Below are 44,218 nucleotides of genomic sequence, written 5' to 3'. Positions count from 1 at the left end.
GCATTGCCGAGTAGCTACGTTCGGATGGGATAACCGCTGAAAGCATCTAAGCGGGAAGCCCACCTCAAGATAAGATTTCCCTAAAGGGCCGTTGTAGACTACGACGTTGATAGGTTGGGTGTGGAAGCACAGCGATGTGTGTAGCTAACCAATACTAATTGCCCGTTTGGCTTGACCATACAACACCCAAGTGGTTTAGATACTGTGAATCAGTCATCAAACACTCAGTGTTGAATGGTAAGTGTAAGATTTTACCTAACAAGCTTGAATCAATCTTGAATGAATTTACTTTTTAACTTAAAAAGTGAAACAAACTTAAAAAAACAGACTCATAGCAGCGTTGTTAATCCTTTTACGCTGACGACAATAGCAAGATGGAACCACCTGATCCCTTCCCGAACTCAGAAGTGAAACGTCTTAGCGCCGATGGTAGTGTGGTTCGCCCATGTGAGAGTAGGTCATCGTCAGCACCTTATTTAGCCCCCTTCAACGGTTGTTGGAGGGGGTTTTTGGGGGTTGACAGTGGGGTGTGATGTAACTAAAAGGAGGGGTTGAGAAGTGGCCTTGATACGGTTTTGGCAAAGCGGTTTTACTTTAGTTGAAATGATGGCAGTTCTTACAATTGTGGCTGTACTTATCTTTTTTGCACAGCCTACTTATATTGCCATGATGCAACGAATTGAAGCGCATGAGGTGCGTAGGCACATTCATGAGGCCATTCGCTTGGCAAAAATTGAAAGCCGTATTCGTGGTCAAGATGTCTTGATTTGTCCAATGAATAATGATGTGTGTAGTAAAGTTGCTCAAGACAATCTTTTGGTTTTTATCGATACTAATAGAAATAATAAATTTGATAAGAAAAAGGATATTGTTATCATTAAAGAGGCGTTGTCTCTTAGATATGGTATAATCAGTATGAGCGTTTCTGCTGGTCGGGATTATATAAAGTTCATGGGCGATACAGGCAAACCTCGGGGTAATTTTGGGCATATCAAGTACTGTAATATATTTAAAGAAAAAACTCATAGTTTTCAGATAGTTGTTAATATGAATGGTATGGTTTCAGAAAAATATGGAAGTAGATTGAATATTGATTGTTGAGGATAAAGATGCCGGTAGATTTTTCAAACACATTGATAGTGGCAATTTCAGCAACAGCATTGTTTGATCTGACAGATGTTGAAAAAACAATGGCTAAGTTTGTGCAAGAAGATGAAAAAACAGCGGCAAAACATTTTCATGAATATATGCAAGCACATGAGAAAGAGCCACTTGCAGCGGGAACTGGTTATCCACTCATTAAGGCTCTTTTAAATTTAAATAAATATGATCAAGATAAAGAGTATCACAATGAATCACCATTTGTTGAAGTAGTGATTGTTTCAAAATCGACGCCAGATATGGGTATTCAGGTTTTAAATGCTATCCGTACACACGGTCTGGAGATTACTCGTTCGGCTTTTATTTCTGGGGCTTCGGTAACAGACTATATTAAAGATTTTGATGTTGATTTATTTTTAACCACCAATCAAGAAGATGCTCAAAAAGTTGCCGATGCGCGAGTTTGTGCTTGTGCTATTTTAGATGCTGGCCCTATTGATATTTCAAAGCTGGATACAGAACAATTGCGTATTGCTTTTGATGGCGATGCTGTACTTTTTGATGAGGCGAGTGAGTTGGTTTTTCAGCAACATGGATTACAAGCCTTTCATCGCTATGAAAATGAAAAAATGGATTTGCCGATGGACAAGGGTCCTTATGCAGATTTTTTAATTAAACTATCTAGATTGCAAAGCAGGCTACCAAATGATACCAATGCCGACAATAGCCCAATTCGTATTGCATTGGTAACTGCAAGAAATGCTCCTGCTGATATGAGAGCCATCAAAACTTTGCGTGAATGGGGTGTCAGTGTTGATGTGGCGTTTTTTTTAGGAGGGTTGAGCAAAACCCGTGTGCTAAAAACTTTTGCACCGCATATTTTCTTTGATGACCATGTCAAACATATTGAGGCTGCACGCAAAATTGTGCCATCAGCACATGTTCCATACCACTCAGCATCATTGCTTAATGAACTGACCAAAAGACCGCTAAAAAGTAAGCTTTTCAAACCCATTAAAAAACGCAAGAACTGTTGTGATGAAGAAAATCACCTTAATTAAAATTGTGATTGCTGTAACTTTATTGTTATTACCAAGACGCAGCACTCAAAAACCTAATGACAAACCTAAGCCATCATGATTCGTTTGATTGATACGCATACACACTTTGATGTGTCAGAGTTTGATGCCAATCGTGCCAGTTTGACAAAAAAAGCACATGAAAATGGTGTGCGTCATCTGCTGCTGATTGGGTTTTTGGCAAAATACTTTGGACAAATGATAGATGTTCAAAGCGAAATGTTGAAATTTAATTTGGCTGTACAGGCACACTTGGCATTTGGCTTGCACCCCTTATATATCCTTGAACAAAGTGAAAATGACCTGATTTTACTTGATGATTTTATTAGGTCGTATGAGAGTGTTGCCATTGCTGAGATTGGTCTAGATACTTATCCGAAATATTTTAATGAGTCTGAAATTTTTAAAAAACAGCAAAAATTTTTTATTGAGCAAATCAACCTTGCTAAGATGTATGGATTGCCTGTTATCTTGCATATTCGCAAAGCACATGGGCAGGTATTGCAAATTTTAAAGTCTCAAAAATATCGTGCTGATGAACAAGGTGGCATCGCACACAGTTTTAGCGGTGGCGAACAAGAGGCGCTTGCTTTTGTTAAAATGGGGTTTAAGCTTGGTATTACAGGGCAAATCACCAATCCAAATGCAAAAAAACTTCGTCGTGCGGTGATGGCAGTGTTTGAAAAATATGGTGCTGATGCATTTGTTATTGAAACAGACTGCCCTGATATGATGCCTTTGCCTCACCAGCATTTGGGTGGTCCAAATGAGCCTGCCAATTTGATTTATGTGATTAATGAGTTGGCGAATTTATTTGGTATGGATAAAGAAATTTTGGCAAGACGGTTATGGGAAAATAGCAATGAAGCGTTACGCCAGCAGTGGATTTATGAATGATGAGTGATTTGATGACACGCCGTTTTATGGGCACGCGTACGCTATATGGAGCAGACTTTGAAAAATTCATGAATGCTCATGTTTATGTCATCGGCGTGGGCGGCGTGGGCTCTTGGGCGATTGAGGGGCTTGCTAGAACTGGTGTGGGTAAGCTGACCTTGGTGGACTTGGATGTGTTGGTTGAGAGCAATATTAACCGTCAGTTGCCTGCACTTGATGGGACGCTGGGCGAATCTAAAATTCATGCCATGGCAGACAGATTGCATCAGATTAATCCAAATTTAACACTAAATTTGATTGATGATTTTTTGACGGCGGATAATATCAAAGAAATTTTACCATCTAAAAATGAAATTTGGGCATTGGCCAAACAAGGCATTAAAGTGGTTGTGCTTGATTGTGTTGATGATATGAGTGCAAAACTTGCCATCAGTTTGCATTGCCGATTTAATAAGATTAAGCTCATCATCTCAGGTGGTGTGGGTGGCAAGATAGATCCGACACAAATTAAAGTGGCAGACCTAAAAGATGTAACCCAAGATCCATTGCTTGCTAAATTACGCACCCGCTTAAAAGAAAAAAATATCAGCCAAAATAAAAAAGGTAAATTTGCCATGAAATGCGTCTATTCGACCGAGCAACTAAAAATGGCGACAGCGTGTGAAAGTGGATTAAACTGTGGTGGTTATGGTTCTGCAGTGGCGGTAACAAGTGTTGTTGGCATGGTGATGGTGTCAGAGTGTCTGGCAATGATTGCCAAATAGGCTATCAGATGGTCTATGGCCAAGTTTATAGATTTAAATTTATAGATTGAAAAATTGACAAAATATATGAGAAATATATGAGGCGGTTGGCCTTGTGATTGTATGTGTTAAAAAAGCCACCTTGCTGGGTGGCTTTTTTGTGAGATGAATTTGATGATTATTTATTGATTTTTTCCATTGCTTTTTCATAAAACTCATTGAATTTTTCTTTGGCAGTATGAACAAATTCACTGTCAGCCTGTTCGTCAATCATTTCACTGATTTTGACAAAAAGCTCTTTGGTTTTTGATTTTTGGTATACAGGCAGGCGTTTGCATACCTCGCCAACCTTCTTGCGAACCTCACTAAGCACTGCTTCGTCACCACGAGCGTCTAACACATCGCAAATCCAGTTTGCCAAATCTACACATTCTTCTTCTTTAAAGCCACGAGTGGTTACGGCAGGTGTACCGATGCGAATGCCTGAGGTGACAAATGGTGATTTTGGATCATTTGGTACAGAGTTTTTGTTGACGGTGATATGAGCATCGCCCAGCCATTTGTCTGCTTCTTTACCTGTGATGCCTTGTTTGATTAGGCTGATGAGCATTAGATGGTTTTCTGTGCCGCCAGAAACAACATCATACCCACGAGCGATGATGGTTTTTGCCATGGCTTGTGCATTTTTTACAACTTGTTGTTGATATGCTTTGTATTTATCGGTCATGGCCTCTTTAAAGCATACGGCTTTAGCAGCGATGGCGTGCATGAGCGGACCACCTTGCGAGCCAGGGAATACGGCAGAATTTAGTTTTTTCTCAATCTCTTCATTGGCCTTTGCAAGGATAAGACCTGAGCGTGGGCCACGCAAAGTTTTGTGAGTGGTAGTGGTGGTTACATCAGCGATTTGTACTGGATTTGGATAGATGCCAGCAGCTACCAAGCCCGCCACATGTGCCATGTCCACCATGAGATAAGCACCTACGCTATCGGCAATCTCACGAAAGCGTTGCCAGTCCATGATTTGTGAGTAGGCAGAAAAGCCTGCGATGATCATCTTGGGCTTATGCTCGTTGGCAAGACGCTGGATTTCATCATAATCAAGCAGGCCGTTTTCATCAATGCCGTAATGCACCGCATTATAAGTTTTGCCAGAAAATGATACGCTTGCACCATGTGTTAGATGTCCACCATGTGCCAAACTCATGCCCATGACGGTATCACCAGCTTCTAATAAAGCTAAATAGACGGCCGCATTGGCACTTGAGCCTGAGTGTGGCTGAACATTGGCGTAATCTGCACCGAAAAGTTCTTTGGCACGATCAATGGCAATTTGCTCGATGATGTCCACATTCTCACAGCCACCATAATAGCGTTTGGTTGGATAACCTTCGGCGTATTTGTTGGTCAGGTTTGAACCTTGGGCTTCCATGACCGAAGGAGAGCAGTAGTTTTCTGATGCAATGAGTTCAATATGGTTTTCTTGACGCCAACCTTCTTTATCAATGATGGCTGCCAATTCTGGGTCGTAGGCGTGTAAAGAGATGTCTTTAAACATGATTTTGCACCTTTTGTTGGGATTGAGTGATGAGTTGAAAGTTTTGTTAGTGTATCATAATTTATTAAAAATAAACACAATGCTTTATGTGTTTTCGTGCGATTTGGCTTGATAAAAATGAGGCATTAAAGCCAGTTTACATGGCTTTAAAATTTTTCAAAACTTGTGATAAAGCCATGTAAAAAAATTTCCTCCACTAAAATGTATCGCCCCTGCCAATCATAGATACTGGCTCTTTTAAATTGCCCATCATGCTTAAAAATATGTCGCTGACAAGGCAAGGTTCTTGATTTTTTAAACATCACATAGCCAATTGGCGTGTCTTTTAGATGGCGTAATCGTTTGGCATTGCCAATTAAGCTGGGCTGAGGAAAGATACTTTTGGCGTGAATCCATGCCTGTTCATCATTGCCAAAAAGTAGTACTTCACGCACCCAGGCCAAAGCAGGGCGGTGAACTGGTAAGTTTAAGATTTTTTTGTTTTTAAAATCAATGGGTTGCCATTCTTCTTTGATGACTTTGACTCTCAGGATTTGACCTGCCTTAGCTTCTAGCATTGCAGTTAGTGAGCCTTGCGTGGTTAGGTATGGTAGTAGGGTGGCTGGTGGTGTCATTTTGGTGAAGGTTTTTTAATGAAAATTATGATTTTAATCCGTAAGATTGTAGCATAAAAAGCAATATATCTTAAAAATTAGCGATGATTTTTAAGAAAATTTTGGTAATTTTTTATGACTTTTTTAAATATTTTAAGGGGAATCTTAATAATTTTTTTGGTGATTTTTGGATATCAAAAATGGTGGATTTTAATAAAATCAATGTATTTTCATAAGGTTGGATGATAAAGATACAAAATTTTTAATGGTAATTTTTATATCATTTATTTTAAAAATATTGAACATTATGGCTTGATATTGGATAAAAGCTGTATTTTTGAGTATTCTGTATGACAAGAATCGCACGCAGTTAATTTTTACTAGTATTCACTGGTATCGGCAGTGATTTGACTGGTGTGGCAGGCTGCTACACTGATGACAATGTACCAACATGGAATTTAGGAGATTACGATGACTTATCAATCAGCATTAGAACACGTTCGTGGTGTTAAAGAAAAATTAGGTGGCACTTGGCACGCCATTCGTCCAGAAGATGCGGCTCGTATGATGGTGCAAAACCGCTTTAAAACAGGGCTAGACATTGCCAAATATACCGCTGGCATTATGCGTCAAGATATGGCTCAGTATGATGCTGACAACAGCAAATACACACAGTCTTTGGGCTGTTGGCACGGATTTATCGCCCAGCAAAAAATGATTGCCAATAAAAAATATTTTGGCACAACCGCCAAACGCTACATCTATCTGTCAGGTTGGATGGTGGCGGCACTGCGTTCTGAATTTGGACCACTGCCTGACCAATCTATGCACGAAAAAACCGCTGTGCCAAAGCTGATTGAAGAAATTTACACTTTTTTACGCCAAGCTGATGCCAAAGAATTAAACGACCTATTTCGTGCCTTACAAAAAGCCGAAGACGCTGGCGATAGTGCCAAAGTCAAAGAGCTAGAAAGCCAAATTGACAACTTTGAGACACACATCGTACCAATTATTGCCGATATTGATGCAGGTTTTGGTAATGAAGAAGCTACTTATTTACTAACCAAGCAAATGATTGAAGCTGGGGCGTGTGCCATTCAAATTGAAAACCAAGTATCAGACGCCAAGCAATGTGGGCATCAAGCAGGCAAAGTTACCGTACCACACGAAGACTTTTTAGCAAAAATCAACGCTGTGCGTTATGCGTTTTTGGAGCTTGGCGTAGATGATGGTGTAATTGTCGCTCGCACCGACTCAGAAGGAGCGGACTTAACTCAAAAAATCCCAGTCAGCAAACAAAAAGGCGATTTGGCAAGCAAATACATCAGCTATCTTGAAACCACCGAAATTGACATCAGCGATGCGCTTGACGATGAAATTTTAATCAAACGAGACGGCAAATTACACAGACCCACTCGCCTAGCGTCTGGTTTGTATCAGTTCCGTGAAGGCACTCAGCACGACAGAGTGGTGCTAGACTGCGTAACTTCGCTACAAAATGGGGCGGATATGATTTGGATTGAAACACCAACCCCAGATGTAGCAGGGATTGCACGCTTTGTTGATGATATCAAAAAACAAGTACCAAACGCCAAATTGGTCTACAACAACTCGCCGTCTTTTAACTGGACGCTCAATTTTCGTCAGCAAGCCTATGACCGCTGGGTCGCACAAGGCAAAGATGTATCAGGCTATGAGCGAGACAAGCTAATGGACGCTAAATATGACGACAGCGAACTGGCACTTGATGCGGACGACAAAATTCGTACCTTCCAAAAAGATGCTGCTCGTGAAGCAGGTGTATTCCACCATTTAATCACCTTGCCCACTTATCACACCGCTGCACTTTCTACCCACGAGCTTGCCAAAGGCTACTTTGGCGATGAAGGTATGCTCGCTTATGTAGCAGGTGTTCAGCGTAAAGAAATCCGTGGCGGTATCGCTTGTGTCAAACATCAAGCAATGGCAGGTTCGGATATTGGCGATGACCACAAAGAGATTTTTTCTGGCGAAAACGCCCTAAAAGCAGGCGACGCCAGTAAAAACACAATGAACCAATTTGGTGGTTAATTTTTAAACAAAGATAAAAACGGTGTTTTGCTTGGTAAAAACACCGTTTTTTCATAAAATTGTTAATTTTTAAAAATTTTTTGGTTAAAATTTTAAAGTCAGCTTTTTTAAATGAAAATTTTATCATTTATTTTACGCTTTTTAATTTCACTTTAAAATTTTAAATCCAACACCCAAATCAAAAGGAAAAAATTATGCCCACAACTCGTATCAACAAAGGCTTGCTCGCCATTGATAAAATTTTATTTGATTTTATTGAAAATGAAGCCTTGCCGATTGCTAACATCGCAAGCGATGAATTTTGGCAAAACTTTGAACAAGCGGTGCTTGATTTAACCCCAAAAAATAAAGCACTTTTACAAAAGCGTGAACAATTACAAACCCAAATTGATGATTGGCACAAAAACAACGCCTATGAACTAAACGCCTATAAGCAGTTTTTGAGCGATATTGGTTATCTTGAAAAACCTGTGGACGATTTTGAAATTACCACCACACAAGTTGACGATGAGATTGCTACAATGGCAGGTGCTCAGCTGGTTGTGCCTGTGCGTAACGCCCGCTATGCTCTAAATGCCGCCAATGCACGCTGGGGCAGTTTGTATGACGCTTTGTATGGTTTTGATGTTATTGATGAGACGGGCGGTGCGGAAAAAGGCAAAGGCTATAATCCGATTCGTGGGGCAAAAGTCATTGAATTTGCCAAAAATTTTCTTGATGAAACTTTCCCATTAACCGATAAACGCTCCCATTCTGATGTAGTATCATATTCTATTTCAAAAACGGAATTGGTTGCAGTGTTTAAGAAAGAGTATCTTACAACCGTTCCAAATCAGTTAATTGCCATATTTTCTGATGGTAGTTCTGAGATTTTGAAATTTCCCGAACAACTCATTGGGTATAACGGAACAAGAGAAAATCCCACCGAAATTATCCTAAAAAACAACGGCTTACACACCATTATCCAAATTGACCGCAATCATTTAATCGGTAAAGACGATAAAGCAGGCGTCAAAGATGTGATTTTAGAATCGGCCGTTACCACCATTCAAGATTTAGAAGACTCAGTAGCGGCAGTAGATGCCGAAGAAAAAGTGGAAGGCTATCGCAACTGGCTGGGTCTAATGACAGGCGATTTGTCTGAAAAGCTAGAAAAAAACGGCAAACAAATCACTCGCAAGCTAAACCCAGACCGTACTTTTACCGATATTAATGGACAAACCCAAACCTTGCACGGTCGCTCGGTTATGCTTATTCGTAATGTTGGACATTTGATGACAAATCCTGCGATTTTGGTAAACGGCGAAGAAATTTTTGAAGGCATTATGGATACGCTTATCACGCCACTACTTAGCGTGATTGATATTCGTGGCAAAAATACTTTGCGTAATTCTCGCACAGGCTCTATGTATATCGTCAAGCCAAAAATGCACGGCTCACAAGAAGTGGCGTTTGCCATAGAATTATTTGAGCGTGCCGAAAAACTGGCAAATCTACCCAAAAACAGCCTAAAAATAGGCATTATGGACGAAGAAAAACGCACCAGTATCAATCTAAAAAATTGTATTGAAAAAGCAAAAGACCGTACTATTTTTATCAATACAGGCTTTATGGACAGAACAGGCGATGAGATTCACACGGCAATGCACGCAGGGGCGTTTGTCAAAAAAGCCGACATCAAAGCCCAAGCGTGGTTTGATGCTTATGAAAAACGCAATGTCAGTATTGGATTAAATGCAGGACTAACTGGCAAAGCCCAAATCGGTAAGGGTATGTGGCCAAAGCCTGATGAGCTTGCCGATATGTATCGCACCAAGATTGAACACCCCACAGCAGGGGCAAGCTGTGCGTGGGTGCCATCGCCAAGTGGTGCGGTTATCCACGCTATGCACTACCACAAATGCAATGTATTTGACCGCCAGCTTGACCTAAAATCACAAACAATGCCAAGCCTTGACACGCTTTTGACCCTACCCCTAGCAAGCGATACAAATTGGAGCGATGATGAAAAACGCCGTGAACTTGATAACAACTGTCAAGGCATATTAGGCTATGTTGTGCGTTGGGTGGATTTGGGCGTGGGCTGTTCTAAGGTGCCTGATATTCATAATGTTGGACTTATGGAAGACCGTGCCACTTTGCGAATTTCAAGTCAGCATATCGCCAACTGGCTTATGCACAACATCGTCAGCAAAGATGAAGTCATGGACAGCCTAAAACGAATGGCAAAAGTGGTAGATGCCCAAAATGCCAACGACAAAGATTATCGCCCAATGGCGACCGACTTTGACAGCAATATTGCTTTTAATACCGCTGTCAGCTTGATATTTGAAGGCAAAGACCAACCGTCAGGCTATACCGAGCCACTTTTGCACAAAGCCAGATTGAAGTTAAAAGGCTATACAGGCGACTGATTTTTATCAAGCTCTCAATGTAAACAACATAAACCTTGAACACAACAAACCCCAAAGTGTCGGCTTTGGGGTTTTTTAAATATTTAGATGGTGGTATGGCAAGCTAAAATCTAAATCAATCGGCTTGAGAAGGTTTTGGTCAGTTTATACCTTTGTCAACCATAAATTCACCCCAAAACTAATAAATAAACAGCCAACCAATAGCATTGCCAACGCCATCACCATAGGGCGGGTACCGAACAGATCAGCCAGTTTTTTGCCACTAAAAGTCAGTAAGGTCAAATAAGAAAAGCTCACGATTTGCAAAATCAACGCCAAGATAAAAAAGCTTAAAAATGGCTTATCGTAGCTAGGATCAACAAACTGCACAAAAAATGATAAGAAAAACAAAATTGCCTTAGGATTGGTAAGACTCAGTGATAAAGAGCGATAAAAAAAGTTTTGCTTGGGGATATTGGGCGGAGTGAAAGTCTTGCCTGCAATCATATGGCGATTTTTAAAGGTATGATACGCTCCGATGATGAGCCGTATGCCAAGATATGCCAAATAACCTCCACCGATGAGTTTGATGCCATCAAACACAGCAGGATAGATTTTTAACAGTGTGCCCGCCCCCAAGACGGTAGCGAGCATGAGCAAGCTATCGCCGATGAGAACGCCTGCCATCACCCATGCTCCTGCTTTTCTACCCTGTGAGGCCGATACTGATAGGCAATATAGAGTGTTTGGTCCAGGTAGTGTGATGACCACAATGACGCCAATAAGATAAGTGATTAAGTCGGTGATGCCAAACATTTTTCAAACCTTTTTAACCTTGTTATTGTTCAGATGTGAGATACTTTTTTGATGAGTGATGGTAATGATTTTCAAGCAAAGGAACAATTTGTTTTTTGCGACTGACGATACCATCTAAAATAAACAAACCATTTTTTGGTACGGCATTAAAGACCTTACTGATGATGGCGTCTTGCTTGGCATCATGGGTGAGGGCATAGCCGATTTTATCCTTAATGTTGGCAATGGCAACCATAAAGTGGTCAAGATTCTTTTGTTTTTGGAGTGTGTGGGCCATTTGTGCCAATTCATCACAGCGTGCCAAAATCTGAGAAATGTCCATTGTCTCAATGCCTGCAATGCCCCATTTTTTATCACCAAAGTTGTATTCTTTATAATCCATTAATAAAATTTCACGAGCAGATAGATGATGAATATTGCTTTTTGCCAAAAACATTTGCTCAGCCAGTTTGTCTTGATCATTTTTTGATAAGCCAATGATTTTTAATAATTTTTTTAACACATATTTGTCATCGTCAGTCGTGGTAGGGCCAGTTAAATTAAGAGTGTCTGAGATGATGGCAAATAGCATGAGTGTGGCAATGAATGGTGTGATGGTGATGGATTTTTGAACAAGCATTTCGTATAAAATTGTACAAGTGCAACCAAAAGGTGCTATGCGAACATAAGCGGTTGTGGGTGTGGATAAATTTAATTTGTGATGATCAATAATAAAGCAAATGTCAAAATCAAATAAATTGGCAATCGATTGAGTCTGTTCGTTGTGGTCAGTTAAGCCGATTTTATCCCCTTTTGTTAAGGTGGTCAATGGATTATTGGGATCCAAATAAGGCAATAAATCGTTGTCCAATCTGTACATTTCATCAGCAAACCAATTGGATAAATGCTCAATCATAAAAGCTGTTTCAGGGTTTGGCTTGCCAAGTCGATAGGCGGTGGCATGAATGTCTTGTGCGTTTAGATAGTATGCCATCACAAACGCTGAGGCAAAAGCGTCTGTGTCAGGGCTGGTGTGTCCGAATATATGATACATGATCACCTCTTTGTTTTATGCCTTATTAATATAATCGGTTGGGTCTTTTGGTTTGATGGTGTCTGCATGATTCATAAAAAAAGTGCGTTGTATATTGTCTTTGGCAACATGATAGTGTGGGAAAACTTGACAAGATGAGTCTAAGTCGCCTTGCCAAGTAGGAATGATGCTTTTCATGCGGTGAAAACGGTTTGGCAGATTGGGCATTTTTTTGGCAGTATGTACAGCTTGTAGGGCATCTTCACGATTGTTGCATACTAATGCCATATCACAGCCTGCATTGATGGCGTACTCAACACGCTCTTTGACGCCACCAACGACACAGGCTGCTTTCATAGATAAATCATCACTAAAAATGACGCCATCAAACCCCAATTGTTTTCTTAAAATCTCTTGCAGCCAGATGGTAGAAAAGCCAGCGGGCTTATCATCAACTTGGCTAAAAATGACATGAGCAGGCATGATGGCATCTAGTTTATCCAAATTTTGTCTAAAACTGATCAAGTCTTGTTCCCAAATCTCATCAAGCTTGCGATTATCTACCGCCTCAGCAATGTGTGAGTCGGGAGCAATGGAGCCATGACCAGGAAAATGCTTGCCCGTGGCTTTCATGCCAGCATCGTGCATACCATCAATGAATTGTGCAGACAGCTTGGTAACAATTTGTGGTTTGGTGTGAAAAGCACGGTCGCCAATCACCGTGCTGCACCCATTGATGTCTAGCACAGGTGCAAAGCTGATGTCTACACCCACTGCCAGCACTTCGCACGCCATCAAATAGCCTGCATCATAGGCAAGCGATGAGGCCAACTTGTGATTTTTGTCATAAATTTTGCCAAGTTCACCCATGGCAGGCAGGGGTGAAAAACCATTTCGAAAGCGTGCGACGCGTCCGCCTTCTTGGTCGGCAGCAATGATGATGTTTGGGTTGATGGCTCGTATGGCATCGGTAAGTGCACGCACTTGTGTGGCAGATTGGACATTGCGTGCAAAGATGATGATACCGCCAATCTCATCATTTGCCAAAAATTTTTTATCTGCGTCTGTTAAAACTGTGCCATCTACATCGGCCATAATGATGCCATTTGCCATGTTTTACCTATATTTTGCTAAAATTTTAATAATGTTGCTTATTATGCCATGATTTTGGAGGAATGTATCTATTTAAAGAAATTTACTCACAAAAACCATCACACAAACAAGATTGAGTATGATAAGATAATGCCAATTTTTCTTAATAATTTTTAATATTGATTGCAATTATAGGTGAATATAATGAAACGACAATTTTTGTGGTCGGGCATGGCGACAGCCATTGTGAGTGTACTATTGGCACAAAGTGTTGGCATGGTGGCACAGGCGTCAGACAAGCAGGGCTTTGAGCCAAATATTGAGCAAAAAATGGTTGCACGCCAAGTGTCTTTATTGCTTGATCGCACACATTATCTAAAACAACCGCTTGACCGTCAAATGGGCAAAAAAATCCTAGAAACTTATTTTGATAGTTTGGACGCATCACGCACGCTGCTGTTGCAATCTGATGTTGATGAATTCATGAATAAGTATGGTGATACTTATGCTGAACGATTAAAACGAGGCGATTTGTCCGCAGGGATAGAGATTTTTGAACGCTATCGCACTCGTGCTAATGAATATTATGACACGGCCAAACAAATGCTTGCAGGTGATGTGAATCTGCACACCGATCAGGCCATCATTCTTGACCGTGAAGATGCACCACGCTTTAAAGATGAGGCGGAACAACGACAATATTGGCAAAACCAGACCGCTTATGCACTCATTAATATCACGCTAAACCAAGAAGATGATAAAGCAAAAGACAAGGCGTTTTTGGAAAACCCAGAGCTTGCCAAGGGTCAGGATTTGGTTAAGGGTGAGAACCGTACGCCAAATGAAATTTTGCTTAATCGCATTAATCGCCAAAAGCAACAACTTGGCCGCCTAAAAAATGATGAAATTATGGAGGGTATCTTAAATGCGGCGATGATGGCATATGACCCACACAGTAATTATTATGCACCTGTGCAGGCTAATGAAATGCAGATTCAATCAAATTTGCAATTAGAAGGTATCGGTGTGTCAATTCGTCCTGATCGCAAAAACCCTGACTATACACGCATCATCAGTTTGGTTGATGGTGGACCTGCTCAAAAAACAGGGCAAATCAGAGCTAATGATCTTATTATTGGGGTGGCACAAGAAGATGGTAAAATGGTTGATACCATTGGATTTACCACGCGTGAAATTGTGGCATTGATTCGTGGTGCAAAAGGAACGCCTGTAACCATCAAGGTCAAACAGCCTAATGCTCCAGACAGTGCTGCACGCAATGTTACTATTGTGCGTGATGTCGTCAAGCAAGATGAATCTGGTGTGCAGTATCGTGTGGTTGAGGTGCCATACGATGGGGCAACCAAGCGTGTGGGCGTGATTGAGATTCCAAGTTTTTATTTAAATTTCAAAGCCCGTCTTAGCGGTGTTGGTGTTAATGATTATCGGTCGGTTAGTTTTGATACCGAAAAAGCATTAAAAGCACTAAGAGAAGAGGGTATTGATGGCTTGGTGGTGGATTTGCGTAACAACCCTGGTGGCTCTCTTGATGAAGTGGCAAAAATGCTTGGGCTTTTTATTAAACAAGGTCCTGTCGTGCAAATTCGTGACAATCAGGGCAATGTACAAGTTTATGCTGATGAAGATGGTGGGGAACAGTTGTATGCGGGCGATATGTCAGTATTAATTAATCTGGGTTCAGCATCTGCATCGGAGATTTTTTCGGCGGCGATACAAGATTATGGGCGTGGTTTGGTTGTTGGTAGCACCACAACAGGCAAGGGCTCTGCCCAATCTCGGCGTGATGATTTGGCACTTGGTTCAGCGACGATTACTCAGCGTAAATTCTACCGCATCAATGGCGGTAGTACCCAGAACAAGGGCGTGGTGCCTGACATTGAATTGGTCAATATCTATGAGGGTATTGAGTTTGGCGAAAGAGAGTATAAAAACCCACTTGAATGGGACATGATTGCTACCACTAATTTTGTTGCAGAAGGTGAGTACAACCAAGATTTGATTAAAAGATTGTCCGCCATTTCCAAAGCTCGCCAAGCCAAAAATCCACAGTTTCAGTACCTTACTGAACTTAATGCCATTCGAGCTCTTGATGACCGTAAAAAGCCGACCGATGTCAATATTGACAAACGCCGTGCCAAAACCAAAGAAGTTGAGAATCGTACTTTGGCTGCTGAAAATGCACGCCGTCAAGCCATGGGTGAAAAGCCTTATACCGATTGGGCGACTTATCAAGCCAGCGTAGATGCACTGGCCGAAGAGCGTGGTGCAATGAAAGAAAATCTACGCCCTAAATTACCAGAGGACGAAGCTTATGTTTTGGAAGCAGCACGCTTAATGTTTGATGCAAAAAAATGATTTATTCTATCAAATGGTGTTGAATTAAGTAGCAAAAAGCCATCGTTATGATGGCTTTTGATTTTGGTTTGATTAGGTATTTTGGTTGTCCTTAAAGCCTGTTTTTGACTTTAAGGGCAGTGTTACCAAAAAGCGAGTCTTACCTTGCCATGTATCGGTAATGATTTGACCATGATGTGCCTCTATGATTTGTGAAACCAGTGATAAGCCAAGCCCTGAGCCCTTTTTTTCTTGTTTTAGACGCACAAATGGACTAAAAATATCAATGCGTTTGTCTTGGGGTATGCCATTGCCTTGGTCAATTACTGCAATCACAGCAAAAGCAGGTTCTTTGGACGGCTGGTCTTTTTGCCTTGAAAAACTCAGCAAAGGTTTTTTGACTTTCTTGGGCGTTTCGCTGTCATTGGCGGTAAGTGAAGTCTCTACCAAAGTACTTGGAATATCGCCTGCATTGGTCGCATCTATTGTCTCATAAACATAGACTTCAATGGGTGCGATGCCATGAATCATGGCATTGTTAAGTAAGTTGCGTATCAGATGAGTCAGTAGCTTAGGTTGAGCGGTCATGACAACAGATTCGGCAAATAACGATACTTCAGAATAATGCTGGCATTCTGTGCGTATCAACTCATACAAATCAACTTGTTCGGTAGATTCTAAAGCATGACCTGCATCCAGACGACTGACCAGCAAGATACTTTCTACCAAGTCGTTCAGTCCTGTCAAATCACGGTTGATGGCGGTGGCTCGCTTGTCAAATTTCGCTTTATCGTCATCATTTAGTTTGTCAGCAAGCATATTCATCATCTCAATTTGCAAGCGAATGCGTGTGATTGGCGTGCGAAACTCGTGTGAGGCATGAGCAAGAAGCAGATTGTTGGCGTTGATAAGCTGTTCAATTTTTTGGGCAGATTGGTTAAAACCATAGGCGAGTGTGGCAATCTCGTCATTGCCTTGTTCATCGGCTCTTACGCTAAAATCGCCATCACCGAGTTTTAGCATTTGTCGGCTTAGATGATTGATACGCCAAGTGATGTTTCGGGCAATCCACCATAGCACTGCCGACATGATGAGTACAAGCAGTAGTGTGCCTGTAAATAAGTTTAGTATCGCAACAAATGGCCGTTCTGGTGGTGGTGTGCGACTTTCATACCACAATCGATAGCCTGAGGCATTTGTCAAAGTAACATGGTGATTGGTGGGTGAGAACACATCAGGCATGATGATGTCAAGCCATGTTTCGTCTTGACTAATTTTTGGTGGCAGACCACTGTCTTCGGTTTGTAAGACCAACTCACCATCAGGTGCGTACAATCCAATTTTGGCATTTAAGCTCTCATCAAAAATATCAAAGCTACGCTTAACGATGACCAATATAAATCTTGCTCGTAGCAATTCATTTTTTTTGTTTAAGGCTTCGGCTTCGGCGATGAGCGGATTGATTTGCGTCATGATTTGTTCGGCAATTGCCTTTGAACGCATGCTGTCAGAATTATTATGCACCAATTGGGCAAGCAGTACCATGGCAATCGCAAAAGCAATGATTGCCAAAAAAACACTCACAAAAAGCTGAGCAAAAACTGAATTAAGACCAAAACGATTTTTCATAAATCATGCCAATTTTGATGTGAATTTTTTTTAAGCTTATTAAAACAAATCATTTAATAAGCACCTTTGACTTAAACAAAAAAGACCATCTAAGTGATGGTCTTGTAACATAAAAAGATCACACTTGGTCGGTGGCAAACTGATAGCCAACACCTCGTACTGTGATGATACGCTTAGGCTGGCGTGGATTGTCCTCAATCAATGCACGCAAACGAGAGATATGCACATCAATCGCACGGTCAATATTCTCAGAGCTGTCATCATTTGGCATGGCTTGCCATAGTTGTTCACGATTGAGCACCTTGCCTGCGTGGGTTGCAAAGTAGTGCAATAGTTGAAATTGATGAGTGGTTAGACGAACAATTTTGTCATCGATGGTTACCTCGTGGCTGTCTGGAAATATGGCCAAACGCCCAAAGGTTAGACTGCCAGAGTGTAGGTTGGCTTGATTTGGTGTCTCGTGGCGACGCAGTACAGCACGGATGCGTGCCAGCAGTTCGCGTGGCTCAAATGGCTTGGAGATGTAATCATCTGCTCCCATTTCAAGACCCAATACACGGTCGGTGGTATCGCCTTTGGCGGTTAGCATCACGATGGGTACTTTATTAATCTGAGGGTTTTTAGCACCACGCACTTTTTGACACACTTGCATACCGTCCATGTCAGGCAACATCAAATCAAGCACAATCAGGCTGATGTCGCGTTCTTTGGCATCAAGTAAATCAAGGCCTGCTTGGCCTGTGGCGGCATGATGTATCTCGTAGTAATTCATTGACAGATATTCACTGACTAATTCTGCCAAATCTGGGTCATCTTCAATGAGTAAAATTTGCTTATTCATGGCTGTTGTTCCACATTCCCAAAAAAAAATTAAAAAGAAAAACTAAAAATTAGGGTATATCTTGCCAATCTTTAACAATATTAGCAAGTGTTAAATTGTAGCTAATTTTGAATTTTTATGGATTTTGTGCAATCTTTCCAAGAATTGCGTAAGGTTTTATCCATTTTTATGATTCGTCTGTAACAATTGACCTGCGTTGAACAAGATGGGTCTAATCAATGACCGCACGCTTACCATTGGCATCTTTGGGTAAGTTTGTCAACACAAGCAGGCTGTCATCGGTGATGCCTGATACTAAAAATCGGCGTGTTGTGGTCTGGTATTCAATGACATGGATTTTTGCAAGTTTTAGACTTGCGTCTTGTTTGACGACCCATGCGTAAGCGGGAATTGGTGCAAGGGGTTTGTGGGGTGGGGCATATAATTGGGCAAGGTTAAGAGGTTGCAGGTTTTCGCCGATGATGGCAAAATCTGGTACGAGGGCACCTACTTCTATTTGACCATATTCAATGATGCCTTTGGCGATTTGCCCAGATTTGAGTGCATTACGGTTTTCTTTGGTGGGGGAGATTTTTACATATACATCAATCGTATTTTGCTTTGATGGCGAAGTTTCGATAAGTGCTACTTGTCCACTAAAAGGTCTGCCATGTACGGTTAAATCCACGGTATTGCCAATTTGAATGTGCGATTGTAGGTTGCTTGGTAAGTGGCTGATGAATTGGTATTTTGACACATCTGATAGGCTAATCAGTGGAGTATGGGTGCTGATGGTATCTGTTTGATTGATGTCAATGCTGTCAATTATGCCGTCAAATGGGGCGGTTATTGTAATGATTTGATGGGGTTTTTTGTTTTGTGAATCATCTGCTTGGGCTGGTGTGATTGTAGATAGCGTGATGAGTGCCTGCCCATGTTTGACCGCATCGCCTACATTAACCAAAATTGCATCTATTGTAGCGTCGCTCATGCTTTTTAAGGTGGTATGCTGAGCAGGCGTGATGACACCCTTTAATGAAAAACTTGGTTGATAGCGTGCAGTTTTTACTGAACTTAGGTGGCCATCTGCCAAAATAACCGTGTCTTCATTGATGATGGCGGTGTGTTCATTGACATTGTCTTGAAGTTGTTGGTCTCGTCTGGTGATGGCAGAATCTTCACGATGGTCAATTTTTTGGTTGACTTTGCTCATTATCTGGTTGGGTTTGTCACAGCCTAGCACCAGTGCGGTTGTTGCAATCACCAGCATAAATTTAAACACGCTAATATACATGGGTTTATCTTTAAATATGTTAAAATACCTTCATCTTAACATATTTTTTTTGTGTGATTTTGATATTTTGTTGCCACCAGACTACTAACAAATTGATACATACAATGTGTGAATTTTTTCATATAATTGGTTGGGCCTTATTACTGAATTAAAAATTACTGAATTAAAATTAAATGCCATTAAGGGTGCTAAAAAATTGGAGATTCTATGAGTTTTGAAAAGTCCTTAAAAAAACCAAAGGTTGTTGCTAAATATGCGTTGGCTGTGCGTGTCTTTCATTGGGTGGGCGCATTACTCATTTTGTTGGCATTTTTTGCTGCTGACTTGAACGATGATTATATTGGTCTGCATAAATCTATTGGGGCAAGTTTTTTGATTTGGACAATTTTGCGTATCGTCACTCGTTTTGTTACCAAGACACCAGCATATGTGTCGGCACCAGCATGGCAAAATATGGTCGCACATTTGACGCATCTGGCTTTGTATGTGGCGATGCTTGCCATGCCAATTACAGGCATTTTAATGTCAATGTATGGTGGTTATGGCGTGAGTGTGTTTGGACTATTTGAGTTGACAGCCATCGTAGGGGTAGACAGAGACATGGCAAAACTGATGAATTGGTGGCATACGGAATTTGTGTGGTCAGCGATGTGTATTTTGATTGCTCTGCATATCGGTGCGGCACTGTATCATCAATTTGTGATAAAAGACAATCTGATTGCCAGAATGCGTTGATTTTTAGGGTTTGTGCGACTATCGTGCAACTAAGAGTCATGCAATCAATAATGTTGTTGTATTAAAACAAATTTGCATAAAAATCGTCTGTTAGGCGATTTTTTTTATTAAATTAGATGGAAGATATTTTGTGATGAAGTTTAAAAGGTGCTTGTTTTGTTCATCTATAAAACAAAATATAAATAAAAAAACACTCAAAAATAATTTGAGTGTTTTTAAAAAAATGGTGGCGTGAGGCAGGATCGAACTGCCGACACACGGATTTTCAATCCGTTGCTCTACCGACTGAGCTATCGCGCCAGTTAGCTTATTGGCTAATTGGTGCACATTATAGCCAATTTTAAAAAATTTGCAAGCACTTTTTTGATAAATTTTTAAAATTTTATCAAAATTGATGGCTTTTTATTCAAATTTATCCAAATTGCCTTAATTTTGGGTTATGATAGCTCTTTTGTGTATCATTTTTTTTGGTGCGGTGATGATTGATAAGAAAATTGATGATGAATTAAGTGATGACGACTTGGACTTAAAAAGCGTGCAAGACTTTGTACAAAAACAGCTCTTGATGGATTTTGGGGCATTGTTTGAGTATGTTGATTTGCCCGCTCCTTTGAGTAAAGCATCTGATTACGCCATTTTAAATGGGGGCAAAAGAGTACGACCGATTTTGGTGCTGGCAAGTTTTTTGTCAGTCGGTGGTCGCATGGATTCGGTAGCATTTGGTATGGTGCGTCGTGCCATGCTTGCCATCGAGTGCGTGCATGGCTATTCGCTTGTGCATGATGATTTGCCATGTATGGATGATGATGAGCTACGACGCGGTAAGCCTACTTGTCATATCGTTTATGGAGAGGCGGTTGCCATGCTTGTGGGCGATGTGTTGCAGTCTCTTGCTTTTGAGGTTTTAGGCTCTGATGAGTTTGGTAAATTTGGCAAAGTTGATGATATTGTTTTTGCCAGACTTGCTAAAATCTTAGCGCCTAATGCACGGCGTATGGTTGCAGGTCAGCAAGCAGACCTAAATGGAGAGAAAGAGCACCTTAGTCAAGGTGAATTGGAGCAAATTCATCGAGATAAAACAGGGGCGTTAATCATCGCCAGTGTGCTGATGGGGGCGGTGTGCGGCGGGGCAAGCAATGAAGATTTTGCTTATTTGGAGGAGTATGCACGACTGATGGGGCTGGCTTATCAGGTGCAAGACGATGTTTTGGATGTGATGGTGGATACCAAGACGCTTGGTAAGATGGCGGGTAGCGATGAGAAATTGGATAAATCCACTTATGTCAAGCTACTGGGTTTGGACAACGCTCGTACTTATGCCAATACGCTGTTTGATAATGCAAGAGAGCGGGTGATGGGTTTGGGTAAGAAAAATGAGTTGTTGTTGCAGGTGGTGGACTGGTTGCAACAAAGAGATTATTAGAGTTGGAGTTTTTGTTAAGCACCGCCAAGCGTTAAGGATTGTTAAATAGATAAAGGATTGTCAAATAAACCGCTTAAAGACATATAAATAGCAAGCATCTAAATATGGCAGGCGTCTAAGGTCTATAAGATTTGTAAACAAAAAAAGGTTGATAGATACCGACGGCCTCAATCTGTCTGCATCAGCACTTTTTCCATGGCTTTTGGCACGCCTATTTTATCGCTATTTTCATGCCAGACAAATTCAGCATGAATTTGGGTGAGGGCATGATTGATTTGTTGGTATAGACTGTCATTAATTGCAATACGCACCAGCGACAAATGCCAATGAAAGTGCGTGAGTGTATGTTTGATGGTTGCATCTGCGGTCAGCGTGGCATTAGGCAGAATATCAAACACCTGCTGTTCGGCAAGGCTTAATGCTTGGGTGGCTGTTAGTTTATCGTGATGATTTTTAGCAGAAATTAAATCTGCTGGTAGATTATTTGGTTCATCGCCTATCATTAGCATGGGTAAGACATATAAACCGTCCCAAATACCGCCATTGTTGTTTCTTTTGATCCATAGTAAGTTGTTTTGAAAGTGCAGGGCAAACACCAATGAATGGCGGTGGGGTTTGTTCGCTTTTTTAGTTTTGATAGGGTAGGCGGTAGGGTTGCCTTCTTTGTAAGCAATGCAATCGTCAGATATAGGGCACTGGGTGCAATCAGGGCGTGTGCGAGTGCAGACAGTGGCACCCAAATCCATCATTGCTTGGGCAAACTTTCCGCTCTCATATTCTGGCGTGAGTGCATCAGCAAGGCCCCACAATATTTTGTCAGTGGCAGATTTGGTAATATCGCCATCAATGCCTGCCCAGCGTGTCAGCACTCGTTTGACATTGCCATCGCATATTACGCCACGCTCACGCACGCCCATTGCCATAATCGCTCCTGCGGTAGAACGACCAACGCCACTGATATTTTGCCAATCATCAACCGTTTTTGGGAAATATCCATGTTTGGCGATGAAATTGGCCACTTGTTTTGCACCTTTGTGTAAATTTCTGGCACGAGCATAGTAACCAAGCCCCGCCCAAAGGTTTGCCACATCGTCCCATTCAGCAGCCGCTAAATCTTGCACCGTAGGAAACTTGGCCATAAATTTTGGAAAATAATTTAATACAGTAGTAACCTGCGTTTGTTGAAGCATGATTTCAGAAAGCCACACCGCATAAATATCGGATTTTTGTTGATGATGATATTGCCATGGGAGGTCGTGGCGACCATGTGTCTTAAACCAAGATAAAAGGCGTGGGGCAAAAGTTTGGTGATTCATCAGTTTGGTCTGGTAAGTTGGTGTATTAAAGCAAAAAAGAGCTTTATGGGGACGATGGAGAGATTTTTCATCATTGATTGTTTAAATGGTAGCTTGGTAACTGATGAATTGATAAAAAATTTGTGATTTTAAGGGGCGACCCTGTCTTTTGTGGTAGATTTTGTTATAATGATTGTATGAAATTATTATCTTTTGCAACGATTTTTGCTTGCTTTGCTCTTTGTATTCCAAATGTTCATGCTCAGGTAGCGACCGCAGATGATTTTGTACAAGGTTTTAATGATGTTTTTGGTGAGTGTCGCAAGCATTTTTATGATGGCAATGCACCAATGTTGGTTGGTGAAAAAGGTGCAAAATTAAATCAAAAAGTTGATGCATTGTGCTTTGATGGTTTTGCTGTTTTGCATTCTGGTGTGTCTCGTACGCCGTTGTGGTCAGCAGAATACTTGACCCGAACTCGCATTGAGCAAGCACGCAAATTGACACGACAAGACAGCTTTCGTGTGGAAAGCAGGCTGCCTCATGACCATCGAGCTCAGCTGTCTGATTATCGGCATTCAGGCTTGGATCGTGGGCATTTGGCACCCAATGGCGATATGGCAGATGTCAATACGCAGTATGAAAGTTTTAGCCTTGCCAATATTGCACCACAAAATGGCACGCACAATCGCAATGTTTGGCGACATATAGAGACGGCCACACGCAACCTTGCCATCAAATATGGGGCCGTTTATGTGGTAACAGGTGTGATTTTTGATGGGCAGACAGTCTCTCGTATTGGTGGGCGTGTGCTTGTTCCAAGCCATTTTTTTAAGGTAGTTTATATTCCAAGTCTTAACACAGCAGGCGTGTATTATTCGCCAAATACACAAAATCCAAGCTATGAAATCATCAGCCTTGCTGAGTTTACACATCGCACAGGGATTCGTGCCATGCCAACATTGACCAATCCTGTGCAAAACATCGCCTCTAACTTGCCAAGACCTACGCCAGATGGCATGATTGTCTTAGATGAAACGCCGTCTGACAAAAACAAAATTAACCTTAATGACAAACAAGGGTGGCTACTGTTATTGCTTGAAATTTTTAAATATTTTATTGGTTTGATGAGTAAATAATTTTTTGGAGGTTTTATGGATATTTTTCAAAATGACCACGAAGTGCTGACGATTGGTAATTTAACCATTGAGAATAATTTAGGCAGTGTGGTCATTCATGGCGATGTTGAGATTGGTGTGGACGAAGTGGGGGTTTTGCATGCAAAAGCGTTGTATGATTTTGCTAAAAATCTTGTGCAGACCTTAGAACAGCCATCAAATTTGCTCAAAAATAAGCCATCGCCAAATCATATAGATACGATGGACAACCCCTTTGCCTGATCAATATTTAACCTAAATAACAAAAACATACGCACATTGCCTAAAATCATAACAAAAATAACGCAATTTAGTGCATTTAATGTTTGATTTTGATTTTTGGCTTGGTTATAATGAATTTGATTTGTTAGCTAACAAGTTGGTTTTTAGGTTTATGATATTATTTTAGGATTTTAGGAGAATTCTTATGAAACTGGTTAAATTACTTGTTGCGACAGCCACACTTACCATTGCTGGTGCTGCTTTTGCTAATGATCCTCTTCTAGGGGAGTGGGTGATGCAAGAAGACGGCAAGCCAAAAGCTGTTGTTACCATCACTGAAAAAGGTGGTGCGTTCACTGGTGTGGTTACAGAGGGCATCACCCCTAAAGCTAAAAAATACGCTGAAGATAAAGTGGTTGTCATTAACGGTCTAAAAGCCCAAGGTGATGGCAAATACAGCGGTGGTACAATTACTGACCCAAGAGATGGTAAGGAATACACCATGAGTGCAACATTAAATGGTGATTCACTGACCCTTAAAGGTGGTTATAAAGTGCCATTTACAAAGACAATTATTGGCAAAACTCAAGTTTGGAAAAAGAAATGATATTTTCTTAACCCACGCTTAGTTCATAAAAAAATACTCAGTCAATTTGGCTGAGTATTTTTTTTATAAAATCAATCATAAAGCATCTTCGTCCATCTCGCCTGTACGAATGCGAATGACATTTTCAAGTGGTGTAACAAAAATCTTACCATCACCAATCTTGCCTGTATTGGCAGCTTTAATTATGGCTTCGATGATAGATTCAACCATCTCATCGCTACAGGCAATTTCTATTTTGATTTTTGGTAAGAAATCTACCACATATTCGGCACCACGATACATCTCAGTATGACCTTTTTGACGGCCAAAACCTTTAATTTCAGTAATGGTGATGCCATTAATGCCAATCTCTGAGAGTGACTCACGCACATCGTCTAGTTTAAATGGTTTTATGATTGCCGAAATTAATTTCATGAAATGTCCTTGGCGGTGGCTTGGTTTTGTTAATGGTTGGTTCAATTATACCGCCAAATACCATAAAAATTCAATGTTCATTGTGTGAAATTCTGCTACAATATTGAGATAAGTTAGATTGGGAGTGTGATCATGACAGAACAGGCAAAGTTGTATGTGGTGGTGGGGCTTGGAAGCTCTGGATTGTCGGCGGTAAATTTTTTGCTGACAAATGGACATCGTGTTGTGGTGGTGGACGAACAGCCTGCCCCCAGCCTTGCTCCCAAATTGCCAAAAGAGGTAGAGGTATTTTTTGGTAGTATTGATGGCAAAATCCTACTCCTGGCAGATAAGATCATCATCAGCCCAGGTGTGGACCCTCGCCATGTTGCCATCGTTGCTGCAAAATCAGCTGGCATACCTGTGGTGAGTGATGTTCAACTGTTTGTTGATGCTTTGCGTGAGCGTGATGAAAAAACTGGTAAGAATACGCCAATAGTTGCCATTACAGGTTCAAATGCCAAATCTACCGTAACCACGCTGGTAGGCGAGATGGCAAAATCAGCGGGCAAAATTGTCGGTGTTGGTGGCAATATTGGCACACCAGCACTTGAATTGCTTGACATAGATGATATGGAGATTGTCATACTTGAACTGTCAAGTTTTCAGCTTGAACACATCACGGATTTGGGTGCAGATGTTGCGACCATTTTAAATATCTCGCCCGATCACCTTGATCGTCATGGCAGTATGAAAGGTTATTTGGCACAAAAATTACGAATTTTTGAAGATGCGCAGGCGGTGGTCATTTGTGATGATGATGCCGACTTAAAAGAAGCTTGCCAAAATATGCTGGCTGATAAAGGTGAGACAAACGCTGCTATCATCACAACAAGTGGCATGCTTAATTGTGACCGTCATGTAGACTTTTGTTTGATTAAGAAAGATGATGAAATTTGGCTATGCCATCATGGCCAGCATTTGATGTCTGATGGTCAATTACTCATTAAGGGTAGGCATAATTTGCTAAACGCATTATCTGCATTGGCACTTGGTAAATCAGTTGGGCTGGATATGCCAAGTATGCTAAATTCTCTAAAGACCTTTAAGGGTTTGCCACATCGTTGTGAATATATCAACCAAGTAGCGGGTCGGGCTTATTTTAATGATTCAAAGGGTACAAACATTGGCTCGACTCTGGCTGCTATTGATGGGCTGGGTTCGGTATATGGCGAGCAGTCACTTGCCATCATTTTAGGGGGCTTGGGTAAGGGTCAAGATTTTAGTGAGCTTGGTGAGGCGGTTGAAAAATATGCTCATTCTGTGTATTTAATTGGTGCAGATGCACCAGCAATTGAGCAGGGGCTATTTACCAGACCATCACTTGTCAATCGCACTCACCATGCGGGCGATATGCAGCAAGCAGTTGACTTGGCTAGCCAAGGTGCAGCAAAGGCAGTTTTGCTATCACCTGCGTGTGCCAGTTTTGATCAGTTTGCCAGCTATGGCGATCGCGGGGATAAATTTGTAGCGATGGTAAACGCACTGGCAAAGCCATGATATGAGTGTCAAAAAACCATCTTTTAGGTGGTTTTTTATTTTGTGTACAATACTTTGTTGGCGATTTGAACGATTGGTTAAAATATTGTGCTAAATAATATTGAAATTGAATGAATTTTTCTACGATTCGCCCAAAAGTCGTTTATAATAATAACTTTGATTTGCTTAGATATAAAATCCATGCCTGCATTTTTTCAAAAATTATCCATACTTAATTTGCCTTCAGCGCGTACAACCCTGATTGTGTGCTTGGGGTTGTTGTTGTCATTAAGCCTACTTATGATTGCATCAGCATCCATTCCCTTTGCTCTAACCAAGGGAATGTATCCTATGAAATTTTTTTGGTCACAACTGCTATATATCAGTATTGGTTTAATCTCAGCTTTTGTTGTATATCATTTGCCCCTAAAAATTTATTGTAAAATAAGTAATATTTTGCTACTTTGGCTGATTGTTCTGATACTTTTATTTTTGACTTTTCTTTTTGCCACACCAATCAACGGCTCAAAGCGTTGGCTGAGTATTGGTGGTTTTAGCTTGCAGGCGGCAGAACTTGCCAAGATGGTGATGGTGATGGTGGCATCAGAATATGTCGTGCGACGGTCTGCGGATATGCGTGGCAGTATTTTTACAGGCTGGCGACTGTTTGTTTGGTATTTGCCGATTTTATTGTTATTAATATCTCAGCCAGACTATGGCTCAACTGCAGTGATTATGGCAACTTTACTGGTCATTGCGTGGATTGGTGGTTCACCACTCAAAGATTATGTGGTGATTTTTGTGATCACGCTGATTATTGGTATATTGGGTATTTTTCTTGCAGACTATCGTCGTGAGCGTTTGTTGTCTTTTTGGGATCCATTTGATGATATTAGAGGTAGCGATTTTCAGCTGTCTCGTAGCTTGATTGCCTTTGGTCGTGGACAGCTGACAGGTGTGGGGTATGGCGATAGTGTGCAAAAGCTGTCTCATTTACCAGAAGCACATACCGATTTTATCTTGGCGATTACAGGTGAGGAGTTGGGTTTTTTTGGTGTGGCATTCGTGCTGATTTTAGAGGCGCTCATAGTGCTTTGCATCGTTATTATCAGCTATGCTACACTCAAACGCCGTCAGCTGCGTCTCAGTTATATGGTTATGGGGTTTGCTTCGCTGATTTTTGGGCAGGTATTCATCAATGCGGGCATGAACATGGGAATGTTGCCAACCAAAGGCTTAACTTTGCCATTTTATAGCTATGGAGGCTCAGCATTGTTGGTTAGTATGATGATGGTTGGCTTGATTTTAAAAGTTGATAAAGAAAGCGTTCATATTGAACGCATGGGGCAAAGTCGTGATTATTGATTGTTAAACTGTAATACTATCTTGCCATTATTATCATTGCCATAAAAAACCGCTAAGTTAGGCGGTTTTTTGTTCGATATCAAGTTTTTTTTGGGATTAAAATTTTTGGTATTAAAAGTTGTTTAAGTCAGGTGTTATTGTATCTTGGCGTGAATCATTGATTGTCCCAAGACTATGCTGGTGGGTGAGGGGTTGATTGTCCCAATGCTTGATGGCGAAATCTAAAATTTCACCAACTGTACCATCTGCCATGTCATCGGCGATGGGCTGTTTTAATAAGGTCAGGGCGTGAATAAGTAGGTTGTTTGGGCAGGATTGTTTGATGGGCTTAGCAAGGTTTTGTTTGGAGAGTTTTTGTCCATTCTGATTATGCAGTAGCGGTAGGTGATAAAAGTAATCGGCAATAGGTAGGTGTGCAGCATGATTGATGGTGAGCTGGGCTGTGGTCATTGGCATGATATCAAGTCCACGCATGATATGACTGATGTTTTGTAATCCATCATCAATAGCACACGCAAAGATGTAATTGACCATATCATTTTGGCGTTTGATGACAACATCTCCTAGGCTTTTGGCGGGATTGTCCCAAATGACACCTTGAATGCCATCATAAAATCCGCTCAGTACATCAGGCAGGCTTAGGCGAATTTTACTGTCCAAATGCTGTCTTTTATGATGACTGTGCAAGCACAATCTGGGGTAAATTGGGGGTGTATTTAAGCCCTCAACAGCATTCATTTGTCTTAGTACATCACTAAAAATCACTGGCGCTACTTTGCTTTTTGGGTGATTGCCAAAATATTGGCTAATTTGTTTGCGTGAGCATCGGCAGGCATAAGTCAAAGGCTTGATGGTTTCAATAAAGTCATCATAGATTGCCAGTCTGTCTGACTGAAAAATGACCTCATCGTCCCAATATAGCCCTAGACTTTCCAAATCTTGCAAGATAGATGTGCTATATTTTGGCTTGCAGCGTTCAAAATCCACATCTTCCATACGAACCAACCAGCGACCACCAAGCGACTTGATATGACAAAAACTCGCCACAGCAGTTGTGAGCGAGCCTAAGTGTAGGTGTCCTGTTGGCGATGGTGCAAATCGCCCAATAACAGGGCGAGGGCTTGTTGTTTTATCCGTCATTAGCCCAAGTTCTGCTTTTCTTTCATTTCAGAAAGTGTTTTGCAGTCAATGCATTGTGTGGCGGTTAGACGAGCCTCTAAGCGTTTTAATCCAATTTCTGTACCGCAAGTTTCGCAGTAGCCATAATCACCTGTTTCGATTTCAGCAATGGATTTGTCAATTTTGCGAATCAATTTGCGTTCACGGTCTCGTGTACGCAGTGCCAATGCAAATTCCTCTTCTTGAGTGGCACGATCGTTGATGTCTGCCATGGCACCTGTCTCTTCGTTAATGTAATCTTTGGTGCGTTCTGCTTCTGACACAAGCTCTTCTTTCCATGCAAGTAACAGAGCACGGAAATGTGCCAGCTGTTGCTCTGACATATACTCTTCATCTTTGGCTGGCTCATAAGGCAAGAAAGTCTGAGTGGTCATGTGCTGATTTATCCTTGAAAATGCACCATAAACGGCGACTTGGGTGATGATGATACAATTAACAGTATCACCAAACATTAAGACAAAATACAAATTAAAGATTTGATGATTTGTAAAAAAAGATGCTCAATTGATGGAGCTTGGGCATCGAGTTTAAAAATTTTCATAGTTTGCCAAAATATGTTGACTTTTACAAGCATTTTAGGCAATTATTGCGTGTGTTTACAATTTTTTAGTTGATTTTTGATGAGTTGGTTGTTAATTTTGGGTTCTTTTTACCCAAGTTGCTAGCGTTTTTTTGTTGCAAATTTGTATCAGTCGAAATCCTGAAGAAACATGGTCAATGGCAAAATCATCTTGATGGGGGGCAAATTGCCGACTTGTTGCAGGGCAGGTTAGGAGTGTTTTGCCTTGAAAATGAATGGTGTGTGCTTGGTGTACATGACCGCATAATATGGCCTTAATATTATCAAAACCTGCAAGCGTTTGCCAAAATTCATTGTAATTGATTAGCATATGCTCATCAATCCATGCTGAACCAACAGAGCGGGGGTGATGGTGTAGGGCGATGATGGTGGGCAAATTTTTCAATAAATCATTTGATAAATGATGTCTTAAAAATTGCAAGCTGTCTGCCGAAATCTTGCCGTGAATTTGCCCGCTGATTGCAGAATTTAATGTCAAAATTTGCCAAGTTGTACTAGGCATTTGTATGATTAGGCGTTGATGATTGGGCAATCGTAAATCTGGGTCTATGGGTAAGAAAGTTCGTTCATGAAAGGGTAGGTGATGCCCAATTTCGTGCGCTACATCATGATTGCCTGCCATGCACAAATAAGGAATGCGTGTCTTGTCAAGGGTGTCAAACAACCAATCATAGCCATGTTTTTTTCCATCGTTCACCAAATCACCTGTTAAAATCAGTAGGTTTGGTGAATGCGATAATGCCAAGTCTAGCACTTGTAAAAAATCATCAAAACTTTTTGGATTTGATAAATGTAAGTCGCTGATTTGAGCAATTTTAAAGGTATCTTGGGTGTGAGTCAGGTTCATGGTTTTTGGTGAATCACTTTTTGATTGATCAGCCATTTTTAAGTTAATCTTTTTTGCTCAATTTATGAAAGCCAAATAAGGTAAAAAAGACCAAGGCTAAGGTCATTACAATGGCAAGTCCCGTTTGTACATCAAGCCAAATACTTCCCCAAACGCCTACTGTTATGCCAACTTGCCCCAAAATCATGGCGATGGCAACCATCTGCCTAGGCGATACCGCAAGCAGGCGAGCACTTAGAGCAGGTAGGATAAGTAGTCCACTGATCAGTAGGCTACCAACGGCCTGCAAGGCAACGGCACAAAATCCCGCCAATAAACCCATAAAAAAAATCCGCTGCTGTAAGGGGTTAATGCCTGAAATGCGTGCCAAGGCTTCCGATGTAGCAAGTTTGACTTGTTTGTCCCAAATCCAAACCAAAAACACCCCACCTGCTGTTACCAACGCTGCCAGTCTAGGTAAATCACCCCAGTCCATATCTAGCAGACTGCCAAACAAAAAACCCAACACATTTGCTTGCTGTTGAGTAAGCTGAGTTAGTGTGAGTAGCCCAAGGCATAATAAAGTAGCAGCTGTAATGGACAGCGTGGCATCGTTGGGCAGTTTTTTATTGTTCATAAAAATAAGAGTGATGACGACCAACACACTCACCAGACCGATGCCAATATCAGTAGGTAGATTGAGCCAAACTGCAAGAGCTACGCCAAGCAATGCACCATGTGCCAAAGTATCAGCAAAAAATGCCATGCGTCGCCACAGTACCAAGCAACCAAGTGGTGCGGACAATAATGCAAGCAGTGAGCCTGCTATCCATGCAGGGGCAATGATTGGCAACCATTCATTCATCGTGTATTCCTGTATATGTAGTCATGGCCATGATGGCAATTGTCAGTATGCTGGCAATGGTCGTGATGATGTATGTAAGGCTGAAAATGACCAAACAGGCGACTAAATTCAGGGGCATGAGCAATCTCGCTTGGCGCGCCTTGGCAGCAGATATGTTTGTTTAGGCAGATGACCCGTTTTGAGCCTTTCATTACCCAATGCAAATCATGCGATACAACCAGCATTGTACATGCCAAAAAATCAGGCAGCTCATCAATAAAATGGTACAGCCAGCTTTCAGTGTCTGGATCAAGCCCTTGCATCGGTTCATCTAAAATTAAAAGGTCTGGCTTATCTAGTAATGCTCTGGCTAGTAGTACACGCTGAGTCTCTCCACCTGATAGATATGCCATTTGTTTGTGAGCAAGTGGCTTGATGGATAGACTATCTAGAATGAACGCCTTTTGTTCAAAGGTTAGTCGCTTTGAGTTTGTTTGGCTGAGCAAATCTTGAACGCGTAACGGTAAAATTTCAGGCACGCTAAAACGCTGTGGTACATAGCCAAGTGTTACAGCATTTGTGCGAATCTGTCCAGAAGTGGGTTTTAATAGGCCTAAAATGAGTTTAACCAAGGTGGATTTGCCTGCACCATTTGGGCCAATAAGACTTACCATCTCACCAAAATATAAATCCAGCGATATGTCATTTAAAATGACCGTATCACCGATTTGATGATTGATATCATGTAGGCTTAATATGGGTTCATTCTTGGCAATCACGACAAACGCCTTTTAATTCAATGATGGTGTATTCTATGTTAAATTTTGCATCATCTTTGGCAAAATTCATGATGCCATCAACTGGTAGATTGCTACATTCTTCAACTGCATGGCAAGATTTGCAAATCAAAAATGCGGCTGCGTGCTTGGAGCGTGGGTGGCAACATGGCACATAGGCGTTTAAAGAGCTTAATTGATGAATCAAACCTTCGCTCAATAAAAAATCAAGTGAACGATAGATGGTAGGTGGTGCGATATTTTTGTTGATGATACCGTTTTGTTGGCGTGATAACTGTAAAGCACTGATTAAATCATATGCACCTATGGGTTTGTCCGATGTTAAAATCAAAGAATATACCTCTTCACGCAACGGTGTAAAACGCATGCCACGAGCCTGGCAATGAACCCTAGCCTCGTCAATGCGTTTTTTGACATCATGGTGGTGAACATTGTGGTGGTGATCGCAAGCACAGGTGTTTTGTGTGGTTGTTGTCATGGTGGTATGTTTTTTAATTAGGTCAGATGAATGATTATTTAGTGAGTAAGCATCATTAAAAATGATACTGACAAAATGTATTATACCTTATAATGACCCTTTTTCTCTATTGAAAAATACTTTTTTGTATTTAAAAAAATCATCAATCACCGCATTAAAAAATACATTTTTAAAGTTACAAATGTTATAATGTAGCAAAATACCCATGTTTGCTTTTTAATTTATTGAGTGGTGTTGAAGCTAATTAGATAGTCAAAGATGCGGTTTGTATTCTTTTGGTTTATTAAAAAATGCTATTTTTTATTTTTAAGTTGTGCTTTTGGAAATGGTTTATGAATTTTAAATTTACTTTTAGGGATTGTGGTAAAGTCATTAAAATGGGCATGGCATCTGTATTAATGATGGGTGCGATGATGGCAAATGCAGGCATGGTTACCGTGAGCAACTACCCTTTATTATTGCTTTCTAATGCCGTTACCGCAGGTGATGAATCTGCTCAAGTGTTGCTCGGTGCAGGTGATGTTGGGCATCATGGCGAGCTTAGTCCAAGTGCTAAAAAATTGATTGGTGATAGTGATTATGTGGTCTGGTTTGGCGGTCTTTTGGAGCAAAATTTGGTGAACTCGCTGGCTACTGCACCAAATGCGATTTCATTGTTTGATTTTAATGCTTTTGAGCGTTTGCCTATGCGTCATATTGATGGTCTGGCACAACAAGGCAGTTTTGATGTGCATATTTGGCTTGAACCTGAAAATGCCAAAGCCATTGTGCGTGCACTTAGCGTGGTGCATTCTTATGCCAATCCTGACAAAAAGTCACTCTATGAGCAAAATGCAAAAAACTTTGAAAAACGCATGGATGAAGCAGTCGCTCAAGTTCGATCAGATAACACAACCTTACCTTATTGGGCTTATCATGATGCTTTTCAATATCTTGAAAGGTCTGCAAATCTTGCTTTTGCAGGTGCCTTAACACCTGATCATCATTTGGCACCCAAGGTAAAGCAAATCATTCACCTGAATAAGACCCGCCCAAATGCCCATATGTGCATCGCATCGCAAGGCAAGGTTTCTGAGGGTATTGTGAAAAAATTGGGTGATGTCAATGTGGTTGTTCGTCAAGAAGACATGAGTGATGGCGAGGATTTTGTGAATGCTTGGTTGTCTCTTGTTGCTGATATTCAAAACTGCATTAAGGCACCGTTAAAATCATAATGAGTATTTAATAAAAGCCGATGATGTGATTTTAAGATAGGCTCTTTATCAAAAAATATTAAGTCAAAAAATATTTAAGGATTTAAGGATTTAAGGATTTAAAATATTTAAGGATTTTTTGCTAAAATGGCGTATGATTCCTATTGCCATCATCGATAAAACTTTTTATAATACAAATATTTATGAATATAAAATTTAAAGACTTGCCTGTTTTTATGTGTGTTTTTGTTCATATATTCATATTTTTAATTTGTATTTGATTTGCTAAATTGACTTATTCTTTTGTTGATTTTTTTAATCAAAGTTCACAATAATGTCAAAAAAGAGCAGTAAAAGAATGATATGCAAATGAGCCAACCAGCAAAGCGTAATCAAAAGCAGCGGGTCTGTAATGCCCAGAAACGACAGGCGATATGCTTGCTGTTTGTGGTGGCTGTAGTTGCTGTCTGCGAGGCGATGGTAGGTATGACTGATCGTCTTATCACCAAAAGCGTGGCGACTGGGGCGTTATTAAATTTCATCGCTCAAAGCACTTTTACACTGATGGCTTATCGTGTAACAGGTGCAAAATTACGCCAACAAATCATGCTAAATATGTATTTTGGGCAGGTACTTAAATGGCTCATCACTTTGATAGGCTTTGCAATGATTTTTATTTATGCCAAGCCGATTAATGCTGCTGTCGTTGTGTTGGGTTATCTGATTATGCAATTGTCGCATTCGCTTGTTGTGCTTAAAATACGCTGACGGCAGGCGATACAGGATAAATCATTGCTTTTGACGGTTTTGTAAAAAGCCAGCATATTATCCACTGATTTGCCCCAAGATTATTATTCGTTAATTTTTTACAATTCAAGCTGATTTCTATTAATAAAACGAGTGAAATTGGCTTGAATTGTAAAATTTCGGTAAGAAAATTCACATTTACTCTTTACATATGGCTTTGAGTAAAGTAAGATAGTCAGTTAGATATGAATGCAGTTTTTTTTGATACGACCATTGTTATTGATTTGCTAAGACAATAGCAATAGTTCTATATTCATTGATTTATTAGAGAAAATGAATCATAGGAATTATAGATGGTATCTTAAATTTAGACAGGCATGGCTTAATGGCATTAAGCATCTTTGATGTTTGCTATGTTTATATTACGAACTTTTGTTCTGATTGGGTGTTTACCACCGAATCTTTTTGTTTGACTTAAAAAATAAGAAGCTTATTATGGCAGCCGAACAGACATCTTCAAGTTATATTGCTCACCACTTAACCAATTGGACTTTTGGTTACCACCCAGAACATGGTTGGAAGGTGGCTCATGATGCCGCAGAAGCCGCAGAAATGGGCTTTAAGGCCATTCATTTGGACTCAATGCTGTGGTCTATCGGCTTGGGTATCTTTTTTTGTGCACTATTTTGGTTGGTGGCGCGTAAGGCAACTTCAGGTGTACCAAGCAAGCTACAAGCTTTCGTTGAGATGATTGTAGACTTTGTTGACAATAGTGTGCGTGAATCTTATAACGGCCCTTCAAAACTTATTGCGCCGCTATCCTTGACAATTTTTGTTTGGGTATTCTTGATGAACTTGTTGGATTTAATCCCTGTGGATTGGATCCCAGTGCTTGCACAAAAAGTCGGTGGGATAATGGGTCATGATCCACACCATGTTTATTTCAAGATTGTTCCAACGACAGATCCAAATATCACACTTGGTATGGCACTTGGTGTATTTATGCTAATCATTGGATTTGGTCTTAAATATAAAGGCATTGGTGGTTTTATCGCAGAATTTACTCTACATCCATTTAGTGTAAAAAATCCAGTTCTACAAGCATTACTTATCCCTATAAACTTAGTTCTTGAAATTGTTACTTTGGTTGCAAAGCCAATTTCACTAGGCCTTCGTTTGTTTGGTAATATGTATGCAGGTGAGCTTATCTTTATTTTGATTGCCCTGATGCCATTTTGGATTCAGTGGGCACTATCAGTGCCATGGGCAATATTCCATATTTTAGTTATTACTTTACAGGCGTTCGTGTTTATGATGTTGACGATAGTTTATCTATCACTCATCTCTCAAATATCAGAACATTGATTTTTAAAAATTTTCCAACTTTAATTTTTTTAGTCTTAAGGAGACATCATGGATCCAGTAATTGCTCAATATGCTCAACTTGCAGCAGCTCTTTTAATCGGTCTAGGTGCTTTGGGTACAGGTATTGGTTTTGCTTTACTAGGTGGTAAGTTCCTAGAGAGTACCGCTCGCCAACCAGAATTAGGTTCGCAACTTCAAACCAAAATGTTCATCGTAGCAGGTCTTCTTGATGCTGTACCAATGATCGGTGTTGGTATTGCCATGCTACTTCTATTCGCCAACCCATTCGCATAAGCTGAAACTGTCAGTTTAATGTCCATTTCTGGTCGCAACATTGATACATTGATTATTAATGAAGCGGTCTAGAAGTGGCTATCACCTGACTTTCACTAACAACGAGGTGATTGGATGAATATTAATGCTACACTTCTTGGTCAGTTAATTAGCTTTGCGATTTTTGTGTGGTTCTGCATGAAATTCGTATGGCCACCACTGATCGGCGTCATCAATGAGCGCCAAAGAAAAATTGAGGAAGGCTTAAGTGCCGCCGAAAAAGCCAAGGCAGATCTGGCTTCTGCTGAGCAACAAATGGAACAAGAATTTGTTGCTGCAAAAAATGAGGCTGCTTCTATTATTGAGCGTGCAAATAAAACCGCCAATCAAATGATTGAAGACGCAAAGGTTCAAGCGCGCTTAGAGAGTGAACGCATCATTGCTCAGGCTCATACAGCTGTTGAGCAAGAAGTTGCTCAAACTCGTGAACAACTTCGTTTGCAAGTTGCCGATTTGGCAGTCCTTGGTGCAGAAAAGATTTTGCAAAGCAAAGTCAATGAACAAGAACATGCTGACATGCTAAACCAGCTTGCAGCTAAGCTGTAATTAGGGGAAATCATGGCTGAACTATCTACCTTAGCACGACCTTATGCCAAAGCGGCGTTTGACTATGCTAAAGAGCATAATGCAATTAATGAGTGGGAAAACTTCTTATTGGTTGCAAGCAGTATTGTGTGTGATGATTTATTTTCTTCATTGCTAAGCAATCCAGCCATTTCTGCAGAGCAAAAAACTGTCGTCTTAAATGATGTTTATGCTTCAAAAACGGCAGTTCAAATTTCTGACGCATTGGTTAATTTTACCAAGCAATTATCAGAGCATGATAGACTGGCTTTATTGCCTGAAATCCATACTCATTACAGCAAGTTAAAATCACAAGAGCTAAAACAGGTTGATGCTTATATTACCTCAGCCTACCCTCTAACTGAATCTCAGCGTGAAGTTTTGCAAGAGCGTCTTGCAATCTCGACAGGTTCGATTGTCATTTTACATGAAGCAATTGACCCAGAACTTTTGGGTGGTGCAACAATCAAAGTGGGTGATAAGTTTACCGATGGCTCGGTGCGTGGCAAGTTACAACAATTAAAGACCCAACTGACTGCTTAGTAAGCAGCTTGATATTTTAAAGGAAACAAGGCAATGCAACAATTGAATCCAGCTGAAATCAGCAATCTGATTAAGCAGCGTATTCAAGACCTTGACATAAGCGCAACTGCAAAAACTGAAGGCGTAATCGTCAGTGTCTCGGATGGTATTGTGCAGATTCATGGTTTAGAAGAAGCCATGTATGGTGAGATGATCGAGTTTGAGGGTAATGTTTATGGTATGGCATTAAACCTTGAACAAGACTCGGTAGGTGCGGTTGTCCTAGGTGACTACCTAAGCCTGCAAGAGGGTCAAAAAGCCTATTGCACAGGTCGTATCTTGGAAGTTCCAGTTGGTCCTGAATTGCTAGGTCGTGTCGTTGACGCATTGGGTAACCCAATTGACGGCAAGGGTCCGATTAACGCAAAACTAACTGATAAGGTTGAAAAAATCGCTCCAGGCGTTATCGCTCGTCAATCAGTTGATGAGCCTGTGATGACTGGTTATAAAGCAGTTGATACCATGATTCCTATTGGTCGTGGTCAGCGTGAGCTTATCATTGGCGACCGTCAAACTGGTAAAACAGCATTAGCAATTGATGCGATCATTGCACAAAAACACTCTGGTATTAAGTGTGTGTATGTTGCCATTGGTCAAAAACGCTCGACCATTGCTAATGTGGTACGCAAGTTAGAAGAAACTGGTGCATTGGCATACACTACCGTTGTTGTTGCATCAGCATCTGAGCCTGCTGCTCTACAATATATTGCTCCATATTCTGGCTGTACGATGGGTGAATACTTCCGTGATCGTGGTGAAGATGCTTTGATTGTTTATGATGACTTATCTAAACAAGCGGTTGCTTATCGTCAAATTTCACTATTGCTACGCCGCCCACCAGGGCGTGAAGCATATCCAGGCGATGTATTCTATCTACATTCTCGCTTATTAGAGCGTGCGTCTCGTGTGAATGCTGACTATGTAGAAGCGTTTACCAATGGTGAGGTAAAAGGTAAAACTGGCTCATTAACTGCATTACCAATCATTGAAACTCAAGCGGGCGATGTGTCAGCATTCGTACCTACCAATGTGATTTCAATTACTGATGGTCAGATTTTCCTTGAATCCAACTTGTTCAACTCAGGTATCCGTCCTGCAGTGAATGCTGGTATCTCGGTATCTCGTGTTGGCGGTGCGGCACAAACTAAAATCATTAAAAAGCTCTCTGGCGGTATTCGTACGGCTTTGGCTCAGTATCGTGAATTGGCGGCGTTTGCCCAGTTTGCCTCTGACCTTGATGATGCAACCAAGCAGCAACTTGAGCATGGTGAGCGTGTTACTGAGCTAATGAAACAAAAACAGTATGCACCAATGTCTATTGCAGATCAGGCGGCAGTGATTTACGCTTCCAATGAAGGTTATTTAGCAGATGTACCTGTCGAAAAAATTGGTGCATTTGAGGAAGCGTTGCTTCGCAATTTGCGTGCTGAACAAAGTGCCCTGATGGATGAGATTGATCAAACTGCAAATTATAACGATGATATTGAAAGTCGTTTAAAAGCAGCTATTGAATCGTTCAAAGCATCGACAAGCTACTAATTAGAAATACGGTGTGCTAATAATTTAGCACACCAAACCTTATTAAAAATAAGTCCAGTATTGGAACAACTATGGCAAGCTTAAAAGAAATACGTGCAAAAGTAACCAGCATTAAAAGCACTCAGAAGATTACCCGTGCAATGCAAATGGTGGCTGCCAGTAAAATGCGTCGAGCACAAGAGCGTATGGAAATGGGGCGACCTTATGCTGAAAGTATGTCCCGAGTAATTACGCATTTGGTACAGGCGCAGTCGGATTATAAACATCCATATATGGTGAGTCGCCCTGTCAATCGTGTGGGCTTTATTGTTGTTACATCAGATCGTGGTTTGGCAGGTGGTTTGAATATTAATTTATTCAAAAATCTTCTAAAATCGGTAAAGCAATATCAGGATCAATCTGTTGAAATCGAATTTGCAGCCATTGGTTCAAAAGGTGTTAGTTTTTTCAAAAACTTTGGTGGTAAAGTAAGTTCAGTTCTGACAAACTATGGCGACAGTCCAAGTTACGAACAACTTAGCACACCAGTCCAAGTGATGCTAAATGATTATAGCGAAGGTCGTTTGGATCGTATTTATTTGGTGTACAATCAATTCATCAATGCCATGACGCAAAAGCCTTCGATTACTCAACTTGTTCCATTGCCAGATGGTGCATTTGATGATGACATGGCTGCAGCACATAGCTGGGACTACATTTATGAGCCAGAAACCAAAACTTTGATTGACAGTCTGATGGTACGCTATATTGAGTCTATTGTATATCAAGCGGTGCTTGAAAATATCGCTTCTGAACAATCAGCTCGTATGGTAGCAATGAAGGCTGCAACGGATAACGCTGGCAATTTAATTAAAGATTTACAGTTGGTTTATAACAAGCTGCGTCAAGCGGCGATTACCCGAGAGATCTCGGAAATCGTTGGCGGTGCTGCCGCTGTTTCTTAGCCGAACAATGAATTATAGGAGAACGCAATGAGCGGTCGTATTGTGCAGATTATTGGCGCGGTAATCGATGTTGAGTTTAGCCGTGGTCAGGTGCCACAAATTTTTGACGCACTACAAGTTGATGGTACCGAAACAACATTAGAAGTACAGCAGCAATTGGGTGATGGTGTGGTGCGTACCATTGCTATGGGCTCAACTGAAGGCTTAAAGCGTGGCCTGTCAGTATCTAACACGGGTGCACCGATTTCTGTGCCTGTTGGTCAAGCGACTTTGGGTCGTATCATGGATGTATTGGGTCGCCCAATTGATGAGGCTGGTCCTGTGAATGCCGCTGAAAAGTGGTCAATTCATCGTGATGCACCAAGCTATGATGAGCAATCAAACTCAACCGAACTTTTAGAAACAGGCATTAAGGTAATTGACTTGTTATGTCCATTTGCTAAGGGTGGTAAAGTTGGTTTGTTTGGCGGGGCAGGTGTTGGTAAGACTGTTAATATGATGGAGCTTATTAACAATATTGCCCTGAAGCATTCAGGTTTGTCGGTATTTGCTGGTGTGGGTGAGCGTACTCGTGAGGGTAATGACTTTTATCACGAGATGCAAGAAGCAGGTGTTGTTAACACCGAAGACTTCACGAAGTCAAAAGTAGCGATGGTTTATGGTCAGATGAATGAGCCACCAGGAAACCGCTTGCGTGTTGCATTGACAGGTCTTACTATGGCGGAATATTTCCGTGATGAAAAAGATGAGGCTACTGGTAAAGGTCGTGATGTTCTATTGTTTGTGGACAACATTTATCGTTATACGCTGGCAGGTACTGAAGTATCAGCACTTTTAGGTCGTATGCCTTCTGCGGTAGGTTATCAGCCAACATTAGCAGAAGAGATGGGCGCATTGCAAGAGCGTATTACTTCTACTCAATCAGGTTCTATTACTTCTGTACAGGCCGTTTATGTTCCTGCAGATGACTTGACCGACCCATCGCCTGCAACAACTTTTGCGCATTTGGATGCAACTGTTGTATTGAGTCGTGATATTGCATCGCAAGGTATCTATCCTGCGGTTGACCCACTAGACTCAACTTCTCGCCAACTTGATCCACAAGTTATTGGTGAGGAACATTATAATGTTGCTCGTGGTGTGCAAGAAGTGTTGCAACGCTATAAAGAACTTAAAGACATTATTGCCATTTTGGGTATGGATGAATTGTCGGAAGAAGATAAGATGGTTGTTTATCGTGCCCGTAAGATACAGCGTTTCTTATCTCAGCCATTCCATGTTGCCGAAGTATTTACAGGTGCGCCAGGTAAGTATGTGGCACTTCGTGATACGATTGCTGGTTTTAAATCAATCATTGAAGGCGAGTATGATCATTTACCAGAACAAGCTTTTTATATGGTTGGTGGTATTGATGAGGCAATTGCCAAAGCTGAGAAACTACAAACTGCATAAGTTTTTAATGATGTTTAAATGAGCTATATTTGAGTGTTAGTCGGTAATAATCGTCCATTATGGCGGTTGTTACCGTTAAACTTAATATTAGGAGAGTATAATGGCAACTTTTAAATGTCGAGTGGTAAGTGCTCGTGAAGAGTTGTATGCTGGTGACATCAATATGTTGGTGGCGGCAGGTCATGATGGTGAATTGGGTATCCTTGCAGGACACACACCATTGATTACTTTGCTAAAACCAGGTGCCCTGCATCTTAAAAACGCAGAGGGTGCCGATGAAGTCATTTATGTTTCTGGCGGTGTTCTAGAAGTGCAGCCCCACCTTGTAACTGTGCTTGCAGACTCTGCAGAGCGTGCACATGATTTAGATGAAGTAAAAATCGCTGAAGCTCGCCGTAATGCTGAACAGTTGCTTGCCAATCAAAATAATACTGTTCAAACAAATGCAGCATTGGCGGCATTGGCTGAGTCTGTGGCACAGCTACAAACCATTCAAAAATATAAAAACCGTGCCTAAACAGTGCATTTCCAAGCCATCTTATGATGCCTAAGGATAATTCATGACGACAACGATACCAAATTTAGATAAAGTAGACATTCCAAAAATTCTCATTGTTGAAGATGATGAACGATTGGCAGTACTGACTCAAGACTATCTTAGACGAAATGGCTTAGATGTTGCCATTGAGATGGATGGTACTCGTGCGATTCGTCGTATCATTAGTGAGCAGCCAGATTTGGTGGTGCTTGATGTGATGTTGCCAGGATCGGATGGTTTGACAGTTTGTCGTGAGGTACGCCCACATTATCAAAACCCAATCTTGATGCTAACTGCTCGTACAGAAGACATGGATCAGGTGCTGGGTCTTGAAATGGGTGCAGATGATTATGTGCCAAAGCCCGTACAACCAAGGGTATTGCTGGCTCGTATTCGTGCGTTACTTCGTCGCTCTGAGACAGCTCCTTCTGCAGATTCGCCACAGCGTTTGGAGTTTGGTGATTTGGTGATTGATAATGGCGGTCGTTCAGTAACATTACATGGTGAGTTGGTAGACTTTACCAGTGCTGAGTATGACTTACTTTGGTTGCTTGCTTCAAATTCTGGTCGAATCTTGTCTCGTGAGGATATCTTTGAGCGTCTGCGTGGCATTGAATATGATGGTCAAGACCGCTCGATTGATGTGAGAATTTCTCGCATTCGCCCAAAAATTGGTGATGATCCAGAAAATCCAAAACGCATTAAGACGGTTCGTAGTAAGGGCTATTTATTCGTCAAGGAAGGTAACTGATTAAAAATAAAAGCTGGCGATTGCTGGCTTTTATTTTATGAGGGTGATTTTTATTATGGCACTGACTTCCATAACTGAGCGTAGTATTTTTTTTCGTATTTATGCAGGGCTTTTGCTTGTTTGTCTGGCGGTGGCGTTTTTTACCTATTTGCTTGTTGACTCCATCAATCAAGAGCGACTGCAATCTTACCGTGAAAAAATTTCTACGGGCGTATTTCATCTCATAAGCCAAGGTTTGGCACACCAGCAGGAAGATCGACGTCAGTATTGGTTATCTGATGCTAGCCGTTTGTTTGGTGAGACATTCACTGTTGTGCCTATGCATATGGTGGATTTTAAGGGTCGGGAAATTCGTCGTATCAACCATGATGAAACCGTTGTCCGCTATAACCCAGCGACTAAAGAATCGACCATTTACCATCGTATCCCCAACGAAAATAACCTGATTACTGTCAAAATTTCGCAGATTAATGAGCGTCAAGTGCGAGCTTTGACAATATTTTTGTTTGATGATTTGTTTTATTACCCAACTGTATCGGCCAAAGAAAAACGCTTGCAATTTTTAAGTCAAAAATTCACCTATCCAATTGAGATTAAGCATATCGAATCTCTTGGTATTGACCCTGGTCAAATTGCACGCCTTCGTAGAGATGAACCTGTTATCTTGTATAAAGATGGCAACAGTGCTCAAAATTCATTGATTACACTGGTAATGGCAACGGAAAATGATGATGAGGTGATTGTCATTGGTCCTGTGGATTTGTTTAATTGGTTTCCGCTGAATCTTATTGTCAGTATGGTCCTAATTTGCATTTTGTTGGTCAGTCTTGGTGTGTATGGTCTGATATTTCCGCTTGAGCGTCGTTTACAGCTGCTGCAAGCAGGGGTGAACCGAGTAACACAAGGTGATTTTAATACTCAGGTTCAGGTCGTGGGGCATGATGATATTTCTCAGTTGTCATCAACATTTAATGTCATGACTCGACACATTAAGCGGTTGATTGAAGCACAGCGTGAGCTGACGCGTGCAGTATCCCATGAACTAAGAACACCTGTGGCACGCATTCGTTTTGCGGTGGATATGCTGGCTGATGACGATGATTATGAGTCTAGGCAATGCCAAAAAAAATATATCGATGAAGATATTGAGGCTTTAAACGAGCTGATTGATGAGATTTTGACATATGCCAAGCTTGAAGAAGGTGCACCAAAGATGGATTGGGAGATGGTGAATTTAGAGGGTCTGATTGAGCAAATTAGACGAGAGACCAACGCACTTGGCAAAGAAATTGAGATACAAATTCAACTGTCATCTTCT

Annotated in this window: 42 protein-coding genes, 1 tRNA gene and 2 rRNA genes (1 of these 45 cut by a window edge); 28 read left to right on the top strand and 17 right to left on the bottom strand. The window is 41.0% G+C overall.

Annotation, left to right across the window (positions count from 1 at the left end; translation table 11 throughout):
- From U9670_RS02485 to U9670_RS02460, 6 genes are all read left to right on the top strand, one after another.
- Positions 1 to 179 (top strand): 23S ribosomal RNA (locus U9670_RS02485); the annotation flags it as partial.
- Between the two features lie 177 nt (positions 180 to 356).
- Positions 357 to 470 (top strand): 5S ribosomal RNA (gene rrf / locus U9670_RS02480).
- 88 nt (positions 471 to 558) lie between these two features.
- Positions 559 to 1,101, top strand: coding sequence for a GspH/FimT family pseudopilin (locus U9670_RS02475; protein ID WP_323841600.1), 543 nt, complete (start codon positions 559 to 561; stop codon positions 1,099 to 1,101).
- Positions 1,102 to 1,109: 8 nt separating this feature from the next.
- The gene (locus tag U9670_RS02470; protein ID WP_323841601.1) at positions 1,110 to 2,162 is read left to right on the top strand and encodes a 5'-nucleotidase; all 1,053 of its coding nucleotides are present in this window, start codon (positions 1,110 to 1,112) and stop codon (positions 2,160 to 2,162) included.
- Between the two features lie 75 nt (positions 2,163 to 2,237).
- Positions 2,238 to 3,077 (top strand): TatD family hydrolase, encoded by an 840-nt coding sequence (locus U9670_RS02465; RefSeq protein ID WP_323841602.1) that lies wholly within the window; start codon positions 2,238 to 2,240, stop codon positions 3,075 to 3,077.
- On the top strand, positions 3,077 to 3,841 hold the full coding sequence (locus tag U9670_RS02460) for a tRNA threonylcarbamoyladenosine dehydratase (RefSeq protein ID WP_323841858.1): 765 nt from the start codon (positions 3,077 to 3,079) through the stop codon (positions 3,839 to 3,841). The genes U9670_RS02465 and U9670_RS02460 overlap by 1 nt, the downstream gene beginning before the upstream one ends.
- A 157-nt stretch (positions 3,842 to 3,998) precedes the next feature.
- Here U9670_RS02460 and glyA read toward each other — a convergent pair whose 3' ends face one another.
- Positions 3,999 to 5,378, bottom strand: coding sequence for a serine hydroxymethyltransferase (gene glyA, locus U9670_RS02455; protein ID WP_323841603.1), 1,380 nt, complete (start codon positions 5,376 to 5,378; stop codon positions 3,999 to 4,001).
- Positions 5,379 to 5,524: 146 nt separating this feature from the next.
- On the bottom strand, positions 5,525 to 5,992 hold the full coding sequence (locus U9670_RS02450) for a chorismate--pyruvate lyase family protein (protein ID WP_323841604.1): 468 nt from the start codon (positions 5,990 to 5,992) through the stop codon (positions 5,525 to 5,527).
- A gap of 450 nt (positions 5,993 to 6,442) precedes the next feature.
- Here U9670_RS02450 and U9670_RS02445 point away from each other — a divergent pair, with 450 nt between their 5' ends.
- Both U9670_RS02445 and U9670_RS02440 read left to right on the top strand, forming a co-directional pair.
- Entirely contained in the window at positions 6,443 to 8,041 is a 1,599-nt protein-coding gene (locus U9670_RS02445; protein WP_323841605.1) for an isocitrate lyase, read from the top strand.
- A 194-nt stretch (positions 8,042 to 8,235) separates the two neighbouring features.
- Complete coding sequence (locus U9670_RS02440) at positions 8,236 to 10,455, top strand: malate synthase G (protein ID WP_323841606.1); 2,220 nt, start codon at positions 8,236 to 8,238, stop codon at positions 10,453 to 10,455.
- 144 nt (positions 10,456 to 10,599) lie between these two features.
- Here the strand turns inward: U9670_RS02440 and leuE are convergent, their stop codons facing one another.
- Genes leuE through nagZ form a run of 3 tightly spaced genes read right to left on the bottom strand, consistent with a single transcriptional unit; the run spans position 10,600 to position 13,375 of the window.
- Positions 10,600 to 11,250 carry a leucine efflux protein LeuE gene (gene leuE / locus U9670_RS02435; RefSeq protein ID WP_323841607.1) on the bottom strand — a complete coding sequence of 217 codons (651 nt, stop codon included), beginning with the start codon at positions 11,248 to 11,250 and terminating at the stop codon, positions 10,600 to 10,602.
- 22 nt (positions 11,251 to 11,272) lie between these two features.
- Positions 11,273 to 12,283, bottom strand: a complete 1,011-nt coding sequence (locus U9670_RS02430) for a DHH family phosphoesterase (protein WP_323841608.1) — start codon at positions 12,281 to 12,283, stop codon at positions 11,273 to 11,275.
- A 15-nt stretch (positions 12,284 to 12,298) separates the two neighbouring features.
- Positions 12,299 to 13,375 carry a beta-N-acetylhexosaminidase gene (nagZ, locus tag U9670_RS02425; protein ID WP_323841609.1) on the bottom strand — a complete coding sequence of 359 codons (1,077 nt, stop codon included), beginning with the start codon at positions 13,373 to 13,375 and terminating at the stop codon, positions 12,299 to 12,301.
- A 180-nt stretch (positions 13,376 to 13,555) separates the two neighbouring features.
- Between nagZ and U9670_RS02420 the strand changes: the two genes are divergently transcribed.
- Positions 13,556 to 15,730 carry a carboxy terminal-processing peptidase gene (locus tag U9670_RS02420; protein WP_323841859.1) on the top strand — a complete coding sequence of 725 codons (2,175 nt, stop codon included), beginning with the start codon at positions 13,556 to 13,558 and terminating at the stop codon, positions 15,728 to 15,730.
- A 72-nt stretch (positions 15,731 to 15,802) separates the two neighbouring features.
- Here the strand turns inward: U9670_RS02420 and U9670_RS02415 are convergent, their stop codons facing one another.
- The 3 genes from U9670_RS02415 to U9670_RS02405 form a co-directional block, all read right to left on the bottom strand.
- On the bottom strand, positions 15,803 to 17,338 hold the full coding sequence (locus tag U9670_RS02415) for a sensor histidine kinase (RefSeq protein WP_323841610.1): 1,536 nt from the start codon (positions 17,336 to 17,338) through the stop codon (positions 15,803 to 15,805).
- A 118-nt stretch (positions 17,339 to 17,456) separates the two neighbouring features.
- Positions 17,457 to 18,179, bottom strand: coding sequence for a response regulator transcription factor (locus U9670_RS02410; RefSeq protein WP_323841611.1), 723 nt, complete (start codon positions 18,177 to 18,179; stop codon positions 17,457 to 17,459).
- A gap of 211 nt (positions 18,180 to 18,390) precedes the next feature.
- Complete coding sequence (locus tag U9670_RS02405) at positions 18,391 to 19,452, bottom strand: efflux RND transporter periplasmic adaptor subunit (RefSeq protein WP_323841612.1); 1,062 nt, start codon at positions 19,450 to 19,452, stop codon at positions 18,391 to 18,393.
- A gap of 207 nt (positions 19,453 to 19,659) precedes the next feature.
- On the opposite strand from U9670_RS02405, the gene U9670_RS02400 reads away from it, so the two are divergent.
- Positions 19,660 to 20,187: a cytochrome b gene (locus U9670_RS02400; protein ID WP_323841613.1), complete on the top strand. Its 528-nt coding sequence runs from the start codon at positions 19,660 to 19,662 to the stop codon at positions 20,185 to 20,187.
- 224 nt (positions 20,188 to 20,411) lie between these two features.
- Here the strand turns inward: U9670_RS02400 and U9670_RS02395 are convergent.
- Positions 20,412 to 20,487: transfer RNA gene (locus U9670_RS02395), tRNA-Phe, on the bottom strand.
- A 178-nt stretch (positions 20,488 to 20,665) separates the two neighbouring features.
- Here U9670_RS02395 and U9670_RS02390 point away from each other — a divergent pair.
- Positions 20,666 to 21,610 carry a polyprenyl synthetase family protein gene (locus U9670_RS02390; RefSeq protein WP_323841614.1) on the top strand — a complete coding sequence of 315 codons (945 nt, stop codon included), beginning with the start codon at positions 20,666 to 20,668 and terminating at the stop codon, positions 21,608 to 21,610.
- Positions 21,611 to 21,777: 167 nt separating this feature from the next.
- Here the strand turns inward: U9670_RS02390 and mutY are convergent, their stop codons facing one another.
- On the bottom strand, positions 21,778 to 22,926 hold the full coding sequence (gene mutY, locus U9670_RS02385; protein ID WP_323841615.1) for an A/G-specific adenine glycosylase: 1,149 nt from the start codon (positions 22,924 to 22,926) through the stop codon (positions 21,778 to 21,780).
- A 176-nt stretch (positions 22,927 to 23,102) separates the two neighbouring features.
- Here mutY and U9670_RS02380 point away from each other — a divergent pair, with 176 nt between their 5' ends.
- From U9670_RS02380 to U9670_RS02370, 3 genes are all read left to right on the top strand, one after another.
- Complete coding sequence (locus U9670_RS02380; protein ID WP_323841616.1) at positions 23,103 to 24,044, top strand: DNA/RNA non-specific endonuclease; 942 nt, start codon at positions 23,103 to 23,105, stop codon at positions 24,042 to 24,044.
- Positions 24,045 to 24,059: 15 nt separating this feature from the next.
- A complete protein-coding gene (locus U9670_RS02375; protein WP_323841617.1) occupies positions 24,060 to 24,305 on the top strand; it encodes a hypothetical protein in 246 nt (81 codons plus the stop codon).
- A gap of 184 nt (positions 24,306 to 24,489) precedes the next feature.
- The gene (locus tag U9670_RS02370; RefSeq protein ID WP_323841618.1) at positions 24,490 to 24,891 is read left to right on the top strand and encodes a DUF2147 domain-containing protein; all 402 of its coding nucleotides are present in this window, start codon (positions 24,490 to 24,492) and stop codon (positions 24,889 to 24,891) included.
- Between the two features lie 75 nt (positions 24,892 to 24,966).
- Here U9670_RS02370 and U9670_RS02365 read toward each other — a convergent pair whose 3' ends face one another.
- Complete coding sequence (locus U9670_RS02365) at positions 24,967 to 25,305, bottom strand: P-II family nitrogen regulator (protein ID WP_323841619.1); 339 nt, start codon at positions 25,303 to 25,305, stop codon at positions 24,967 to 24,969.
- A 132-nt stretch (positions 25,306 to 25,437) separates the two neighbouring features.
- Between U9670_RS02365 and murD the strand changes: the two genes are divergently transcribed.
- Positions 25,438 to 26,844 carry a UDP-N-acetylmuramoyl-L-alanine--D-glutamate ligase gene (gene murD / locus U9670_RS02360; RefSeq protein ID WP_323841620.1) on the top strand — a complete coding sequence of 469 codons (1,407 nt, stop codon included), beginning with the start codon at positions 25,438 to 25,440 and terminating at the stop codon, positions 26,842 to 26,844.
- A gap of 180 nt (positions 26,845 to 27,024) precedes the next feature.
- Complete coding sequence (ftsW, locus tag U9670_RS02355; protein ID WP_323841621.1) at positions 27,025 to 28,188, top strand: putative lipid II flippase FtsW; 1,164 nt, start codon at positions 27,025 to 27,027, stop codon at positions 28,186 to 28,188.
- A 111-nt stretch (positions 28,189 to 28,299) separates the two neighbouring features.
- Here ftsW and gluQRS read toward each other — a convergent pair whose 3' ends face one another.
- The 6 genes from gluQRS to U9670_RS02325 all read right to left on the bottom strand — a co-directional run bounded on the left by gluQRS (position 28,300) and on the right by U9670_RS02325 (position 32,892).
- Positions 28,300 to 29,328 carry a tRNA glutamyl-Q(34) synthetase GluQRS gene (gluQRS, locus tag U9670_RS02350; RefSeq protein WP_323841622.1) on the bottom strand — a complete coding sequence of 343 codons (1,029 nt, stop codon included), beginning with the start codon at positions 29,326 to 29,328 and terminating at the stop codon, positions 28,300 to 28,302.
- A complete protein-coding gene (gene dksA / locus U9670_RS02345; protein WP_323841623.1) occupies positions 29,328 to 29,741 on the bottom strand; it encodes an RNA polymerase-binding protein DksA in 414 nt (137 codons plus the stop codon). The genes gluQRS and dksA overlap by 1 nt, the downstream gene beginning before the upstream one ends.
- A 258-nt stretch (positions 29,742 to 29,999) precedes the next feature.
- Positions 30,000 to 30,830 (bottom strand): metallophosphoesterase, encoded by an 831-nt coding sequence (locus U9670_RS02340; protein ID WP_323841624.1) that lies wholly within the window; start codon positions 30,828 to 30,830, stop codon positions 30,000 to 30,002.
- A gap of 7 nt (positions 30,831 to 30,837) precedes the next feature.
- Positions 30,838 to 31,638, bottom strand: coding sequence for a metal ABC transporter permease (locus U9670_RS02335; protein ID WP_323841625.1), 801 nt, complete (start codon positions 31,636 to 31,638; stop codon positions 30,838 to 30,840).
- A complete protein-coding gene (locus U9670_RS02330) occupies positions 31,635 to 32,393 on the bottom strand; it encodes a metal ABC transporter ATP-binding protein (RefSeq protein WP_323841860.1) in 759 nt (252 codons plus the stop codon). Before U9670_RS02330 ends, U9670_RS02335 begins: the two co-directional genes overlap by 4 nt.
- Positions 32,380 to 32,892, bottom strand: coding sequence for a transcriptional repressor (locus U9670_RS02325; protein WP_323841626.1), 513 nt, complete (start codon positions 32,890 to 32,892; stop codon positions 32,380 to 32,382). The genes U9670_RS02330 and U9670_RS02325 overlap by 14 nt, the downstream gene beginning before the upstream one ends.
- A 332-nt stretch (positions 32,893 to 33,224) precedes the next feature.
- On the opposite strand from U9670_RS02325, the gene U9670_RS02320 reads away from it, so the two are divergent.
- The 12 genes from U9670_RS02320 to U9670_RS02265 form a co-directional block, all read left to right on the top strand.
- The gene (locus tag U9670_RS02320) at positions 33,225 to 34,106 is read left to right on the top strand and encodes a metal ABC transporter solute-binding protein, Zn/Mn family (RefSeq protein WP_323841627.1); all 882 of its coding nucleotides are present in this window, start codon (positions 33,225 to 33,227) and stop codon (positions 34,104 to 34,106) included.
- Between the two features lie 348 nt (positions 34,107 to 34,454).
- Entirely contained in the window at positions 34,455 to 34,853 is a 399-nt protein-coding gene (locus U9670_RS02315; RefSeq protein ID WP_323841628.1) for an ATP synthase subunit I, read from the top strand.
- Positions 34,854 to 35,327: 474 nt separating this feature from the next.
- Positions 35,328 to 36,197 (top strand): F0F1 ATP synthase subunit A, encoded by an 870-nt coding sequence (atpB, locus tag U9670_RS02310; RefSeq protein WP_323841861.1) that lies wholly within the window; start codon positions 35,328 to 35,330, stop codon positions 36,195 to 36,197.
- A gap of 48 nt (positions 36,198 to 36,245) precedes the next feature.
- Positions 36,246 to 36,491 carry a F0F1 ATP synthase subunit C gene (gene atpE, locus U9670_RS02305; RefSeq protein WP_323841629.1) on the top strand — a complete coding sequence of 82 codons (246 nt, stop codon included), beginning with the start codon at positions 36,246 to 36,248 and terminating at the stop codon, positions 36,489 to 36,491.
- Positions 36,492 to 36,605: 114 nt separating this feature from the next.
- Positions 36,606 to 37,076: a F0F1 ATP synthase subunit B gene (locus U9670_RS02300; RefSeq protein WP_323841630.1), complete on the top strand. Its 471-nt coding sequence runs from the start codon at positions 36,606 to 36,608 to the stop codon at positions 37,074 to 37,076.
- A gap of 12 nt (positions 37,077 to 37,088) precedes the next feature.
- Positions 37,089 to 37,637, top strand: a complete 549-nt coding sequence (locus tag U9670_RS02295) for a F0F1 ATP synthase subunit delta (RefSeq protein WP_323841631.1) — start codon at positions 37,089 to 37,091, stop codon at positions 37,635 to 37,637.
- A 33-nt stretch (positions 37,638 to 37,670) separates the two neighbouring features.
- Positions 37,671 to 39,215: a F0F1 ATP synthase subunit alpha gene (gene atpA, locus U9670_RS02290; protein WP_323841632.1), complete on the top strand. Its 1,545-nt coding sequence runs from the start codon at positions 37,671 to 37,673 to the stop codon at positions 39,213 to 39,215.
- 71 nt (positions 39,216 to 39,286) lie between these two features.
- A complete protein-coding gene (gene atpG, locus U9670_RS02285) occupies positions 39,287 to 40,159 on the top strand; it encodes a F0F1 ATP synthase subunit gamma (RefSeq protein WP_323841633.1) in 873 nt (290 codons plus the stop codon).
- Positions 40,160 to 40,186: 27 nt separating this feature from the next.
- Positions 40,187 to 41,611 carry a F0F1 ATP synthase subunit beta gene (gene atpD, locus U9670_RS02280; RefSeq protein WP_323841634.1) on the top strand — a complete coding sequence of 475 codons (1,425 nt, stop codon included), beginning with the start codon at positions 40,187 to 40,189 and terminating at the stop codon, positions 41,609 to 41,611.
- Positions 41,612 to 41,711: 100 nt separating this feature from the next.
- A complete protein-coding gene (locus U9670_RS02275; RefSeq protein WP_323841636.1) occupies positions 41,712 to 42,128 on the top strand; it encodes a F0F1 ATP synthase subunit epsilon in 417 nt (138 codons plus the stop codon).
- A gap of 43 nt (positions 42,129 to 42,171) precedes the next feature.
- The gene (locus U9670_RS02270) at positions 42,172 to 42,900 is read left to right on the top strand and encodes a response regulator (RefSeq protein ID WP_323841637.1); all 729 of its coding nucleotides are present in this window, start codon (positions 42,172 to 42,174) and stop codon (positions 42,898 to 42,900) included.
- Between the two features lie 55 nt (positions 42,901 to 42,955).
- Positions 42,956 to 44,218: the 5' portion of an ATP-binding protein gene (locus U9670_RS02265; RefSeq protein WP_323841638.1), read on the top strand. 426 nt of this gene lie beyond the right edge of the window; 1,263 of the gene's 1,689 nt are visible here — the first part of the coding sequence; the start codon lies at positions 42,956 to 42,958; its stop codon lies beyond the right edge, outside the window.

The organism is Moraxella tarda, from assembly GCF_035181405.1.
Classification (GTDB): domain Bacteria; phylum Pseudomonadota; class Gammaproteobacteria; order Pseudomonadales; family Moraxellaceae; genus Moraxella.
Note: the sequence above shows the minus strand (reverse complement) of the source record. Positions and strands in the feature narration are given on the sequence as shown.

What these genes read in the sequence shown, in the direction of transcription:
- U9670_RS02470 (WP_323841601.1), top strand. Translation starts at nt 1,110, where the DNA reads ATGCCGGTAGATTTTTCAAACACATTGATAGTGGCAATTTCAGCAACA.
- U9670_RS02465 (WP_323841602.1), top strand. Translation starts at nt 2,238, where the DNA reads ATGATTCGTTTGATTGATACGCATACACACTTTGATGTGTCAGAGTTT.
- U9670_RS02460 (WP_323841858.1), top strand. Translation starts at nt 3,077, where the DNA reads ATGAGTGATTTGATGACACGCCGTTTTATGGGCACGCGTACGCTATAT.
- glyA (WP_323841603.1), bottom strand. Translation starts at nt 5,378, where the DNA reads ATGTTTAAAGACATCTCTTTACACGCCTACGACCCAGAATTGGCAGCC.
- U9670_RS02450 (WP_323841604.1), bottom strand. Translation starts at nt 5,992, where the DNA reads ATGACACCACCAGCCACCCTACTACCATACCTAACCACGCAAGGCTCA.
- U9670_RS02445 (WP_323841605.1), top strand. Translation starts at nt 6,443, where the DNA reads ATGACTTATCAATCAGCATTAGAACACGTTCGTGGTGTTAAAGAAAAA.
- U9670_RS02440 (WP_323841606.1), top strand. Translation starts at nt 8,236, where the DNA reads ATGCCCACAACTCGTATCAACAAAGGCTTGCTCGCCATTGATAAAATT.
- leuE (WP_323841607.1), bottom strand. Translation starts at nt 11,250, where the DNA reads ATGTTTGGCATCACCGACTTAATCACTTATCTTATTGGCGTCATTGTG.
- U9670_RS02430 (WP_323841608.1), bottom strand. Translation starts at nt 12,283, where the DNA reads ATGTATCATATATTCGGACACACCAGCCCTGACACAGACGCTTTTGCC.
- nagZ (WP_323841609.1), bottom strand. Translation starts at nt 13,375, where the DNA reads ATGGCAAATGGCATCATTATGGCCGATGTAGATGGCACAGTTTTAACA.
- U9670_RS02415 (WP_323841610.1), bottom strand. Translation starts at nt 17,338, where the DNA reads ATGAAAAATCGTTTTGGTCTTAATTCAGTTTTTGCTCAGCTTTTTGTG.
- U9670_RS02410 (WP_323841611.1), bottom strand. Translation starts at nt 18,179, where the DNA reads ATGAATAAGCAAATTTTACTCATTGAAGATGACCCAGATTTGGCAGAA.
- U9670_RS02405 (WP_323841612.1), bottom strand. Translation starts at nt 19,452, where the DNA reads ATGTATATTAGCGTGTTTAAATTTATGCTGGTGATTGCAACAACCGCA.
- U9670_RS02400 (WP_323841613.1), top strand. Translation starts at nt 19,660, where the DNA reads ATGAGTTTTGAAAAGTCCTTAAAAAAACCAAAGGTTGTTGCTAAATAT.
- U9670_RS02390 (WP_323841614.1), top strand. Translation starts at nt 20,666, where the DNA reads ATGATTGATAAGAAAATTGATGATGAATTAAGTGATGACGACTTGGAC.
- mutY (WP_323841615.1), bottom strand. Translation starts at nt 22,926, where the DNA reads ATGAATCACCAAACTTTTGCCCCACGCCTTTTATCTTGGTTTAAGACA.
- U9670_RS02380 (WP_323841616.1), top strand. Translation starts at nt 23,103, where the DNA reads ATGAAATTATTATCTTTTGCAACGATTTTTGCTTGCTTTGCTCTTTGT.
- U9670_RS02375 (WP_323841617.1), top strand. Translation starts at nt 24,060, where the DNA reads ATGGATATTTTTCAAAATGACCACGAAGTGCTGACGATTGGTAATTTA.
- U9670_RS02370 (WP_323841618.1), top strand. Translation starts at nt 24,490, where the DNA reads ATGAAACTGGTTAAATTACTTGTTGCGACAGCCACACTTACCATTGCT.
- U9670_RS02365 (WP_323841619.1), bottom strand. Translation starts at nt 25,305, where the DNA reads ATGAAATTAATTTCGGCAATCATAAAACCATTTAAACTAGACGATGTG.
- murD (WP_323841620.1), top strand. Translation starts at nt 25,438, where the DNA reads ATGACAGAACAGGCAAAGTTGTATGTGGTGGTGGGGCTTGGAAGCTCT.
- ftsW (WP_323841621.1), top strand. Translation starts at nt 27,025, where the DNA reads ATGCCTGCATTTTTTCAAAAATTATCCATACTTAATTTGCCTTCAGCG.
- gluQRS (WP_323841622.1), bottom strand. Translation starts at nt 29,328, where the DNA reads ATGACGGATAAAACAACAAGCCCTCGCCCTGTTATTGGGCGATTTGCA.
- dksA (WP_323841623.1), bottom strand. Translation starts at nt 29,741, where the DNA reads ATGACCACTCAGACTTTCTTGCCTTATGAGCCAGCCAAAGATGAAGAG.
- U9670_RS02340 (WP_323841624.1), bottom strand. Translation starts at nt 30,830, where the DNA reads ATGGCTGATCAATCAAAAAGTGATTCACCAAAAACCATGAACCTGACT.
- U9670_RS02335 (WP_323841625.1), bottom strand. Translation starts at nt 31,638, where the DNA reads ATGAATGAATGGTTGCCAATCATTGCCCCTGCATGGATAGCAGGCTCA.
- U9670_RS02325 (WP_323841626.1), bottom strand. Translation starts at nt 32,892, where the DNA reads ATGACAACAACCACACAAAACACCTGTGCTTGCGATCACCACCACAAT.
- U9670_RS02320 (WP_323841627.1), top strand. Translation starts at nt 33,225, where the DNA reads ATGAATTTTAAATTTACTTTTAGGGATTGTGGTAAAGTCATTAAAATG.
- U9670_RS02315 (WP_323841628.1), top strand. Translation starts at nt 34,455, where the DNA reads ATGAGCCAACCAGCAAAGCGTAATCAAAAGCAGCGGGTCTGTAATGCC.
- atpB (WP_323841861.1), top strand. Translation starts at nt 35,328, where the DNA reads ATGGCAGCCGAACAGACATCTTCAAGTTATATTGCTCACCACTTAACC.
- atpE (WP_323841629.1), top strand. Translation starts at nt 36,246, where the DNA reads ATGGATCCAGTAATTGCTCAATATGCTCAACTTGCAGCAGCTCTTTTA.
- U9670_RS02300 (WP_323841630.1), top strand. Translation starts at nt 36,606, where the DNA reads ATGAATATTAATGCTACACTTCTTGGTCAGTTAATTAGCTTTGCGATT.
- U9670_RS02295 (WP_323841631.1), top strand. Translation starts at nt 37,089, where the DNA reads ATGGCTGAACTATCTACCTTAGCACGACCTTATGCCAAAGCGGCGTTT.
- atpA (WP_323841632.1), top strand. Translation starts at nt 37,671, where the DNA reads ATGCAACAATTGAATCCAGCTGAAATCAGCAATCTGATTAAGCAGCGT.
- atpG (WP_323841633.1), top strand. Translation starts at nt 39,287, where the DNA reads ATGGCAAGCTTAAAAGAAATACGTGCAAAAGTAACCAGCATTAAAAGC.
- atpD (WP_323841634.1), top strand. Translation starts at nt 40,187, where the DNA reads ATGAGCGGTCGTATTGTGCAGATTATTGGCGCGGTAATCGATGTTGAG.
- U9670_RS02275 (WP_323841636.1), top strand. Translation starts at nt 41,712, where the DNA reads ATGGCAACTTTTAAATGTCGAGTGGTAAGTGCTCGTGAAGAGTTGTAT.
- U9670_RS02270 (WP_323841637.1), top strand. Translation starts at nt 42,172, where the DNA reads ATGACGACAACGATACCAAATTTAGATAAAGTAGACATTCCAAAAATT.